The organism is Streptomyces sp. NPDC002698 (genome assembly GCF_042888945.1).
Taxonomy (GTDB): Bacteria; Actinomycetota; Actinomycetes; order Streptomycetales; family Streptomycetaceae; genus Streptomyces.
In genome coordinates this window covers 1-46,221 of record NZ_JBIAQM010000049.1, presented here as the reverse complement: position 1 = coordinate 46,221, position 46,221 = coordinate 1, and the positions used below count along the sequence as shown (strand labels likewise).

Genomic DNA, 46,221 nt, shown 5'->3' with positions numbered 1-46,221 from the left:
CGCTTCCGCACACCAGCCGATGTCGTGATGTTCCTTGCTCCCGACCCCACCCAGACCAAGGTCAAAAAGACGAGTTAAAGATCTGCACACCCTTAGCCCCGACGACGAGCCCCGCCCGACGCCGACCGTCACGGTCACCGAGATCTGGCCCGAGCGACCCGAGGTATCAACCGACCTCCCGGACGCGGCTGTCGACGACGGTCTGACCGACATACCCACGCCCGCCGTCTGCACCGATGCGGACGCCCGCGGAGTGGTCCCCCGGGACCGGTGGACGCCCTGCGGCCAGCTCCTCGGCTACTTCGACGACTCGGCCACGCCGCCACCTGGTGCACCTGTCGCACCGTGAGAGCGACGAACGCCTCCGCTTGATAGCCGGGAGGCGGCGTTCGTCATGCCGTCCAGACTCCACAGGAGCGTCAGCACGCGCCAGATCCGCCACCCCATAGGTCACATGTTGAGCACATCGCCCCGAAGCGGACAGGCCCCGAAGGATGATTCCTCTTCAGCTCGCACGTCCAGGGGGAACCATGCACACCCGCACGACCACGGCGCTCACCGCCGTCCTGCTGCTCACCGCCACAGCCACCGCATGCAGCAGTAGCTCGACCGACAACAAGCCGCGTACCGCCAGTGCCAAGACCACGAGCGGAGCGACCGCATCCACCGCTGCCAAGACCAGCCCGCTCAAAATCGGGACCGGCCACCACTGGTCCGACACCGACACTGACGGCAGCCATATCAGCGGCACCACGACCGTCAAGGGCTACACCCAGCCGATAAAGATGGACGGCTCCCTCTCCCATGGCCTCTCCGACTTCGAGCATCCCGTCTGGGCCACCCTCGACGTCAAGCTCTGCGCCGACTCCAGCAGCACCACAGTGATGTCCTCCCAGAAGCCCTGGACACTCGGCTTCCCCGACGACACCCGCATCCAGGCTCCGTTAGTCAGTGGGGCGGGAGTACCCAAGCCCGAGTACCCCGTCGACAGCGCCGCCGTGACGCCCGGCTCATGCCTCCGAGGGAAGATCACGTTCTCCATGGAGCGCGGCACCCGCCCCGACCGGATCATTTACGGACCCGAGGGCCGGGATCCCGTCGAGTGGTCCGTACCCAAGGCGTAGACGAAGGCCGTCTGTGGATGCTCCGAGGTGATTGCGCGCAACCGAAAGCGGGGCCCGGCTTCCCGCAATCCGCCGCAATCCGGCAGCAGCGCCGCGGAATCCCACGCATCCTGAGACCCCAACCCGGTCAGACGGAGGACGAGATGACGCTCAGGTTCCTCGGCACCACCAGCGACGGCGGCGACTGCCCCACCCTGTACGAGGTCGAGGAGACGGGAGACATCGTCGTCCAGGGCGACAAGCTCACCAACCCCGAACACCTCGAGCAACTGCGGGACGTGAAGGACTCCGAGACGTTCGTCGTCATCCCGCGCGAGCTGCTCACCCGCTTCGCGCCGAAGGAGTAGCCCGTGCCGGAGGTGATCCCCTTCAAGGAGATCGCGCACGTCTTCAAAACCTTCGAGCACACCGCTTGGAGGCTGGAGACCCGACGCGGCTACGCCACCGACCGAAGCAGCGAGACGTGGGCGCGGTGGCAGGCCGGCGAGGACGTCGCCCACGACCCGCCGGACGACTGGCGCCGCAACGTCGCCGAGCAGACCGCGCGCGGCAAACGGTTCGGCCGCGTGCGCGTCGTCGACCAGCCGCTCACCGAGGGGCAGCAGTTCCTCCTCGCCCGCGCGCCGAGCAACGTGGCTGCGGGCGACGAGGTCCGCTACCTGCTTCGCGCGGACGCGGTCCGGCTCGGCCTGCCGGACTTCGACTTCTGGCTCATCGACTCGCGTACCCTGCTGCGGTTCGTCTTCGACGAGAAGGACACCACCCTCGGGGTGACCGTGTCGCAGGAGCCGGCCGACGTCCTCGGCGCCTGCCAGGCCCGGGATGCGGCCTGGCATTACGCGATCCGTACCGCCGACTTCGCCCGGCGGGTAGCTTCCACAGTGTGAGCACCGACTGCCAGTCCGCCCGGGTCGCCCTCGGTGCGCGCCTTCGGGAGCTGCGCACCGAGGCCGGGTTGGACGGCAAGGGCATCGCCGAGCGCCTCGGCTGGCAGCGCTCCAAAGTGAGCCGCCTGGAGAACGGCAAGCAGACCTCGAGCAGTGACGACTTACGGCTGTGGGCCGAGGCCGTCGAGCGCCCGGACGTCACGGCCGAACTGTCCGGGCGGCTCACCGGCCTGGAGACGCAGTACCGGTCGATGCGCCGGCAGTTGGCCAACGGGCACCGCGCCCGCCAGGAGCAGGCCGTCGCCGAGACCGAGCAGAAGCAGATGATCCGCGGCGTGGAAGTCGTACGGATCCCGGGCCTCTTCCAGACCACCGAGTACGTGCGGCACGTGTTCGCCGCGAACGCCGCGTTCCGGCAGGTCCCCGACATGGACATCGAGGACGCCGTGCGCACCCGTATCCGCCGCCAGGGCGCCTTGTACGAGCCGGGCCGCTCCTTCCCATGCTCATCTGGGAAGGGGCCCTGTACGCCCTCACGTGCCCGCGCGAGGTGATGGCGGCCCAACTGGACCGGCTCGTCTCCCTGATCGGCCTGGACACCGTGGAGCTCGGCATCGTGCCGTTCTCGGCACAGCTACGGCGCAGCCCCTCGCACGGCTTCTGGATCTACGACCGCCGGTTGGTCATCGTCGAGACGCTCAGCACGGAGATGTGGCTGGACGGCGAGGAGAACCTCGCTCTGTACGAGCGGGCGTGGGAGTGGCTCGCAGAGTCCGCGGTCCACGGAGCGCCGGCGCACCGGCTGATCGGGCGGGCACGGGCCGCGCTGAACCTGTCGTGAGCAACCGGCGGCAACACCCCGGCTAGCGCTCGCAATCCAGCGCGGTCAGGAGACGGCCGCATCGAGGATGCCGGCGAGTTCGGTGGGCGCGGACAGCATCGGCCAGTGCCCGGTGGGCAGGTGGAAGCGCCGCCACGGAGGCTGGTTCAGGAAGGCCAGCATCGGCACCCCGGCGTCCAGCAGACCCTTGAAGTCATGGCAGGCGATCAGGACCCGGTCTACACCGGAACCGAGCTCGGCCAGGCTGGCGAGGCGCTGGGTGTAGGTGCCGAACGGCTGAGGGGTAGCACGCGAGCGCAGAACGTCCCGCCGGCCCTCATCGAGCCCGTCGAGGCTGCTGGACAAGCCCAGGACCTCGAGCGGCGGCATCGGCAGCCGCCACCCGTCGCCAGAAGCGGAGACCTGGTGACGCAGCTGGTCCGCTGCCTGCGGTGGCATGAGGTCGAGCATGCACATGCCTGCGGCGAACGGGGCGCTGTCCACGTAGACCACGCGCTGCAGCCGATCGCCGAGACGTCCGGCTGCCCCGGTTACCGGGGCAGCCGCATAGCTGTGGGCGACCAGCGTGACGTCGCGCAGATCATTCCGTTCGACGAATCCCGTGATGTCCGCGATGTGCGTGTCCAGGTCTGTCTGGGGGCCACCCTGGTCTGCGTGTTCGGCCAGTCCGGTCAATGTCAGCGGCAGCGCCGTGTGACCGCGCTCCCGCAGAGCGCGGGCGGTGTCTTCCCAGGCCCATGCCCCGAGCCAGGCGCCGGGAACGAGTACGAAGATGGCCATGTGATCTCCCTGAAGTGAGGTGCTGCGAGGAGCGTAAAGTCGATACAGGACAGAATCCGCCCTGAAATGCCGAGGGATCCATGTCGCATCCCCTGACCCGTGTGCTGACCCTGCTGGAACTCCTCCAGTCACACGCCCAGCTCACCGGGACGGAGCTGGCCGACCGGCTGAACACCGACGTGCGCACCGTGCGCCGGTACACCGCCCACCTGCGGGAGCTGGGCATCCCCGTGGAGGCCGAACGCGGCCGCTACGGCGGCTACCGACTGGCCCGCGGGTACCGGATGCCACCTCTGGTCCTCACCAATGACGAGGCTCTCGCCGTCGTCCTTGGCCTGCTCGCGGCAGAACGTCTGGGCATGGGGACGGCCGCACCGGCCAGTGCCGGTGCCCTAGCCAAGATCGAGCGGGTGCTCCCGCACACCCTGCGTGAACCGCTCGCCGCCATGCGGGAGACCCTGTCCTTCACCGCCAACGCCGTGATCGGGCAGGCACCCGGAACCGGTGTCCTGCTGGCACTGGCCCAGGCTTCCCGCGCCTGCACGACCGTCGGTATCAACCACCAGTCCTGGCGCCAGGAACACACCGAACGCGACATCGACCCCTACGGCGTGGTCTTCCACACCGGCCGCTGGTATGTCGTCGGCCACGACCATCTCCGCGACAGCCTGCGGACCTTCCGCATCGACCGCATCACCTCCGTCACCGCCCGAGCCGACAGCTTCACCACCCCCGACGGTTTCGACCCCGTGGCCCACCTGACCTCGACGCTGGCCCAGGCGCCCTACCGCTGGCAGGTCGAAGTGACGATCCATGGCGCCCTCGATGAGATCGCCCGCCGACTGCCGCGCTCCGCTGTGACCCTCACGGCCCAGCCCACCGGCGTCCTGATGTACGCACGGGCAGAACGGCTGGACGGCATGGCCCACCTACTTGCCTCCCTGGAATGGCCCTTCACCATCCACCATCCCGACGAACTACGGCAGGCGCTCAAGGATCTGGCCGACCAGCTCATCGCAACCGCCCAACGGAGGCCGGAAGAACTACCGCAGTAGGCCGTCCCGTTCGTTGTCGCCGCGGTCAAGGGCGTAGTGAAGCCCTGGCTCGCCGCCGCATACGCCGTGGGCGAGATCGCCATCTTCTCGATCGCGTTCGTCATCAGCCCCAACCCGGATGACAAGAGCCCGGTGCCCGGATTCCTGATGGTGCTGCTGATCGTCACCGCAGCGACGCACACGGCGCTGCTCGACAACGACAAGGTGAGCGTCGGGAAGTGACGGAGAGATAGCTGCGCCCGGCCGGTACAGGACTGGCCGGGCGTTTGTGCGTTCAGTGCTCCCACGCGTCCGGGCCGCCGCCCCGCCACTCGATCAGCGTCGACGCCTCCACCCACGCCGGGGCCGGATCGTCCAGCCCGGCCCGCCGCAGGAACTCGGCAATGTCCCGCAGGTTGAACGCCAGCCCGAGGATCTCCCCGTCCATCCGCACCCGCCGGCCGCCCTGCTCGTCGGGCGGATACACGATGATCGGCAACACGCTCGTGAGGCCAGCGTTACGCGCCGCAGGTCAGAGCGCATCCGGGGCTACTCCGGGCAGTCCTCCCGCTGACCCGGCACCGTAATGTGGCGGGTCGGGGAACTCGGGCCCCAGAGCGTGACGGTGCTGGGGCGGATGGGGCGGCCGCATCGATTGCAGACGGCGACGGTGGGCGTGCCCTTGGCCATGATCTGCCTTCCTAGGTGAGAAGTGTTTTCGCCCCATAGGTCAGCGCAGACGCGCCGGACAGGATGCGGCTCCGATCTTTCTGGGACCGGAGCGCAGCTCACCGAGTTCACCCCTCCACCAATGTCACAACACGGACACCACGGACACACGCCCCGCCCTCCTCTGCGCATGATGACCGTTCAGCTCAGAAGCCCAGGGGGGACCATGCGCACCCGCACCATCGTCGTGGCCATCGCTGTCACGCTCGCCGCCGCGCTCGCCGGCTGCAGCAGCAGCGACGACGACACCGACGCCAAGCCCACGCCCAAGCCCACCGCGAGCAGCGAGCCCAGTGTCGACGTGAGCGCCGCCGAGAAGGCGGTCGGTATCCCGTCCGAGCCGACCGGTGTCAAGCGCGCCCAGCTGCTCCGCGCTCTGGCCGCCGCCAACCCGGGCATCGTGAAGTACGAGGACAAGGCGATCGACGCCGCGCGCAACCAGTGCAGCGCGATCAACGGCGGTAGCGCCAAGGTCGACTGGGCCGCCTCGCAGCGGTTCTCATACAAGGACGTCACCACGACCGAGGCCCAGGGCAAGCAGATCAACGAGGCGCTCAAGGGCCTCGGCTTCTGCAAGGCCTGACACCAAGTCCTGCGGGGAATTGCTGCTCTCCCGCACCGCTGTCACTCGTGCGAGTGACAGCCCGGACGCACGCCCCACACCGGGCCGCGGCTTCGCCCATGATTCCCCCTCGGCACCAACCACCATGGGGGACCATGCGCACCACCGCCGTTGTCGTCGCCTGCCTGCTCGCCGCAGGCCTCACCACCGGCTGCTCCTCCGGCAACCAGGAGGAGCCAGCCACGGCGCGCGCCTCCGATACGGAGTCGGCCAGCCCCACGAAGAGCTTCACCCCGTCACCCAGCCCGGACAGATTCAAGCTCGGCGATACGGCCAACCGCGCCGCCGACGGCCTGAAGTGGACGGCGGCCGCGCTGTCGTTCAAGGACTCAGGGATCAGCAGCAGCCCGGGGCTGCTGGACGACGGGCAGAAGTGGGCGATGGTCGAGATCAAGGTGTGCAACACGGGTGGGCCGGCGTTGTCGACAAGCCCTTTCACCTGGACGTTGGCGTATGCGGATGGCTCGCGGGTGGAAGCGACGCATGTGAGTGGTGGGGTGACGCCAGGGCCCCTGTATCCGCAGGACACGAAGCTGAAGGGCGGGGACTGCGTGCGAGGAAAGGTCACGTTCCAGGTGCCGTTGAAGGGGCGCGCCGCGCGGGTGATGTACTCGCCGTCGGACCTCGACGAGCCGATGGAGTGGGCGGTCCCGAAGCCGTAGTCGAGCGCGCTGTGCAGTCAGCGGGTGCAATGGGGCCTGAATAAATTCGCCCGCCTTGTCCCTATTTGGAGCCGTAGCATCGCGCCATGACAACGGATGCCACCTCCCGCGAGCGGAACCCTTTCCTCGAAGCCGTTGGCCGGGTAACCCTCGCGGGTGCGGAACTCGACATCAGCCTGAAGGGCCTACTCGGTGCGATCGTGCTCGAGCCCACGCTGATCATGTACGCGAACAGCCAGAACACCAGCAAGCTCATCGAGTTCTGCAAGCTAGCTCTCAAGGTCGGACACTTGGCAGACGAGGATGTCGCTGAGATCTCCGGATGCCTCGGCCGGGCCGAGAAGTGCCGTGATCGCCGCAACACCATCGTGCACGCCATCTACGCGCTGGCCGAGTCTGGCAACGGCGTCGAGGCGATGAACCCGATGGGTAAGAAGCTCGGGTACCGCGTGTCCTCCATCTCCGTCGAGCAGATGGAGGCGCTCACCGATGAGGTAGCCGTGCTGCGCGACGATATGTTCCGCGCAGGGTGGAACGCACGTGCCGGAAAGATGCCTGGCATGCGCCCGATTCCTCCGCGTACCTCCGGGCAGACCGTCAACGGGGTCACTCCCAAGAAGTAGCCGATGCGCGCCCGTCGGACGTCTAATGGGCGCCCTGTCGGATCCGCTGCGTAACGGGCTACGGTGCGCGCCACCGTCTACCTGAGGGGACCTCATGACCCGCAAGCTGTGGAAAGTCGGCACGAACTCCGGCAACGACGGATGCCCCACCCTGTACACCGAGCCCGGCAGCGACGCCTACGTCGTGCAGGGCGACCCGGTCACCGACCCCGCCGAGCTCGCGCAGCTCGACCTCGGAGAGGGGGAGACCGCGGTGACCGTGCCCCGCGAACTGCTCGCCAACTTCGGCCCGAAGGAATCCGTTCACGTGCCTCAGCCCATCAGCTTCGCCGAGTTCGGCGGCATGTTCACCACGCTGAAGGACTCCGCGTGGAGGCTGGAGACGCGCGGCCGGTACGCCGAGGACGAGGTCACCGATACCTACCGGCAGTTCACCGCCGGCCAGCCGGTGACGTGGGACCTCGACGACCCGTGGTGCACCAACCGCCGCGAGCAGACCGCGGCCGGGAAACGGTTCGAGCGGGTGCGGATCCTCGACGAGCCGCCCACTGCCGGGCAGCGGTATCTCCTCGACAACGCGCGCCGGAACACCGCGGTGGGCGAGGAGATCCGCGTCCTGGCCCGCAGCCGGGCCGATGAGCTGGGTCTCCCGCGCGAGGACTTTTGGCTCTTCGATGCCCGCGTCGTCGCCCTGCTCCACTTCGACGAGGACGACGTCATGACCGGGGTGGAGCTGATCACCAACCCCGTCGAGGTTCTCCGCTACGCCCAGGCTCGCGAGACTGCCTGGCACTTTGCCATGCCGTACGACCAGTTCAGCGGGTAGCTTCCCAAGGGTGAGCACGGACTTCCAGCAAGCCCGCGAGGCGCTCGGCCGTCGGCTCCGTGAGCTGCGTGGCCAGCGCACTCAACGGGACCTGGCGGCCGCGCTGGAGTGGCCGCAGGCCAAGGTCTCCAAGCTGGAGACCGGGCGGCAGACCGTCACCACGGACGACGTCACTGCGTGGGCTGAGGCTTTAGGTGCCCCGGAGACAGCCGCCGAACTCGCGGCCCGGCTCCAGGGTCTGGAGACGCACACGCGGTCCTGGCGGCGTCAACTGCGGGCCGGACACCGCCCGGTGCAGGACGTCCTCACCATCGAGTACGAGCGGTCCACGGAGCTGCGGGCGTGGCAGGGGGCCATGGCCGTCGGGCTGCTCCAGACTCCGGACTATGCGCGCGCCGTGTTCACCCGGTACGCGGAACTGCACCAGTCGCCGCGCGACGTCGAGGACGCTGCGCGCGCCCGGGTTCGGCGCCAGGATCTCCTCTACCAGCCGGGGCGCACCTTCCACCTCCTCATGTGGGAGGCAGCCCTGCACGCGGGCGTCGCCCCGCCGGACGTCCTCGCAGCGCAACTGGACCGCCTCGGCAGCGTGATCGGCCTCGACACCGTCCGGCTCGGGATCATCCTCTTCGGCGCGCAGCTCGGCGTCCCGCCGGCCAACGCCTTCTGGCTGTACGACCAGCGCCTCACCATCGTCGAGGACTGGCATGCCGAGTTGTGGCTGAACGACACCGAGAGCTGCGCCCTCTACCGGCGCGTATGGGACACCCTCGACCAGGCCGCGGTCTACGGGACGCACGCCCGGCGTCTGATCGCCCGTGCGCGGAGCCAGTTCACGGACCGCCCGTAAGCATCACGGCGAATCGCCGAGGAGCGCGGTCGAATATTCGCGAATCAGACCGGACTCTGATTCTCGCCGATCACTAACTTACTGGTCATGGCCTTACACCCTGCCCCGTATGCACGGCAGGCGGGACAGCACTGGCTCCTCGCCTGCGCCGACACACCCGCCGAAATACGGTCCTTGTGGGACGCGGACGAACTCGGCCCGTTCCCGGTCGGCGGCCACTGGGTGGTCGCCGAGACCACCCTCGCGCGAACGATGGACGCCCTCAAGCGCATCGATCCGCACCGGCGCGGCCCGGTCCTGTCCGACGTCACCCAGGGCCTCGCCTGGTGGCTGCTCCCGCCGACCCTCGGCGAGGAGCTGGACGACGTCTGCACCATCACCGTCCACCCCCGCGGCTGGGTGCTGCGCTGCCCGCCCGTGCTGTACCCGGTGCGGGGCCGTGTCTGGCTGGAGCGCCCGGACGGGACCGGACGGCTCACCGACCCTGTCCTGCTCGGCGCTGCGCTCGGTCCCGGCGGCGGGCCACGACTTCCCGCGGAGGCATTCGCATGACCCTGACCTCAGCCGAGACCACGGACGGCGCCCTCCTCGAAGGCTGCGGACAGAGGCTGATCAAGTCGGTGGCGTCCGTCGGCGAGCGGGCGGCCGCGCAGGCCCTCGTCGAGGAAGAGACGATCCTCGCCCGCGAGAACGTGCAGCGAGCGCTCGGCCTCCTCGATGTACCCAGTTGGTCGGAGGTCCGGTGGGAGGGGCTGATGGGCCGCGTCTACGGCCTCGGCCTCGACGAGGAGCAGCGGGCGTTCCTCGGCCTCGTCCTGTCGATGGTCGGCATCGGGCACGTTCCCTTGGCCGCAGTGTCCGACCTCGACGAACGGCGCCTGGCGGTGATGCTGCGGGCGGTCGCACGGCTCGCGGGCAACGACACCCTCGCGGTCGGCACGCGTATCTGAACTCTCGCAGTCGGCCCCGTGACGGACTCCTCCGTCACATCCACCTGGAGCTGGCGGAGCGGCACCCGGGGATGCATGTACAGACCCGTGGCGCGGTCGTACCCGAGCGCCTGAACGATGGTGCCGTCCGGGCGCACGACGGGGGCTGTGACGATCCCGCGCAGAGGCATGAGCGGCCAGTCCCGACGGCCGAGGACGGGGCCGCAAATCTTCGGCATCACCAGCGCCCGGTCTTCCTCATGCCCTTGCGCGAGCTCGTGGTTGGTGACCGTGCAGGGCATGATGAGCTCGTCGATGCGGTCTTCGGTGGGGAAGACGACCAGTTGGAACGCGGCGGTGGTGCCGTGGAGGTCGTCGGGCAGGGTCTGGTCGTGCAGGTATCCGTCCAGGACTATCGCGGGGTCGTCCATGACTGTGCCCTTCTACGCGGCGCCGGCCAGGAGCCGGGCCCGGTTGCGTTGCTGCTGGACGGGGGTGGTCGTGCGTCGTCGCGGCATGGGCCCGTTGAGCTCGCGGTCCATGCGCACGATGCGGGCCTGGCCGACGGTGAGCGGGGTGTGCCGGGCTGCCTAGCGCTGCTTGCGCAGCCGCTGGTCGTGGTCGGCGACCACGGCGACCCAGTCCGCGCCAAGACGGTCGGCGAGCCGTCGCCGCAGCACCCTGCGCTGGCGGGGGATGGTGCCTGCCCAGATGCCTTCGGTGGTCAGCGCCGGATTGGCGAGTGCCCATTTCAGGCAGGCGGTCGCAATCGGGCAGGCCGTGCAGGCAAGCTTGGCCTGTTCGGCTCGTGCCGAGTCGGAGTCACCGACGTCGTAGGCGAAGAGCTGCGGCGTGGTACGGCAGGCGGTGGGGGTGGGGGAGTAGGGGAAGGGGAAGGGGATGCCGGGCTCGGGGGTCTGGGTGGATCGCCTCATGACAGAACTCTCCAGAAGAGTGCGGACTTTCAGGCGTGGTCGTCGTTGTCGCGTGCGCACTTGGGCTGCGTGTCGGACGCGAACCTGCCGAGACGTGCCTCGGCGGGGTTCGCGCTGATCCAGCTCTCCGCGCAGGCCTTGTGGACGGGCTCGCCGTAGTGGGAGCGCATCGAGGTGGGCTGCTTGCACAGCACACAGGGGAGGTTCTGCCAGCGGTCAAAGGGACGGTTATCCCGCCAGTCCAGGAACTGACCGGGAACCGGTATGAGGCCGGGTTCCCACAGCGGCGACGGCCTACGACGTCGCCGGGCGGGCGCCTTCATCCGACAGGCAGGTGCGTACCGGGACGGCCCGGGCGACGCCCGTGAACCGTGGGCATGTAGGCATCCTGTCGCGTTGCGGTGTATCCGGCCGGCTTCTCACGGGTTTTCACCCGGTACATCGCCATATCCGCGCCGCGCAGCAGGCGTGAGGCGCTGGCCGCGTCGGGCAGGTCTACGGCACGCGCAACACCGATCGACACTGCGGGGCGCAGGAGGTGCCCGGCAATGTCGACGGGCTGCTCCAGGATGTCGCGCAGCCCGGTGATCTCACGTGCGATCACCGTAGGAGGTAGCAGAAGGGCTGCGCCGAATTCGTCGCCTCCCAGGCGTGCCGCCATCTCGCTCCGGCCTGCCGCCCACGCACCGAGTCGGTGGCCGATGGCGGCGATGAGGATGTCGCCGGCAGCGTGCCCGAGGCTGTCGTTGACGGCCTTCAAGCCGTCAGCGTCGGCGACCAGGACGTGCAGCTGCTCGCGATGGCTACGGGCGAGGCGCTCGATGCGGTCCGTGAGAACGTCGCGGCCGGGCAGGCCGGTCAGAGGATCGCGGCGGGCGGCGTCGAGCTGGCGGCGTACGCGGACGTCGTCGGCGAGCAGCGCGGCCAGCGCGAGCGGCACCGTGGCCGCGAGGATCACTGTGCGGGACCGCTGACGTAAGAGCGCGGCAGCAGGCATAGTGGGTCTCCTGTTCTCGCCCTTTTCGGGGCGGAATTGAGAGAGGCGCATCCCGTGCTGTCCAGGCTTTGGGGGTGCGCCTCTTGCTGTGATCATTCGTGTTCCGGCCCAACCAGGTGTCGGGCATCCTGGATGGTGCTCCCCTGCTCGTGACGGGGATGGGGAGCGTCCGGGGCGGTCAACGCGCCTTAGCCGATGCTGCCGCCGCCCCGGAGCCCTACTCAGCCGCGGATCGCGTCGAGTGCCTGCATTTCCAGGTCAGCCTTGCCTTCGGGGTCGTCGACCGCGCTCGAGGCGGCGGGCACGCTGGCGCAGTCGAGCAGAGCGGCGTGGTGCACCGACCGGCCGTGAGTGGGCCGCAGCTCGGCGAGGATCTCCATGAGCAGGTCCTCACAGTCGAGCGTGATGTCGGTGTAGCCGCGACCGCACGTGCACGGCACGATCAGCGTCAGCACGTCGCTCGCGCCGTCGTCCTCGGCGCTGCGCAGCGTGTGGTGCAGCCACAATCCGCCGTCCAGCCATGCCACCGCCGACGCCTCCCACAGCCGCTGCCCGGCCTCGCGTACGGCCGGGTAGCCCCGCCAGTCGATGGCGTCGACGACTTGGGCGAGCGAGTAAGGGAAGTCGTTGTAGAGGTGGTGGGCGGCGGCCGTCTCCGCCTCGTCGCGCTGTTCGTCCTCGCTGGGCGCGCCGACCGTTTGGGCGGCGATGTCCAGGAGGTGGGCGAAGGGGGAGTCCGCTCCGTACGGGCGGACCGGGGTGTGCAGCGTTTCCGTCATGGCTCTCCTGTCCGGGATGGATCGTGCTCGGGCCGGTCGGTCTGTCCGGTCCTGCGCACCGCCCCAGCCCGCGGACGGGGTTGGGACGGCACGCAGGTCGGGCAGCGTCACGTCGTCGTGTCCACCGCGTCGCGATCGGCGAGCTCCTGGAGGAGTTCCCGCAAGTGCAGCAGGGACGTGATCACGGTCTCCTCGTACGGGTTCGGGGAGACGAACGTGAACGCGGTCTCCGGGACAGGGCCGGGCCGGTAGAGGATGTGGGAGTCGAAGGCGAGGTCGAAGCGGGCTGTGCCGTCCTTGGCGCCCGCCCATTCCCCGGCGCAGCCGAGGAGTTGATGGGCGAGGTCGAGACCCCAGGAGTCGCCGGCGGCCCGCTCTGCGGCGTCCGCGCAGATGGCATCGTCCAGACGCCCGAAGAGCCTCGGCGGGCTGATCATGGTGGGCGCGTCGGTGTCGCGGTCTGCGGCACCGGTGCGGTTCCAGGAGTGCAGGAGCCCGAGCAGCGGGCTGATGAACTGGAAGTAGGTTGTGAAGAGGATGCCGCCGACTACGGCGGCGGCCAGGCGCCAGCCGGCGGGAATGCCGATGGCGGTGGCGGCGCCGTAGGTGAACAAGCCTCCGGCCATCGCGGCGGTCACGGTGAGGACATGGGTCAGGGTCTCGGCTGTGGACTCCAGGCGGGGGCCAACGGTCCGGCTACGTGCGGTGGGGGCCATGGGTTCTCCTTCGCGCGTCAAGGGAGCGGGATGTCTCGTGGCGGGGGGCCGGCGCCGCAGACGGTCATCCGTATGGGCGTGAACGGCTGCGGGCCGGGACGGGACCGAGGGGTGGGTGCGGCGGGAGGCCGCACGGGTGTCTGCGCACTTCCATCAGGGCAGCTCACCCCGTACCCCCGACCAACTAGGCGTCCACCAGCCCCGACCAGTGGTCACGATCAGGTAACGCGTTGGCCGGGAGGTGGTGGTCGGGGCTGTGGTCGGGCTGACCAGGCACAGGGCGTCTCGGTGTTCGAGGCGTGCTGCGGTCTCAGGCCGTCGCCGTGGTGGAGTCAGCGTGGGCGTCCGTCGGCGACGCGTCCCCGCTCGTCTCCTGCTGCTCGGCGGTGCGGTCCGGTGTGAGACGGAGCCTGCGCTGGTAGAGGCGCTCGTTGATGACCTCGACGGCCTCGCGGTGCGTGACGTCGACGATGCCTTGATCGGCCGCCCGCCGCTGGATGACGTCGCTGGTGACGCTCGCGCACGTCAGGTCGTCCTGGGGCTGTTCCGCGAGTGCCCTGTCGACGATGCGGGCGAGTTGCTCGGTCCGCTCGTCCGCGGGAATGGGCATGGTGTGACGGGAGTCGAGCAACTGGATCAGGTGGGCGGGTCCGGTCAGGACGATGGTGCCGTCACCGGTCTCCAGCGTGTACTGCTCCGTCCAGCCCACCGACAGCTTGGTTCCGAGATCGCTGTGGCCGGGCTGGAATCGCAGGTACTGGCCCGGGGCCAGGTAGTAGGTGGCGGTGCCGTCCTCGTAGCCGTGCCACAGCGCATCGTTCGGGTCGGGGTTGCGCAGATCGCTCCAGTGCCAGCGGGACTTGGCCTTGTGGGCGGCGTCGGTGGCGGCCGCACGGCGATACGGGGCCGGGCCTGGTCGTAGGTCGCGGCCGGGGGTTTGGGGGCGGAGCCGTTCAGGGTGCTGCGCCAGGGACCGGTGGCGGTGTTCAGCACACTGTCGGTGACGATCACGGCCGCCAGGCCGGCCGCCACACCGGCGGCGAGGCGGCTTGCAGGCCCGTGCCGGTCGGTGGTGTGGGCGTGTGCGATGCGCCCGACGGTGGCGCCGACGACCACGGTGCCGACCACGCCCATGCTGTCGAGCAGGTTGGCGCCGAAGGTGCGGGTGATGGAGGAGGAGAGATTCACGAACACTCCTTGCGGGTAGGGGGCCGGACTTGTCCGGTCCTCCGCAACGCCCCACCCGTGCGGGCGGGTTGGGGCGGCACGGGGGCCGTCAGGCCGGCGCGCGGTCGACGACGGGCTGGTGCAGGTCACGGTGGTGGAGGGTGACCTGGTGGCCGCGGCGGCGCAGGCGCCGGGCCAGGAGGTGGGCCGTGACGCCGGCGCTTTCCGGACTAAGGGGAGGCGGCCGGAGTCGAGGAGAAGCAGCCGTGGAGCCGCACGAAGAACGAGTGGGCCAACCGCCACCGCCGCGGCAGTAAGGGCGGCTGGCCCACCGTGATCGCGGCGCCTGCTATGAGGCCGGGTCGGTCCACAGTTCGGTGCTGTGATCCCCAATGAGAGCGCTGATGTGGGTGAGTGCGTCGCTGACCGGCTGCGGGTCGAGTCGGCGTCCGTCGCGCAGACGCAGGGCGACGTGATCGTCAACGGCCTCCTTGGCGCCGATGACGGCTTGGTAGGGAACCAGGCGGGCCTCTCGGATACGGGCGCCCAGACTTCCGCGGTCCGGTCCCGCGACCTTGGCACGCAGTCCCAGACGGGTGCAGTGTTGGGCGAGGGCTGCAGCGTTGGGCAATTCGGTGTCGGAGACCGGGAGGATCACCAGCTGAGTGGGGGCGAGCCAGGCGGGGAAAGCGCCGCCGTGCTGTTCGATGAGATGGGCGACGGCTCGCTCCACGCTGCCGATGATGCTGCGGTGGACCATGACCGGGCGGTGCTTGGCGCCGTCCGCGCCGATGTAATGCAGGTCGAACTGCTCGGGCTGGTGGAAGTCGACCTGGACGGTGGACAGGGTGGATTCCCGGCCGGCGCCGTCGGTGACCTGGACGTCGATCTTGGGGCCGTAGAACGCGGCCTCTCCCTCGGCTGCCTCGTAGGGCAGGCCGGAGCGGTCGAGGACGTCGGTCAGCAGGGCGGTGGACCGTTGCCACTTCTCAGGTGCGGCAACGTACTTGCCGCCGGAACCCGGGAGGGACAGCCTGTAGCGGGTCGGGGCGATGCCGAGCGCCTCGTACGCGCGGCGGATCATCTCCAGCGCCGCCTGCGCCTCCTCGGCGACCTGGTCAAGGGTGCAGAAGATGTGCGCGTCGTTGAGCTGGATGGCCCGTACCCGGGTCAGTCCGCCGAGTACGCCGGAGAGTTCGGAGCGGTACATGCCGCCCAGTTCCGCCATACGCAGGGGCAGTTCGCGGTAGCTGTGGGAGCGGGAGCGGTAGATCACCGCGTGGTGGGGGCACAGGCTGGGCCGCAGGACGACCTGCTCTCCGCCGAGGTCCATCGGGGGGAACATGTCGTCGCTGTAGTGCGCCCAGTGCCCTGAGATCTCGTACAGCTCCCGCTTGCCGAGGACGGGTGAGTAGACGTGCTGATAACCCGCCTGGCGTTCGGCGGCGCGGATGTACTCCTCCAGGGTGTGCCGTACGGTCGCGCCGTCGGGCAGCCAGTACGGCAGGCCAGCGCCGATCAGCGGATCGGTGTCGAACAGGCCCAGTTCACGGCCGATCTTGCGGTGGTCGTGCACGGTGGTCATCGCGGTCTCCTTGCTGGTTGCGGAGCAAGTGACCGGGCCTACGCCGAAGCCCCGGGGCACTTGCCCCGGGGCTTCGGATCAGATCATCTGTCAGCGCGCCGGGACACTCTCCGGCGTCGTCGTCATAGCAGCGCGCTTCATGGCGCAGACGTTAGCAGGATGTACCGCGGTCCACATGGTCATTCCTCGGTCAGGAGATCCGCCGGACAGCCCCTAGTCGTCACCCAGCGCGAGCAGTATCGCGAACTGCTCGCTGTTGGTTCCGGCAACCACGACATCGATGCCGTGTCGGGTGACGGGCGTCCACGCGCGGCCGTTGCCCATGCCCTCCATGTTCGTGACCCAACTGGTGCCCGGGCCAAGCAGCTTCGCCACCCGCGTAGCCGCCCGCTTCGCGTGATCACGGTCACGGAGAAGGATTCGCGAGTAGAGGAGATCGAAAGCCGACAAGTCAGTCATCAACTCGATGGCTCCGGCCCCGTCGACGGGTTCAAGCGCTGCCTCGATCTCACGGGCAGACGCGGGGCAGACCGCTCCCGCGACGGCCTGATGCGCCCAGTCGTCCTGCGCGATCATGACGAGGTCGAAGACCTGCTCCGCGATGGTGGTCTCGGATACCGCGCCGCACCTGGAGTAGACATGGCTCGATGCCGCCAGTGATCCCAGCAACGGCGCGATTTCCTCCAAGATCTCCATCCAGGCATCCTGCCAGGCCCCACTCCATGAGCGGCCCGCATGTCGCTGGCCGACGACCAGCCGACCTCAGTCCTCAAGCTCAGCGCTGCTTCGTCCGGCATCGCGGCGGAAGTCGGGCATGCCGAGGTGGACCGTGGACGGCTGGGCTGCACGCTCGCGCATGGCCTCCAGCTTCTGCCTGGCGGCGGCCATGGTGGTCTCGATGGCGGCGACCTCGCCGAGCCAGCCCTGGTCCTTGGCCTCTTGGAGGCGGTCGACGAGGTTGGCGTGGATCTCCTGGAGGCGTGGCATTTGGGCTGGGTCCACGAGAAGTAGGGGGCATCTGACACAGGCTTCTCTGAACTTGCCAGTTGCGGCCCCTCGATCCCCTCCAGGGCCTCGATAGAGTCGGGGTGATGACTGGGAACCGAGGCCGTTGGCCGAAGGCCGATGAAGAACGCGGCGTCGAGGACGTGACTCTCCTGATCCTGGAGTGGCTGGGCGAGCAGGGTGTGAACGCCATGATCAGGATGGACGCCGAGAGGCTGACTGACAACGCGCCAGCGTGGACGTTCGCCGCCAGCGGCGGCCCGTTGGCGAATGGGATGCGAGCTGACGGGAGGACTGTCCAGCAGTGCATGTCCGTCGCTCTGGCCCGGCTGCGCGACGCTGGCCTGTCGGTTCCGTTTTGATCTTCGGCTGCCGTTTAGCTTCGATCACGATGCCGTCTTCGTCGTTTCGACCATTCCTGTGGACTGGTTGAACTCGGCTTCTCTTAACTCCGCTTTGAAGCGAGTCAGTTGAGGTCAAGGCAGGTGCTGTCGGGTCGCGGTCCAGGCGACGATTCGCTCACGGACCGGGCCAGGTTCCAGGTGACCGACGAGGTTGTCCAGATGGGCCGTCAGGTTCTTGTGCCACCGCAGCTCGCGGATCTGCTCGATAGGAAGGTCGCGCCAGCCCTCGGCGAGACCAGCGGCCTGTGTGAGCGTGAAGGTCAGCGCGTCGAGCGTGTCGGACGCCAGCGCTTCTGGACTCCAGTCGGGGTCGGTGTCGTCAGGGCCTAGCCGGTCGATCACCCACATCCGGAGCATGAAGTCCTGCTGAGCCAACCGCGCAGAGGGCTCTTCGGCGTTGTCGAGCATGCGCCGGTTCGCGAGCAGCGACAGCTTCGCCCACTGGCGACGGGCTTCCTGGGGGTGGCTGGAGTTGTAGGCCTGTCCCTGCGCGGCGACGCGTGCTGTCTCAAGTTGCTGGCCGCGGGCGTCATGGATGAACGTCTGCAGCTGGTCGAGTGTCCACGTGCTCAAATCGCGGCCTGGTTCTTCTCGATATGTGTCGCTACTCAAGGTCCCCCCTCCTGGTCGTAGGCATGCCGAGGCTGATGGCGGCCTGCTGGGACCGCCTGTCGATCTGGGCGAGCTTATCCTCGGCGCCGACGAGGCTGACTTTCAGTCCTTCGACCTCGCCGAGCCAGCCCTCGCGCTCGGCCTCGGCGATGCGGGCGATTAGATTGTCGCGAATCTCCTCCAATCTGGGGTCTGTCAAACGAGTGCTGTAACTGGGGTAGTTGAGGGTTACTGACGGGCTGCGAAGAGGCAGCCGTCGAAGGTGATGTCGAATGCGTTCAGTGCGGTCTTCCAGCGCATGGTCCAGCGGGCCTGCCCTTGCCGGTGGGATCGAGTGACATGATCGCCATGTAGACGCATTTCAGGGCGGCCTGCTCGTTGGGAAAGTGTCCGCGGGCCTTGACCGCCCGGCGGATGCGGGCGTTGACTGACTCAATCGCGTTCGTCGTGCAGACGATGCGGCGGATCTCGGTGTCGAACCGCAGGAACGGGGTGAACTCCTCCCAGGCGTTCTCCCACAGTTTCACGATTGCCGGATACTTCTTGCCCCAGGCGTCGGCGAACTCCGCGAACCGGTCCAGGGCAGCCTCCTCGGTCGGCGCCGTGTAGACAGGCTTGAGGAGACGCGCGATCTTGTCCCAGTCCTGACGGGCGGCATAGCGGAAGGAGTTCCGCAGCAGATGGACCACGCAGGTCTGCACGATCGTCTGCGGCCAGACCGTCTCCACCGCCTCGGGCAGGCCCTTGAGCCCGTCACAGACCAGCATCAGCACGTCGCCGACCCCGCGGTTCTTGATCTCCGTGAGGATGTGCAGCCAGTGCTTGGCACCCTCGCCGCCGTCACCCGCCCACAGCCCCAGAATCTCCCGCCGGCCCTCGGCGGTGACGGCCAGAGCCACGTAGATGGGCCGGTTGGCGACCGCGCCGTGGCGGATCTTCACGTGGATGGCATTCGATGAAGACCACCGGATAAACGGCGTCGAGGGGACGGCTCTGCCATTCGGCCATGCCCTCGAGGACCTGGTCGGTGATGGTGGAGATGGTCTGGCGGGAGACCTCGGCGCCATAGGCCTCGGCCAGGTGAGCCTGGACCTCGCCGGTGGTCAGGCCCTTCGCGGCCAGGGAGACGACCATCTCGTCGACGCCGGTCAGGCGCTTCTGCCGCTTCTTGACGATCTTCGGTTCGAAGGAGCCGTCCCGGTCGCGGGGCACGGTGATCTCCACCGGGCCGACGTCGGTCAGAACGGTCTTGGAGCGTTTGCCGTTGCGGGAGTTGCCACCGTTCTTGCCGACCGGGTCGTGCTTGTCATAGCCGAGATGGTCCGTGATCTCGCCTTCAAGGGCGGACTCCAGCAGCCGCTTGGTCAGCTGCTGCAGCAGCCCGCCCTCACCGGTCAGCTGCAGCCCTTCCGCCTGGGCCCGGTGCACCAGCTCGTCGATCAACTGGTCGTCCACGGCCCTCGCCGACACAGTCTTAGAGGACTCGACGGCTCCGGACTCGGACACGTTCTCACTGGTCATCGATGCATCTTCCATGATCGGGAGTTACACCGAACGTCTTACAGTCCCGGCCCACCGGGAGATCCGGGCGAGCCCCTTCTCGTGTACCGGATTCAGTCAGCACGCAGCGGGCTCGGGTGCGCGGCTTTCCCCTGCCGGACCGACCGGTATGCATGCCCTGAACCGGGGTAGCGGTAGTTGGTTAAATCCGGCGGTAGAGGTCAATGCCGTGTCCGGTGGTGACCGCGTCGATGAGGGCCTGGAGCTCGGAGGGTGGGTCCGTGTCGGTCCAGGCTTGCCACCATCGGTTGGGGGTGACCGGCTGGGGTGAGCCAGGAACGGATGGATCGTAAGGCCCTGGGTCAGCAAGGCTGTTGGTGCTGGTGGGATGGGGCCGGTCCCCTTCTTTGGCCCCTCGTCGGGGCACGAGTCCGGCGCGGTGGCATCCAGGGGGCCGGGTGGGGCGAACCATTGGTCCCAGCAGAAGGAGAAGGCGCAGTTGACCAGGGTCTGGTGGCGGCGGATGGCACGGGCGGAGCGGACTTGGAAGTCGGCCCAGCCGAGTTCGTCCTTGACCTGTTTGTAGCTCTGCTCGATCCAGGGCCGCAGTCCGTAGAGCCGGACGATCTCGGCGAGGTCGGCCGGCGGGTGCGGGCCGGTGGCGGCGTGGGGTGCGCCGGGGTGGGGCAGGTTGGTGGCCAGATACCAGGTGGCCTTCTCTGACAGTTGGGCCGGGTTGGTGGTGGCCACGACCAGGCGGCAGGGTGAGTCGGGGCCGTAGCCGCCCAAGCGGGCATCGTCGGCCCACCAGGTCTCGGTGTGCCCGTCGCGGAAGTGACGCTCCACGGATGTCCAGTCGCCTGGACGCTTGGCATCGTGCCAGGTCAGGGCGTGTGCGGCCTCGATGGGGGTGTGCGGCTGGCCGGCCGGGGCCCAGATGCCGTTGCGCGGCTTGAGCGCGACCACGTAGGCAAGCCGGCCCCGTGCAGTGCGAGATACCAGGTGTCACTGACCGAGTAGGCACAGTCGGCGACCACCGCCCGGTAGCCGAAGCCCGCCTCCTTCCCTCGGACCGCGAGAGCAGCGGACAGTTGAGGTTTCGTGCGGAAGGCCGGATCGGACCGGCCGCGGGCGAAGTTGTGGGCGGGAGTGTAGGGAGTCGCGTGCAGCGGGTAGTACACGCGGCCGTCGGGCCACACCGTGGTCACCGTGACGATGCCGTTGTCCGTCTTGCCCAACCGGCCCAGCCACTGCCGACCCACGTTGGCGGTGGCCGTGCCGTCCTTGCGGGCCCCGGAATCGTCGATCACGATGACCCCGCCGTCGTGCGGAGCTGTCGCCGACTGCTCGTGCAGGAGTTCGAGCCTCCGGTCGTTGATCTGGTCCATCTCCCAGGGCGACTCGGACAGGAAGAACTGCAGCCGCTGCACCCCCGGCATGCCCGCGCCGGTCATCGGCTCCGCTCCTGCCAGGCAGGTGATCGTCTTGTTCCGCTCCCGCGGCGCCAGCAGCCCAGTCAGATACTCACGAAACCCCCGCCGCTGTGCCAGGCTGAAGAAGAGGTCATCGAACCGGGCCGCGTACTCCTCCCACGGTCCCGGCGCGGGCGGACACGGACGGCGAACAGTCATCTTCAGTCCCCAGCAAGGCAGTTGACTCCTACCACCGGACTACGACCAACCCGCCTCGCCGTCAACCCACGCCACCGCCGGATTTAACGAACTACCGTTACTGAGATTCCAGGCGTGATGTCGCACACCGCGTCCGCTTGAACTGCGCCGATCGTCGGGCTCAGAGTGACATCACGCAAAGATCATCAGTAGCCGCCAGAACTGGAATCCAGGACCTGGGGCAGGTCAAGATGTCACTCGATCGTGCGGCAGACCCTCAGTCATCGCAGGTGCTACCCGAGCACTACCTTCGCCCCGTCCAGACGATCGCGGAGGTGAGCTACGGCCTTTTGCGGTTCGCCGCGCCGCACCAGGCGTTCAGCGAGTGCGATGGCACCGGCCACCGTTCCGGAGCGAAGGAGTTCCTCGTCGGATCTGGCGAACTCGGCCGACTCCGCTTCAGCATCCACGACACAGCCGCTCAACTTCATGATCTCGGCCCTCATGAACGCCTGCTCATGGTGGTCGCCACCGTGGCGGCTGAAGTAGTCGTCGATCCAAGTGAGGGCGTCGTCAGCCCGCCCGACATCGACCAGGATGCGGCAGCGCAGGTGGATGAGCCAGTCGCAGTCGCCGCCGACTGTCTCCGCGGCCGTGCGCAGCACTTCGACCGCCTCGTCGTGGTGGCCGTGACGTGCAAGGAGTTCGGCGAGGCCGAAGGCCGCATGAGGATTCCCGGTCCCTGCTGACTGCCCGAGCAGGGCAACCGCTTCCGGAATCCGGTCCTGTTCTTCCAGCAACTGGGCCAGGGCGGCCAGGGCGTATTCCTCGCCACCGTCAGCCGGGAACGCGCGCAACTGCGCCTCACGTCCGTGGCGGCCCAGGAGACTGGCGAGCTGCTCGGCGTGGTCTGCGTAAACGACACCGTCGATACAGACGTGCCTGCCCAGCAGGTGGATTGCCTCGTCGATCTGGCCTTGGAGTTCCAGGAACCTGGCATGCAGAGGGATTGTGTCTGCGGCGTCCGGGTTCCAGGACTCGAACGGGTCTGTCGGGCCGGTCCCGATATCGGGGAGCAGTGCAGCAATTTCGGCGTCGCGGCCGTGGCCCGCAGCGAGCTCCACCAGTTCCTCGGCGAGCAGGAGGTCTGCGGCCCGCGGGCCGAGCAGGGCGACGACCTGGTCGAGGCGGTCCTGCCGAGCCAGCAGACGTGCCAGGTCGCGCTGGGCGTACCGGTGCCCCGTGGCGGCGAGCGGACGCAGCAGCACGATGGCCTCGTCGTGCCGCTCCCACTTGGTGAGCAGCCCGGCGACGGTGTCGACGGCAGGCCACCAGCCGGTGACCGCGAACGGCTCCAGCAATGCCAGCGCCGTCGCCTGTCCGTCCGGGCCGGACTCGGAAGCGGTCTCGGCGAGCCGGCGGACGCAGAACCAGTCACCGTGGGTGGCCGCCTGGCGCAGGACGTCATGATGGCCATGCTCGTGAAGGAGCGCGGCGACGGTGGGCGGTATCCAGCCGTCGTACGTGCGATGGCGGTGCTCAAGGTCGACTCTGTCCATGGTCGCGAACCCTAGCTTGCGCCCCAGACACGAGCGGCGTCTGCAGGAGCCCCGTACGGGGCATTTGGTGAGCACCGCCGACGAGACGGACACATCACGATCGGGATGCGTGGGCCCGCTTGACGACCCCGTGGAGTTGGCGGCCAGGCTGTCCTACCTGATTCCATACCTGTGATCGGCTGACGCGCTGACGGGCCTTGCCCCAAGGCCGGGTAGTTAGCATTTTCGCAGGTCACGCAAGTGGGCCTGGAGACCATGGTGTTGCGGCGTAGAGGCCGGGGCCGAGTTTGTGGATGAGGCCGCTGACAGCCCACCGATTCAGTTGTCTGTGCATGGTCTCCAGAGTGACATCGCCGAAGTGGGCGGCGATGTCACGGGGCTGCCAAAGGCGCGTGGGGTCTTCCTGGAGCAGGGCCAGGATGCGGTGTCGGCGCCGCGCGGCTGGGGCGGCGTGCCGGTCGTCCCGGGATGCCGAGGGAAGTGCGGGTGAGTGATCCAGGGGTTCGAGGACAGTGACGTTGAGGTGGGTGACGGTGCGGCTGGTGTCGGGGCGGCCGTCTTCGCGTCGCTCGCTGTAGCGGGACATCGGTGACTTGACCTTGCGGGTGCTGACCCGTTGCCGACGGGGCGGGAGCAGGCCGGTCAGGATCCGACGGCCGATCGTCCCGAGGAGAGTGTCCCGATCGGTGTCCGTGGTGACGATGCCGGTGGCCTGGATCACCTGGTCGCGGGCGGTGTGGAGCGTGATGCTGAAACAGCAGCGGTCCGGGTCGGTGTCGGGGAGGAACTCGGCGGCCTCGACCATCACGGTGCGTAGGGCCTGGTAGAGGGTGAGCAGTGACCACATCTCCTGCTCGATGCCTGCCGGGTCGCCCGAGCGGAGGTTGCGGCCGTTCATGATCGTGTGGCGGAGCGCGTAGTACGCCGATTCGTGTTCCCACCGCTGGTGATAGAGACCCACCAGCGCGGTGGTGGGGTAATGGCGGGCGTCGGTCAGGGTGGTGACCAGTCGGTAGGACCCGGTGAAGGACGCGTCGTCCGCGCAGGTCACGGCGATCTGTGCGTCGATGATCTGGACTTTCACGGTGCCGATCACCGACAGGTAGGAGCCGTCGGCGAGGCGGGTGAGGACCGGCGTGCGCCGGTTGCTGCGGAGCCGGCCCAGGACCTGGGCGCCGGTGTCGGTGACCCCCGCGAGGAAGGCGTTGCTGTCGAATCCTTTGTCCCACAGCACTAGCATGTCCGGCCGCAGCAGATGCAGCAGCCGGCGGGCGTAGCTTGTCTCGCCCTCGGCGGTGGGGCCGAACACCGCGCCGACCAGGGCCCGGGTGCCGGTCTCGACCAGCGTCATCAACTCCAGCGTCGGATAGCCATGATGCGAAGTCCTGCCCAGCCAGGCACGGTTCCGTTCGGAATCTGGAACCCTCAGCGAACTGCACCCGTCGAACGACACCGTCCGGTACGAACCGAAACGCACACCTGGCGTCGTCGGACGGGCCAGCAACCCGGCCCGCACCTCGAACAACGCCCGCACCGACGCGCTGCCGATCCGCCGGCGCAGGTCACGCAACGCCTTCGCCGACGGACAGACCCCCCTAGAGATCACCAACAGCATCCGGAAAGCGAGCCAGAACCCCTAGAAGTGAACAGAGCCACGAGCGAGACTGCCGTCGCGGCCGAGCCTTCTGCGAAGCCCGGCGAGGTGAGCGGCCCGGCTTCGAGATCCCTCGGGCTCCTTCGATGTCCCGCCGGATCGTCCCCGCTGAGGTCCGCTTGCCGGGGTACCCACCCCGGCATGACTGTCTATGGACTACACGCCTCGCACGAACAGGCCCCGCCCGCGGACCTGCTCGACGCCGTGGTGCAAGCAGAGCGTGCGGGATTCACCGCCGCCATGTGCTCGGACCACTTCTCGCCCTGGAGCGTCCGCCAGGGCGAGTCGGGATTCGCCTGGTCCTGGCTCGGCGCCGCGCTTCAGGCCACCGACCAGATGCCGTTCGGCGTGGTGAACGCGCCGGGGCAGCGCTACCACCCCGCGATCATCGCCCAGGCGATCGCCAGCCTCGCGTCCATGTACCCGGGCAGGTTCTGGACCGCACTCGGCAGCGGAGAGGCTTCCAACGAGCACATCACAGGAGCCCGTTGGCCACGCAAGGACCAACGCAACGCACGCCTGCGGGAATGCGTCGACATCATCCGCGCACTGCTGGCAGGAGAAGAAGTCAGCCACGACGGACTGGTGACCGTGGACCGGGCCCGGCTGTGGACGCTGCCGCCCAGTGTGCCGCCGCTCATCGGAGCCGCTTGCAGCACCGCAACCGCCGCCTGGTGCGCCCAGTGGGCGGACGGCCTCATCACGGTCAACGCCCCGCGGGAACGGCTGCGCGAGATCGCCGACGCCTACCGCGACGCAGGCGGGCGCGGGCCCCTGCACCTCCAGGTGCACCTGAGCTGGGCGCCCGACGAGGATCAGGCCCTGGCGCTGGCGTACGACCAGTGGCGTACCAACGTGCATGCACCCCCGGCCAGTTGGGACCTCGACTCCGCGGAGCTCTTCGACCTCGTCAGCGAGCACGTCACGCCCGAGCAGGTGGCGGGCACGGTCAACGTCTCCTCCGACCTCGGCCGGCACACCGCCTGGCTCCAGGAGTACGCCGACCTCGGATTCGACGCGGTGATGCTCCACCACGTCGGCCGCGAACAAGCCTCGTTCATCGACACGTTCGGTGCCGAGGTCCTGCCCCGGCTGGACCTCACCCGCCCGCTTGCCGCCACGGCGAAGGAGTACCGATGCGTCTGACCCGCACGTCCGACCTGTGGTGGAAGAACGCGGTGGTGTACTGCCTCGACGTAGAGACGTACCAGGACGGCAACGGCGACGGGATCGGCGACTTCGCGGGCCTCACGCAGCGCATCGACCATCTGGTGCGCCTCGGAGTGACGTGCGTGTGGCTGATGCCCTTCTATCCGACGAGGGAGCGCGACGACGGATACGACATCACCGACTTCTACGGTGTCGACCCCCGCCTGGGCACGCTCGGCGACTTCACCGAGTTCGTCCGTACGGCCAAGGACCGCGGCATCCGCGTGATCGCCGACCTCGTGGTCAACCACACCTCCGAGGACCATCCCTGGTTCCAGGACGCCCGCTCCGGCAGGGACTCGGTCCACCGCGACTGGTACGTCTGGCAGGACGAGCCGCCCAAGGACGGCCCCGAGGGTGTGGTCTTCCCCGACGCCGAGGACAGCCTGTGGGAGTACGACGAGGGCAGCGGCCAGTACTACCTGCACCGCTTTTACAAGCAGCAGCCCGACCTCAACGTCGCCAACCCCGACGTACGGGACGAGATAGCCCGCGTCATGGGTTTCTGGACTCAGCTCGGGCTGTCGGGGTTCCGCGTCGACGCCGTGCCCTTCCTGCTGGAGACGGACGGGCAGGACGACGCCGAGGCGCTACCGGACCCGCACGAGTACCTCGCGGACCTGCGCGCCTTCCTGGGCCGCCGCAACGGTGAGTCGGTGCTGCTCGGCGAGGTGAACCTGCCCTACGGCGACCTCGCCCGGTTCTTCGGCGACCCCGACTCGGACCGTGGCGACGAACTCACCATGTGCTTCGACTTCGTCGGCATGCAGCAGATGTACCTGTCGATGGCACGTGAGGAGGCGGGGCCGCTGGCTGCCGCACTGAGCGACCGCCCGGCTGCCCCGCGCGACGCCCACTGGGCCACGTTCGTCCGCAACCACGACGAACTCACGCTCGACAAGCTGAGCGACGACGAACGCGCCGAGGTCTTCGCGGCCTTCGGCCCGGACAAGGACATGCAGCTGTACGACCGGGGACTGCGCCGCAGGCTGCCTCCCATGGTGAACGGTGACCGCCGCCGCGTCGAACTCGCCTACAGCCTGCTGTTCACCCTGCCGGGCACCCCCGTCCTCTTCTACGGAGAGGAGATCGGCATGGGCGAGAACCTGGCCGCCGAGGGCCGTCAGGCCGTACGCACCCCCATGCAGTGGACCCCGCAGGAGGGCGCCGGCTACTCCACCGCCGATCCGGACACCTTCCCGAACCCGCTGGCGGACGGCGCGTTCGCACCCCGGAAGGTGAACGTGTACGAGCAGAGCCGCGACCCCGGCTCGCTCCTGAGCCGCATACGGCTGTTCGTCGAGCGCTACCGAGAGGCTCCCGAGCTGGCCTGGGGCGAGTACCGCCTCGTTGAGACGGGAGAGCGCGCCGTGCTCGCCCACCTCAGCTGCACCACCGAGGGGAGGGTCCTGGCGCTGCACAACTTCGCGGGCCGCCCCCTCACCGTACGGCTGCGGCTCCCGGAGACCGGGCCGGGTAGCCGGCTGACCGACCTCCTCGACGAGGACCATGCCGGTCTCGAGGTGTCAGACGACGGTCTGCTCCGCGTCGAACTGCCCGCCTACGGCTACCGGTGGTTGCGCGCCGGTACCCCGGCTGACGATCCGGAAAGGGTGGCTTCCGGCTGAGAAGCCTTCGCTTCCACCTCGGGCCACCCGACCAATGTCCTGTCTGCGCCACCCGGCCGGTGCCCCCCTCCGGCAAGGAAGGCAGCATCAGCATGACATCGGCAGCGGCACAGGAGACGGCGGATCAGGATGTGTTCGGCGGGGTCGACTCTCATGCCGACACCGTCCACGTCGCGGTGATCAGTGACAACGGCGGTCACCTCGCGGACGCCGAGTTCGCCACCGCCGCCGCCGGATACGCTGCGGCCCTGGCCTTCCTGAACGCACACAGCCACGTGATCGCGATCGGCGTGGAAGGCACCTCCTCCTACGGAGCCGGTTTCACCCGCACCGCGATCTCGCACGGGCCGCACGTCCTCGAGGTCAACCGGCCCGACCGGGCCGAACGTCGCCGCATCAGCACCGTCGGCCGCAGGGACGTCGTCAACTGTTCGTATGGTGAACACGGCCTCGTCAATGACTCGGGCCGATCCATGGCTTCATGCCTTCGAGGAGGAACTTCGTGACCATTCCCCAGACTGACCGTCTCGCTGTCGTCCCCGTCCCGGACGACGCCCCGGCGGGCGGCTCCGCACGCCGCGACGGCTCCGGGGACCCAGGGGACGCCGGCGGCGTCCTCACCGTGCTCGACCTGGGGGGCACAACGCTGCGCACGGGCGGCTACGACCCGGCCACGGCGGCCGTCAACAGCGTGCGCCGGGTGCCGGTCGAGGGCATGGCCCGCCATCCGCAGGACCCCGTGGCCGTGCTGCAACGCCGCATCGTGGACCAGATCGTCGACGAGGTCGGCCGGCACACCGGCGGTGCGGCGCCCCGCGCTGTCGGTGTGGCCTTCGCCGGACCGATCTCGGCCGACGGTCTCGTCCTGGCGGCTCCCACGGTGTGGGGGCAGCGCGGCGAGCCGCTGCCGCTCGGGCAGCTTTTAACGGAGCGGATCGGCGCGCCGGTCGTGGTCGTCAACGACCTGACCGCCGCCGCCTGGCGCTACGCGGCGACCGAGACCGAGCCGTTCTGCCTGCTGACCGTCAGTTCCGGCATCGGCAACAAGGTCTTCCGCGGCGGCGAGGTACTGCTGAACGCCGACGGGCACGGGGGCGAGCTCGGGCACTGGGTGTGCGACCCCTCCCCGGAGGCGCCGCTGTGCGACTGCGGTGCACGCGGACACCTCGCCGCCATCGCCTCCGGACGGGGTGTGCTCGCCGCGGTCCGCCGGGTGGCGGACGCCGATCCGGCCGGCTTCGCCCGGTCCCTGCTCGCCGCGCGGTGCGGGGGCCGTGCCGCCGACATCGACAACCCGGCGATAGCGGCCGCAGTGCGGGAGGGCGACGCGTTCACCACAGAGGTACTGCGCGGCACGCTCACCCGCCTCGCGCAGGCTATAGGCGCCGTCTTCACCTCTATCGGAGTGTGCCGGTACATCGTGATAGGCGGGTTCGCCCTGGCCGTCGGAGAACGCTACCGGGAGCTGCTGGTGGACGAACTCGTGCGCCTGGGCTGCTTCGGTCTCGACGGGGACGCGGTGAACGCCCTGGTGTCGCTGGGCAGACCGGACGACGAGCACGGCCTGATCGGCGTCGGCAGGCTGCTGACCGACCGGATGTCCCTGGCCTCGCACACGGGGGCCCGATGAGCACCGGGCACGCTACGAGCACCGGGGGCACGCCCGCCGTCGACAGCGGCTTCGTCAGTGTGGGCCTCGCGCGGCGGCCGGCCACAGCAGGTGGGACGTCACCGTCGCCTCGCGCGACGCAGGGCGCCACATCTGAGGGACGTGAACGGCCGCGGTGGCACGCGCTGGACGCCACCGCGCCCAAGGCTTGCGCCCGGCTCGTGGACCGAGTGAGGCCGCGACGCATCGTCCTCGTGCGTGGCCGAAGGGTCTGATGCAGGTTCGGGTGACAGGTGTGGTCACGCGGCCTGGAGGGCCGACGTGGTCATGACGGTCTCGAATTCGATGGGGGTCAGCCGGCCGAGTGCGGCTTGTCTGCGGCGTCGGTGGTAGGTCCGCTCGATCCAGGTCACGATCGCGATCCGGAGTTCTTCGCGGGTGGCCCAGACACGGCGGTCGAGGACGTTCTTCTGCAGCAGGCTGAAGAAGGACTCCATGGCCGCGTTGTCGCCGGCAGCTCCGACCCTCCCTATCGATCCGGCCATCCGGTGGTGGTCGAGGGCCCGGACGAACTTCCGGGAGCGGAACTGCGATCCGCGGTCGCTGTGCAGGATGCAGCCGTCGACGTCTTCACGCCGGGCCACGGCGTTGTCCAGGGCGGTCACGGCCAGGCGGGATTTCATCCGCTCGTCGATGGAGTAGCCCACGATCCTGTTGCTGAAGACGTCCTTGATCGCGCAGAGATAGAGCTTGCCTTCGCCGGTGGCGTGTTCGGTGATGTCGGCGAGCCACAGCCGGTTCGCACAGGTCGCGGTGAAGTCACGGCGGACGAGGTCGTCGTGCACCGGCGGGCCGGCCTTCGTGCCCTTGCCGCGCTTCTTGCCAAACACGCTCCACCAGTTGTTGTCCCGGCAGATCCGCCACGCGGTCCGGTCGGCCATCGGAGCCCCGGCCCCGCGCGCTTCGTCGGCCAGGAAGCGGTAGCCGAATTCCGGGTCGTCACGGTGCGCGTCGAACAGTGCGTTCGCGCGATACGCCTCCTCCAGCACCGCGTCGGCCACCGGCTTGCCCAGCCAGCGGTAGTAGGGCTGTCTGGCGAGCTTCAGCACCCGGCACGTCACCGTGACCGGCACCCCGTCCACGGCCAGCTCCTTCACGAGCGGGTAGACCCTTTTCCCGGCAGATGGGCCTGCGACAGATAGGCCGCAGCCCGGCGCAAAACCTCGTTCTCCTGCTCCAGCAGCTTGATCCGCCGACGCGCTTCCCGCAGTTCCGCGCTCTCCTGGCTGGTCGTTCCGGGCTTGGTCCCGTCGTCGATGTCCGCCCGGCGCATCCACTTCCACAACGTCATCGGATGGACTCCGAAGTCGGTGGCCACCTGCTCGACCGTCACCCCCGGCCCGCGGTTCCTCGCGACCCGCACGACGTCCTGACGGAACTCCTCCGGATAGGGCTTGGGCACAGCAACATCCTTCCCACCCGCCCCGCAGGGCAAGCCAGTTCAGATGACCTGCCCCACGGTTTGGGTTCCAGTTGCGGTGGCTAACTGACGGCGGGGATGGTGTCTTGTTCGGAGAGTAGTTCGTACTCGATCGGGGTGCGGTAGCCCGGTGCTGAGTGGCGCCGCTGTCGGTTGTGGAAGGTCTCGATGTACTCGAAGATCGCGTTCGCCAACTCGACCCGGGTCTTCCACCGCCTGCGATTTAACAGCTCGATCTGCATCGAGGACCAGAACGACTCCATCATCGCGTTGTCCAGGCCGTCCCCGACGGTGCCGAACGACGGCAGGAGTCCGGCGGAGCGGATCCTTTCCCCGAAGACCCAGGAGGTGAACTGGGCGCCGTGATCGGCGTGAACTATCCCGCCCGGTTCGGGGCGCTGGTTGCGGAGGGCCATGTCCAATGCGTTGACCACGAGGGTGGAGTCCTGTCTGGAGTCGATGGACCAGCCCACGATCTTGCGGCTGAACGCGTCCAGGACCGCGGCGCAGTACACCCACCCTTCCCTGGTGCGGTGTTGCGTGATGTCGGTGACCCACAGCTCGTTGGGACGCAGACGATGGAACTTCCGGTTGACCAGGTCATCGGCGGTGACGACACCCCGCAGGCGCTTGATCCGCACCGGGCCGGGCAGGCCGTGGATCCCGGCCTGTGTCATCAGCACCGACACGGTCCTGGAGCACACCCGGATGCCTATGCCCAGGGTGAGCTCGGCGTGGACGCGGCGGTAACCGTAGGTGCCGCGTGAGGCGACGTGGGCCTCCCGGATCAGTCCGGTCAGCCACTCCCGCCGCAGCTGCCGCGGTGTGGTCGGGGTGCGCCTGTGTTTGTAGTAGTTCTGCCGGGCGACCCCGAGGATCCGGCAGCATCGGTCGACCGGTGCCCCGGCATCGACGAGTCGGTCGATCACCGGGTAGAGCCTTTTGGGGCCGGCTTGTCCTCGCCGAGGAACTTGGCGGCCCTGCGGACGATCTCGAGCTCGGTTTCCAGCTCGTGGATCCGTCGCCGCGCTGCACGCAGCTCTGCGGACTCCTCCGAGACCCTGCCGGGGCGCCGGCTGTTGTCGATGTCGTCCTGGCGCAACCACTTCGACAACGTGACCGGATGGATGCCGAGGTCAACGGCGGTCTGCTTCTGTTCTTTTCCTGCCCGCACCAACGCGATGGCGCGGGCGCGGAACTCAGCGGGGTAGGCGCGGGGCATGTCCGGCAGCCTTTCGTGAAGGCCGTCAGTTAGCCACCAGAACTGGAACCTGAGAGGTGGGGCAGGTCAAGATGTCACCCGATCGTGCGGCAGACCCGGTTCACCATCGCCTGCCTACGACTCTGGCTCCCCTGACTTTGCGGACACGACCTAGCGGTGGCCTGCTCGCACGAAGCCACCACAGGCGCCGGGAAGTTCCGCGCGGACACGCCGGCCAGGAAGGTGCCCAAGAGGGCCTGGCAGAAGCTGTCCGCAGGGGTCAAAGCCAAGGGCCACCGCTTCTACGACTGGGCCGTCATCGACCTCACCGACCCCCGGCCCGGGAGCCGACAGTTGCTGATCCGCCGCAACCGCAGCACCGGCGAACTCGCCTACTACCGCTGCTACTCGCCTGCACCGGTGCCGCTGACCACCCTGGTGCGCGTCGCTGGATCAAGGTGGCGGGTGGAGGAGTTCTTCCAGTCCGGCAAGGGCCTGGCCGCCCTGGACGAGCACCAGGTTCGCCGCTACCCGTCCTGGTCCCGCTGGGTCACCCTGGCCATGCTCGCGCACGCCTTCCTCGCCGTCGTCCGCGCGGACGAACGCGACCGCCACCCCCGCACCCGACGAGCTGATACCGCTCACCTGCAACGAGATCCAACGGCTGTTCATCACGCTCGTCGTCCAACCCCTCTCCGCGACGCCGTCCACCGGCTCGGCTGGTCCGTCTGGCGACGCCGCCACCAGGCCCGATCCCAGGCCAGCCACTACCGACGACAAGCCACTCAGGCATGAAGATCACGAACTACGGCTGGAGTACTAGCTGAGACACCAGGGCACACGTAACGGGGCAGTAGCTTTCAGATTTACGCGGCTGTTTCGGCTTCCTTGGCCTCACCGAGTGCCCGGCAGAGGGAGGTGACAGCCGAGGACGTGTCTCTGTTCTTGTCGATCTTGACGTGAGCTTCTTCGCGATCTCCGCCGCGAACGTCCATCCCGACAAGTCGGCATCCACGCGGGTGTCCTCTGTAGTTCCCCGGTCTACAGCTGTCACTGGCCGGGGGCGTCCTTGCTCCGCCGGTTCCAGTCCTACAGGGCCACGCTGGCTACCAGCCGGGTGCGCCGCTCCTGCAGACCCTTCATCGCGTAGTCACCGAGGTTCTCGTCGACGCCGTAGATCGTCCCCGCCTCGGCTTCGATTTCCTCCTCCAGGAGGTCCAGGGCCTCCTGGAAGTCGCCGTTCAGCTCCAGCACCGTGACCAGGGCCATGCGTATGGACCGCGTCTCGTCCCTCCGCTCCCAGCCGAAGGCCTGGGACTCGGCATACAGGACTCGCAGCAGACGTACCCCCCTCGGCCGCTTCGCCGTTCTCGGCGAGGAACCGGGCCAGGCTCGCCCGGCAGCGGTGGGTGTCGGCGTGGTCGGGGCCCAGCACCCTGGCGGAGTCGTCCGCTACCGCCCGCGCCTCGGCGACGGCGCCGTCCAGATCACCGACCCTGCGGCGGCGCCAGGCGAGTGACCATCGACACCTCAGGGTGTCGGGGACGTCGGCCCCGAACTCCGCGGTCCGTTCGGCCACTTCCGCCTCGGCCAGCCGCAGGATCTCGGGGTGCCGCCCTTCGTGGAGGAGCCAGGTGAAGACCCTCGAGCGGGCGGCGAGGGTGTCGGGGTGCCAGCGGCCCAACTCCCGGGTGAGATACGCGACGTCCTCGTGCACGTCCGGTCAGGGCCGGGCCTTCGGCCGCCCCCAGTGCCGGAAACGGCGCCTGACCCGCCAGGTGCGGACAGTGCGCCGCGGCGGGCGCTGCTTCTCAGACGTGCCCCGGTCGCTCCGGCTCTCGCGCATCTCCGTCATCAGAACCCGCCTCCGTGGTCCACCCACGTCTCCTCGTCCCTGGCCCGGTCGTACGCGCTGCGCCAGGTCCGGCTGCGCTCCAGCAGGTCACGCTCCTCTGTGCTGAGGGCCCGCTCGGCCGGGTGCGCCGGGAGACGGCGGCAGTACGCCGCGAACCGGTCACGACGCCTCGGCCAGCAGCGTCCCACAAGCCAGACCAGTGGCACCCCCATCAATGCCCACAGCACCAGACAGCACCAATCGCGCTCGGCCTGTTCCAGCAGACCCTCAGCTTCCAGGCCGCCGGAACGGTTTGAGCCGCACCCCCTCCAGGCTGTCGGCGATCAGCTGGTCCAACCGCCGCTCGCGAGTCTCATCCCGCTTGGCACTGGTGACATGGTGGATGGCCTGCTTGCGATAGGAAGGCGCCTGCCCGCTGAACCACTCCCACGCCCGCGGTTCTGCCTGGAAGCGAGCCAGCTGCGCCGCCTCGAACTCCAAGTCCGACTTCTCCTCGCGGTCCCGGTCACGGGCTTCGAACACAGCGGTGCCGGCCGGCCGCATGAGCCCCTGCGCGGTCAGCTCCTCGATCTTGCGGAGGTTGACCAGGCTCCAGTTGCTGCGCGGCCTGCGCGGGGTGAACCGGATCGTCCAGGAGAAGTCGTCGATCGGGCTCTGCCGGCCGTCGATCCAGCCGTAGCACAGGGCCTGGTCGACCGCCTCCGACCAGCTCAGCGTGGGCTTGCCCGTTCCCTTCCTCCACATACCCACCCGGCATTCGGAGGCAGTCGCGTGGTGCTCCTCTAGCCACTCCCGGAACTCCTCAGGACTTGAGAAGAAGATTGACTCCATGCGCGGTGCCCCCGTCGGTCGTCTTGTCGGTTCCATTGAACCTGGCGGGTACGACAATCCGAGAGTTTCAGCGCGCCGCCCGGGATCTGCACCGGGGTGTCATCACCATGACGGGCAGGCAACCACAGGAGCCGAGCGGGGACGGATCGGCCGCAGGCCCCTCGTTCGAGGGAGGGGAAGAGGCGCGGGCCTCGCCAACGCGAGTGGACAGCCCAGCTCAAAGTGCGCTGACGTTATCTTCCTCGTCCTCCGGGATCGGCGCGTTCGGATCGCGAGACGGGCTGTTGATCAACTCCGTCGAATTGTTCTTCGACGCCGCCTCGACACGCATCGTCTCCTCGGCCAGAGCCCGGGCCGCCGGCCCGCCTACCGCTCACGCACCCACGACCGGTACTGCTCGGCCGTCCGACCCGACGCGTACGCCGGCATCGCGCTCCCCGACAGCTCCACCGCTTGGCGCGCAGCACGCCGTCACTGTCAGGCAGAGCGACGTGGAACAGCGGGTGGCGTTCGTCGAGGCCCAGGGGCAGGGCGCAGGCCGCCCTCGCGCCCGCCACCAAAGTGGTGAGCCGTTGGTGGTCGGTCTCGTCGACAGTCACGTGGCGGATCGTTCCGTTCGATTCCTCCCAGCTGCGTAGGCCATGCCGGCGCGGTCGTCTACGGCAGACCCGCACCCGCGATCGTCTGGGTGCCCAGCACGGAGCGGAACCGCTCCGAAAAGAGATGCCACTTCCGAAGGGGCAGCGTGTACTCGTAAGACCAGTACAACCTCTGTGAAAGGAGTTGCCATGGGTACGCAGAGCAACGAGGAGCGCAGTCAAGCGGCAGAGCCCGAAAGCGAGAAGGGCATCCGCTGGGGCGGACGCCCTCTCAACGCCGCAGCCTGACGAAAACGCTCTGCAGGGTCAGACCACCAGCGCCGCGTGCAGCGCACTGAAGGTCTCACGAAGCTCCAACGTGGCGATCGGATCGATCTCCATCTGCAAATGGCACACGTCGTCGTCGCCGTTCGGAGTCAGGCGCACGAAAAAGGCGAAACCGTTCCCCACAGGCTCCGCCTTCAACGTCAGCGGATTGTTCCGACCGGGAGTGACCGCCACCGAAAAGCGTCCAGCCGACGGCACGCGCAAGTGAGAGAGCATGCGGGCCACGAAGTCCACGACCTCCGCAGCGCTGAGATCCGCAGTGAAGTCAGCCGTCAAGCAGGACGACCAATCTGCGGTGATCTGCCAACTGTCCGCACGGGGCCGAGCCAGTTCCAGCCACACATCATCGTTGCCGAGGCGCATCCGCGGCTCTTCCATCGTCGCCCTCCGACATCCACAGTCCGGACTCAAGATCGTATGGGGCGGATCTCCGTCGCCGGAAGTCGTCGCTTGTCATCCACCCACCCACGAACCCGGCGAACCTTCCCGGTCAGAGCACTAGCGATGCCCTCATCGGCGACAGGCCGGTTTTGGAGACCCCCCACCTTTGTCCGGTCGCTCTGCTATCCGTCCTCTGGAATGGCAGTCACACGGCATACGGACGGCACACCGACGCCGTGGCGGTTCCGCCACTGTTGAAGCCATCCGGCCCGCTGCCCGCACAGCGCGCCCGCCCCTGGGCGCTTCCGCGCCGTGCCCGATCCGCAAAGGACTCAACGATGACGACGGACACGGACGCATCCCGTCCTCAGGACCGCAGCCTCCGGGAACTGCGCCTGGTGCTCCTCCTGCTCGCCCTGCTGGTGGGGCTGCTCATCACCACGGCGGCCGTCTACGTGGCCCGTGTGCACCCGGGTCTCGCGCAGCCTCTGGGGGTAGGAGCCGCCGTCATGAGCGCGCTCGCCGCTATCGCTGGTGTCGTCACCCGCGCCATCCGTAGGTGATCGTCTCTGGTTCGACCGGCAGACTGGCGCCGGACGGGCCGCGGGTGCTGGACTTCGGCATCGTCCACGCCCCGGACGGCACCTCGGTCACCCGGACCGGCGCTGCGCCGCACCCCTGCGCATCGACGGAAGCCGCGGCGACTGGAGCGACACTGAGACGCTCTGACTGGCCGGCGACCTGCGCGACGACGACTTTGAGGACCGCTTCATCGACGACATCATCGGCGAAGGCACCGACGGCTGGGCGTTCAGCCGCGACTCCTACGCTGTTGAGCTCAGGTGACCTGCCCCGGGGCAGCCGACGCGGGACGGCTCCCGGTCCCGGAGCAGTGCGGCGATGGCGGCCGGCACCGCGATGAGTACCCAGTTGATCACCGCCATGACCACGGCCGTCCCTGTGTCCCGGATGCGACCGGATCAGCCGGAGTTGTAGTCCTATCGTCGGCAGGGGGCGGTCAAGGCAGACGTGGAGGTGGCGATGAGGGTCGTGTTCGTGCATGGGGCGTGCGTGCGGGACGGGTCGTGGTGGTGGCACCGCACCGGCGAGCTGCTGCAGGAGCGAGGGGTGCCGAGCGTGGCCCCGGCGCTGCCGAGCTGTGGCGAGGCGGGCCTGCCCGGCGGCGTCGGCGGTCCGGGGCTGCCCGAGGATGTTGCCGCGGTGCGGCAGGTGCTGCAGGACAGCGACGAGTCGACCATCGTGGTCGCCCACAGCTACGGCGGCATCATCACCGCGGAAGCCGCCGCGGGAATCGGGTCGGTACGCCACCTGCTGCTGGTCTCCAGCTACCTGCCCGAGGTGGGGCAGAGCCTGTCGGAGTTCGGGGACGGCGGCCCCGCCCCGTTTCTCGACGTCGACCCCGACGCCGGCACATTCGGGGTCCGCCCCGAGCTGCTCGTGGATACATTCCTGCAGGACTGCGACCCCGAGGTCCAGGCGCAGGCGGCGGACCACCTCACCCGGCAGAGCGTGCAGGTGACCGGGCAGCCGGTCGGGGCGGCCGCATGGCAGCAGTTGCCCTCGACGTACCTCATCTGCGCCCAGGACCGGGGCACCCCGCCGCGGCTGCAGCGCGAGTTCGCCCGCCGGGCCAACAGCGTCGTCGAACTCGACGCCGGCCACCACCCGTTCCTGTCCCAGCCCGTCGCGGTCAGGGACCTGCTGCTGAGCCTGTGACCGCAGCCGCGGACGAGCCGGTCCGGCGATCCGAAGGCCAGGAGACCGTCGTGGGTGCCGATGCTGTCGAGGGCCTACCTGGCCTACAACGGGCAGGACGTCGACGGCCTGCTACTCAGCCGTATCCGCCCGATTTCCGGGCTGAGCGCAGTCGGCTGGGGACGTGCGTGCGGCGCACTCAGGCCTGAGGCTTCGCCCGGGTAGGGTGCCCGCCGGGAGGACCGGCGGGCACGCTACCTGACGCGCGTTCAGGCGTCGTCGTGCCGCCGCGCCGCGTGTCAGTCCACGATCACGACGCCACGGGGCGTGGTCGCGGCCGGTCCCGCGAGGGCGCCGCCGAAGTCAGCCTCGACCTCGGCCTTCTCTGCCGCGTTCGGGTACGGGTTCGTGCAGGCGACGCCCGCGCTGGAACCGGACATCAGACTGGAGCAGGGTCCGGGCTTGCGGTCCGGGAGGCCCAGGATGTGGCCGAGTTCATGGGCGGAGATGCGGACCGTGTTGTAGCCCTGGTCCACCGCCTGCCGGCCGATGTAGACGGTTCCGTTGCCGAGTGACCCGGGCAGGGCCCGGGGCCAGCCGTTGTCGGCCAGGACCCTTATGTTGGCGCGCTGCCCGGCGGTGACCGGCCGTAGTTCGACCGCGTCGACGCTCTCGTTCCAGATCGCCGCGCCGCGGTCGACCGCGGACTTGAACTCCGCGGCACCGCTCGCGTCGTAGGTGACGACGCGTGCGGCCAGGGTGTGGTCCGCGACCGACGACGGGGCGGCCACGGCCTGGCCGCCCAGCAGGGGGAAGGTCACCGCGAGAACCGCGGCGACGGTGGTGGTCAAGGTACGGACGTGCATGGTCGACCTCCTTGTGGGGGAAGGTAGTCGTGCGCATGACATTCGCAGGCTCCCTTCCCGCCGGGGCCGGACCCCAATCCGTCATTCCGGCCGTGCCCGCGCCGGGTGCTCCCCGCCGGTTGGGAGGCGACGATTCAGAAGTGACTGGACCACGACCCACCGGCCCAAGGGAACGGAGAGGGAACGTGCCGTGGTCGCCGGCAACCGGGTAACGCCCTCCGCCTATTCGCGCAAGTGGTCACGAGCCAAGGCCGTATGCGCCCGCCCCATCGTCACGGAGTTCTTCCGTACCCTCCAGGACCCGTCACCCGGCAGGTCCTTCTCTGTCGGGTGATCACCTCAGCGAAGCCGTAACAGCCGGTCGCGGCGGCGGTTGTCCGTGCATGACGCCGCGACGACGCGTGACCTCATGGGCAGTTGCGGCCGCGGTCGTACTCGCCGGCGTGCTGGCGACCTCGGGAGCCGCGGCCGCCTCGTCCTCGCGCTCCCCGGCTGAGGTGGAGTGTGCGACGAAGTACAGGGTGACGGGGCGGGTGGCCGCGGTGCGGCGGCTGGCGTGGAACGACGGCCCGGTCGAAATGCGACGGCGGGCCGCCACGGGTGTCGGGCTTCTGGCGGTTGCGTGCCCGGTCGGCCTTGTCGGGGATGGTGCAACGGATCCCGCTGACAGGCGGCGGCGCCCTCCCGGCCAGGCGAACGTCCGCTCCACCGCCCAACGCCGCGGGACCACCGCGAAGAGGGGCGCTGCCGGAGGCGGTGTCTCTGCCCTCGCCCAGGTCGAGCGGAATCCACTGTCGTGGCGCTGCACGGCCTCCACGGTGATGCCGGCGGCTTCCCGGGCCCAGGCGTGGAAGTCGTCGCCGCGGTAGCACTGGTCCGCCCATACGTGCCGAAGGCGCGGAAAGGCGTCGGCCGCCCGGGAGAGCAGCACCGCGGCGCCGTCGTGGTCTCCGACGCTGGCCGGGCTTACGCAGGTGACCAGGACGGTGCCGCGGGTGTCGACGAGCAGGTGCCGTTTGATGCCGCTGGCCTTCTTGCCGCCGTCGTACCCGTGCAGGCCGCCGCTCTCACTGGCCCGGACGCTCTGGCTGTCCACAACAGCGGCACTGGGGATGGGGGCGCGGCCGAGCTGTGCCCGCTCGCGTTCGCGCAGCGCCGTCAGCATCCGTTCCCACACGCCTTCTTGCTGCTATCGCCGCCAGTAGTGGCAGACCGTCTGCCACGGTGGCAGATCATGCGGCAGCAGTTTCCAGGCACAGTCGGACCGCAGCCGGTACACCAGCGCGCTGAGGATTTCCCGCCGCGTGTGTTTCGCCGGCCGGCCACCGGGCCTGATCGCCGGAACCAGCGGATGGAGGATCTCCCACTCCGGATCGGACAGATCCGTCGAGTAACGGGTACGCAGCCCGCTCACCCAAGCCCCCGAAAGTGCGCCACCGCCCCGCTACCAGGCGACTTGCCCGCTGACAGGCTTTTCAGACGCCCTCTAGCCGCCCGCGTTCCGTTCCGCGATCCGCAGATTGTCGGCGATGTCCACACGCACCGGATGCCCGGCCGGCAGGCCCGTGCTCTGGGCGTGGGCGCGGCGCAGGACTGTGAGGCCGTCGTGGCGGAGGCCTGCGGCGAAGAGGGTCGCGCCGAGAGTGTTGGCGGTGGTGAGGGTGGATTCGTGGGCGGCTCCGAGGCGGCGGGCGCGGCGCTGCCAGGTGTCGTCGAGAACCGCGACGGACGCGGAGACGTCACCCTGGATGGCCAGGGCCCCGCCGAGGTTGTGAGCGCAGTCGAGGGTCGCGGGATCGTCGGGGCCCCAGGCGCGGGCCGCACGGTCGGTGGCCTCACGGGCGATCTGCGCGGACGCAGTCGCCTTGCGCTGCTGGTAGAGGGTGGAGCCGAGCAGGTTGAGCAGGCCGATGGTCTCCCCGTGGTTCGCTCCCAGCTCCGCCTCGCAGTCGGGCAGCAAGCGGCGCAGGAGCACCTCTGCCGCGGCGAAGTCGCCGGTGTCGAACAGGACGCGCGCCGTGCGAAGCTGCCGGCGTAGGCCGGTGCGGTTCGGGCCCTTGCGACGCCACACGACGCCCCCTCGCCCACGGCGTCGTCGCCGTGTCGTTGTCCCGGTGGTGCGGCCAACCACCATATAACCGCCGCACGTTGATCGGGGAGGGCGCGGGCGCGGGCCGCGCCGCGGTGGCACGATGGGGCGGGCACGGCAACGGGAGGACACTCATGATCGAATCCCTGGCGGCGGTCGCGACGGCCGCTTCGACGACGCTCGTCGCCGCGATGGCGACGGACGCCTGGGGCGCCGCGCGCTCCGGGTTGCTGCGGCTGTTCGGGCGGGATGACGCACCCGAACAGGGTGCGCTGGTGGCGCTGTTGGAGAGCGAGGCCGCGCTGGTGTCCGGGGCGGAGGATCCGGAGGCGGCGCGTCGGCAGTTGGCACCGGCGTGGCAGTTGCGGCTCGAGCAGTTCCTTCGCGCGCACCCGGAGGTGGCCGACGACGTGCGTGAGCTGACCCGGCGGCTGCAGGACGAACTGCCCGCCCAGCAGCGCCATTGGGTGCAGCACGTCGAGGCGCGCGACCACGGGCAGGCGTTCGGCGCGCAGGGTGGGAACGTGATCGTCCATCAGGAGCCCGGCGCCGGCCGCGGTGACCACGCGACGTGAGCGAGCAGCACGTCAGCGCGACGGGCGGGTTCGCCTACGGTGTCGTCGGCGCGGACATCCATGTGTTCGGCGACGGCACGCCGTTGTACGTGCTGCGCCGGTGGGCACCGACCCCCGAGGCGGATCCGCAGTGGCTGCGGCAGCAGCCCAGTCGGATGCTCCACGCTCGGTTCGCCGTGGCGCCGTTCACCGGGCGGGAGGACGAGCTGGGAGCGCTGCACGCCTGGTGCGCCGGCGGTCCGCAGCGGGCGGCGCGCTGGCTGCACGCGCCGGGCGGGCAGGGCAAGACCCGGCTGGCCCAGCAGCTGGCCGCCGAGTTGTCCGGGCAGGGCTGGAAGGTGGTCACCGCGGTCGAGGGGCCCGGGACCGTGCTGCCGCCGCCCGGCAGCCAGGACCTGACGCCGGACAGTGCGGCCGGGCTCCTGCTCCTGGTCGACTACGCGGATCGCTGGCCGCTGACCACCCTCACCTGGCTGTTCAGCAACGCCCTGCTGCACCGGCCGGACGTGCGCGCCCGCGTTCTGCTGCTGGCGCGCGGCACCAATCCGTGGCCGGCACTGCGCGGGGCGCTCGCCGGTGAGCAGATCGACGTGTCGGCACAGGCCCTCGGGCCTTTGGACGAGCCGAGCGGCCCGGCGGCCGGGCAGGGCGAGCGGGGGGCGATGTTCCGTGCGGCACGCGCCGCTTTCGCCGAGCGGTACGGGATCGTAGCGCCGGCGGGCGAACCCGACCTCACCGACGACGACTTCAGGCTGGTGCTCGCCGTGCACATGGCCGCCCTGGTCGCCATCGACGCCGCGGCCTCGGGCCGGCGTGCCCCGCCCGATCTGGCGGGGCTCACCCTCTACCTCCTCGACCGCGAGCACCTGGGCTGGGTGCTGCTGCACGACCGGCGGGGCGCGGGACGGATCACCCTGTCCCCCGCGGTCATGAACCGGGTGGTCTTCGCCGCCTCCCTGAGCGGCGCGCAGCCGCAAGAGCAGGGAGCATTGCTGGTGGACGCGCTGGAGGTCGGGCAGCCGACGCCCACCGTGCTGGCGGACCACGGCGTCTGCTATCCGCCGCCCGAGGGCGTGGACGGCACGGTCCTGGAACCGCTCTATCCGGACCGGTTGGCGGAGGACTTCGTCGCGCTGACCGTGCCGGGCCACGCGGCCGACTACCCGGCGCAGGCGTGGGCGGCGGACACCGCGGGCGCCGTGCTGCGGCACGGCTCCGGCCCCGCCCGGGGGGTGTCGACGCTGATCGCGGCGGCGGGCCGCTGGCCGCACCTCGGGCCCGCCTGCCTGTATCCGCTGCTGGCCGCCGATCCCGCCCTCGGCGTGGCCGCCGGGGGCGCTGCCCTCACCGCTCTGGCCGAACTGCCCGACATCACGACGGCGCTCTTGGAGGACGTGGTGGACGCCGTGCCGCATCCGACCCCCGCGAACCTCGTGGTGGGACGGGCCGCCGTCAACGTCCGGCTGTTCGCGTCCCGGATCGCGGCGGCACCGGACCGGCACGAACGCGCCTGGCTGTACGCCGGGCACGGCAACGACCTGCACGAACTGGGGCGCACGGAGGAGGCGCTGCGGGCGGCGCGGCGCGGGGCCGGGCTTTTCCAGGAGCTGGCCGCCGACGATCCGGAGACGTACGAGGAGCACGTCGGCCGCACCCTGACCAACGTCGCCGGTCTGCTGCACCGCACCGGCGAGGTCGACGAAGCGGTGGCGACGCAGCAGCGCGTGGTGGACCTCTTCACCCGTCTCGCCCGGGACGATCTGCGCCGGTACGAACCGTACCGGGCGACCGCGCTGGCCAATGTCAGTGTGCATCTGGAGTCGGCCGGTCGGTGGGAGGAGGCGTACCGGGCCAACCAGGAGGCGGCGAGCGCGTACCGCAGGGCCGCTGTCCACGATCCGGGGCAGCGCAGGGGGTTGGCGATCGTGCTGTCCAACGGGGCGGTCCTCACGTTCCGTCCGCCTGCGGAGGACGTCGCCCTGCGCGAAGCGGTGGAGTTGGGACGGGAGTTGGTGCGCGAGGGGGCGCTGGTCGAGGACACGCCGCTCGTCGCGTCGCTGGAGCGGCTGCGTGAGCACCTGTCCGCGCGCGGCCGGCACGTGGAGGCCGTCGAACCGGCGCGGGAGGTGGCCGAGCTCAACCGGCGCCTCGCCGAGGCCGATCCGCACCGGTACACCTTTGCGTGGACGACGGCGCTGATGAGCCTGCACGGGATCCTGCTCGACGCAGACCGTCCCCGGGAGGCCGTGGAGGTCGGCGAGGAGGCGGTGAAGTGGTTGCGCCGGCTGACCGACCGCGCGCCCGCCACCTACATGTCGTCCCTGGGCGACGCGGTGTCGCGGCAGAACAGCGCGCTGCGGGCGGCGGGCCTGCCGCCGGAGCCGGAGGCCGACGTTCCGCGGCGGGTGCTCGACCCCGACTCCCTGGGCCGGCAGATGCCGGAGGCCCGGATCGCGGTGGACGGGTGGCTTCCGGAGCTGCTGCCCGTGCCGCACGTGTCGGCGGCGGTACTGGAGGACACGGCGAGCGGGCTCGCGCATCGGCGGGACTGGACGGCGTACTGGGAGCTCGTCCGCTCCGCTCCCCTCACCGACGCGGTGCACCTCGTGCGCCGGATCCCGCGGCGCACCGGGGCGCCGGACCATCCGCTGGACGCGGAACTGTTCGGCTGGCTGCGGTCCCTCTCCCCGCGCCGCGCCCGGGCCCTCGTAGACGGGGCGGCTGGCGCGGCCACCCGGACGCTGCCCGAGGACTTCGGGGTGTTCTCCGCGGCGCACAGCGCGTTCGGGCACGGCGGCGAGGTGCTGGCCACCGCGCGCGTGACGGACGACCCGGACGAGCAGTCGCGCGAGGTGATCGAGACCCTTGAGCCGGGGTCCGGCACGCGGACGGTGCTCCACCGCGGCCCTGTGTGCCACAAGTCGCTCGCCGTCCTGGGCCCCGGGGACGTGATCGCGCTGCGCCGCAGCGAGGGGTACGCGGCCCGGGCCGAACTGGTCCGGCACACGTCGTTCGAGACGCGGGTGCTGGCGCAGAGCCGCACGCTCACCGGGGCGCACCTGGCGGCCACGGCGTACGGTTGCGTGGTCTCGCTGCCCCTCACGCCGCAGGTCCTGGTCCTGAAGACGACCGGGGAGTTGCGTCAGGTCGACCTCGGGCAGTGGGCGCTGAGCACCGGCGGTCCGATGGCGGTGACCCCCAGGGGCGACCGCATGGTGCTGTGCGACGGCTACCGCCTGATCGCCGTCCACGCCGCACTCGGCCATGCGCTGGACGCGGCCCCTGTACCGGCGGAGCACGCGCCGGTACGGGAGCTGGTCTTCGCCGGGGAGGACGCGCTCGTGACGGCGGGGCGGCACGGCGGGCTGGTGCTGTGGCGGCTGGACGCCGACGGGATGCGGCCGGTGGCGTCCCGCGACACCCCGATGCTGTCGCAGCTGTGCGCGGTCCCGGCCTGGGACGTGGTCGGCGGTCACGCCGGCTCCGAGGGCCGGGTCCGCTTCTTCGACCCGTGGCGGGGTCTCGCCCCGGTCGACGCCCCGCCCGCGATCGTCGGCTCCGCCCGTCGCCTGCGCGCGGTGCTGGCGGCGCCGGGCGGACGTCACGTCATCTACTCCGGGCAGCTCGACGTGGACGCGCCGCCGCGGCGCCGCTCCTTCGCGTTCGTGACCCGGGTGCACGATCTGCACCATCCCGGTTCGCTGTTGCGGCGGTCGCCGGCCGGTTTGGGCGACGCCGAGCGCGCGGCTTTGGCGCGGGCTGACGGGGATAATCCGGGCGTGCGCGACCTGTTGCGCCTCGCGCACGTGATGGCCACCCGCCTCTGACGACCTAGGGAGCGTGAGCGTCGAGAGTGCGTACGGGTGACTTGGGCCCAAGGACGGCGGGAGGGGTGCCACTCGGGTGCGCAGTCTTGACGGCATCGATCAAGGGTGGTGGTTGTCCGGCGGGGCTGGGGCCATTCGGGTGTGTTGAGGTTGTGTCAGGCGGCTGGCCGGAAGCCGGTTGGCGATGCTGGGCGGGAATCAGCATGTTGTCCGGTGATGAGGAGTGCGGTATGCCGATGGATTCGGTGGCTAGATTTTTGGCGGTTCTGAACCCTGGGGACCGGCGGGCTGTCGATGTCGAACCACGCGATGAGCAGGAGCGGCTCGCTGCGGCCTGGGAAAGCGAGTTGGAGGCAGATGCCGAACTCGACACGCTCGATGAGTTGTCGCCGTCTGCGGCGGAGGCGGAGGCGGCCCGTCGGGTCCTGGACCGCAGAGGCGGTTGACCCTGTCTCTTCGGTGTCCAGGATCCGGAGGCGGGGCCCGTGGTGTCGCGGGGGCGCCGCTGGAGGCTTGCCGTTCGAGGTCAAGAGGGTGTCTGCAGCCAGTGACGGGCGGTGGTCAGCGTCACTTCGGTGTCGTTGCTCCATGAGGAGATTTCCAGCCATGACAGGTAGCCGCCCTGGGTGAAGACCAGGACCTCGCCGGGGTACTCGCCGGCTTCGGTGACGAGCTGCGCTTCGGCGGCCACGGCGGTGCCGGGGTCGGTGGGCGCGGGTTCCAGCTTGCTGGTGTCGAGTTCGAAGTAGGCGGTGCCGCACCCGCAGGTGCAGCGGGCTCGCACACTGAGGTGAGGAACTTGCCTTTGGAGCGCGATATGAACGGGGGTGTCCCTGTTCAGGACTGCCGCAAGCACGTCGGCTACGTCAGCGGGCAGGCTCTCGTTCATCTCGTCACCGTATCTGACCAGCGACTTTAGACTCCGGCCAAACAGACTGCGCTGTTGCCGATCGGCCGGCCGGCGTGTTCATGCTTTTGGCACCAGGCCGGTGTCGGCGAGGCAGCCATGGATGACCTCCGGTCGGTACTGCGGCATCTTGAGCTTGCGCTTCACGGCGTGGGTGATCTGGCCGGGGTCGGCTGCGGCGAGGTTGCCGATGTCACGCTTGGCCGGCGACCAGGTGCCTTCTTGCGGATTCGGGTCTGGCGCGTGGGCGGGCAGCTGGAAGACCGGATCAGCGTCTTCACACGGGCCAGGGTCCACTGCTGGTCGCCCCGGCGGTGGCTCAGGGGGCGGTGTTTCAGTTCCCGCTCGGCTTGGGCGGCCTGCTGCTCGCTGGGTCTGGGTGGTCCGGGTGGGCCTTTCGGCAGGATTCCGGTCTTGCCGCGTTCGCGCTGATGGCGGTGTCATCGCTGCACCGGCTTCGACCTGGTTGAGGGTGTCCGGTGCGTGTTGGGGTGTGCCGTCGCGGTCGGCCGGGTGTTCGGCGGTGGGGTTTCCCCGGTGTGCGGTGCGCGGTGTGCGGCGGTGGGGGTGGTCTTGGGGGGGGTGGGGTTTCCGGGGTGTTGGTGGGTTAGGTGGTGGGGCCGGTGATGGTGGTGTTGAAGACGGTGTGGTTTTGCTGGTGTCCGGTGATGTGGATGGTGGTGGTGGTGTT

51 protein-coding genes and 4 pseudogenes are annotated in these 46,221 nt (G+C 69.4%); 25 read left to right on the top strand and 30 right to left on the bottom strand.

Going from position 1 to position 46,221, the window contains the following annotated elements; all coding sequences use genetic code 11:
- The first annotated feature begins 530 nt into the window (after positions 1-530).
- The 4 genes and pseudogenes from ACFYW9_RS37450 to ACFYW9_RS37435 all read left to right on the top strand — a co-directional run bounded on the left by ACFYW9_RS37450 (position 531) and on the right by ACFYW9_RS37435 (position 2,852).
- Positions 531-1,124, top strand: a complete 594-nt coding sequence (locus ACFYW9_RS37450) for a hypothetical protein (protein ID WP_389159552.1) — start codon at positions 531-533, stop codon at positions 1,122-1,124.
- 143 nt (positions 1,125-1,267) lie between these two features.
- The gene (locus ACFYW9_RS37445) at positions 1,268-1,471 is read left to right on the top strand and encodes a hypothetical protein (RefSeq protein WP_389159551.1); all 204 of its coding nucleotides are present in this window, start codon (positions 1,268-1,270) and stop codon (positions 1,469-1,471) included.
- Between the two features lie 3 nt (positions 1,472-1,474).
- Positions 1,475-2,011: a DUF6879 family protein gene (locus ACFYW9_RS37440; protein WP_389159550.1), complete on the top strand. Its 537-nt coding sequence runs from the start codon at positions 1,475-1,477 to the stop codon at positions 2,009-2,011.
- A pseudogene (locus ACFYW9_RS37435) lies at positions 2,008-2,852 on the top strand (helix-turn-helix domain-containing protein). Before ACFYW9_RS37440 ends, ACFYW9_RS37435 begins: the two are co-directional and overlap by 4 nt.
- Before the next feature lie 45 nt (positions 2,853-2,897).
- Here the strand turns inward: ACFYW9_RS37435 and ACFYW9_RS37430 are convergent.
- Positions 2,898-3,632, bottom strand: coding sequence for an alpha/beta fold hydrolase (locus tag ACFYW9_RS37430; protein ID WP_389159549.1), 735 nt, complete (start codon positions 3,630-3,632; stop codon positions 2,898-2,900).
- Between the two features lie 80 nt (positions 3,633-3,712).
- Between ACFYW9_RS37430 and ACFYW9_RS37425 the strand changes: the two genes are divergently transcribed.
- Together ACFYW9_RS37425 and ACFYW9_RS37420 are read left to right on the top strand one after the other, a co-directional pair.
- Positions 3,713-4,687: a helix-turn-helix transcriptional regulator gene (locus tag ACFYW9_RS37425; RefSeq protein WP_389159548.1), complete on the top strand. Its 975-nt coding sequence runs from the start codon at positions 3,713-3,715 to the stop codon at positions 4,685-4,687.
- Positions 4,688-4,723: 36 nt separating this feature from the next.
- Positions 4,724-4,909: a hypothetical protein gene (locus ACFYW9_RS37420; RefSeq protein WP_389159547.1), complete on the top strand. Its 186-nt coding sequence runs from the start codon at positions 4,724-4,726 to the stop codon at positions 4,907-4,909.
- Between the two features lie 52 nt (positions 4,910-4,961).
- Here the strand turns inward: ACFYW9_RS37420 and ACFYW9_RS37415 are convergent, their stop codons facing one another.
- Positions 4,962-5,159: a hypothetical protein gene (locus ACFYW9_RS37415; RefSeq protein WP_389159555.1), complete on the bottom strand. Its 198-nt coding sequence runs from the start codon at positions 5,157-5,159 to the stop codon at positions 4,962-4,964.
- Positions 5,160-5,561: 402 nt separating this feature from the next.
- Between ACFYW9_RS37415 and ACFYW9_RS37410 the strand changes: the two genes are divergently transcribed.
- The 7 genes from ACFYW9_RS37410 to ACFYW9_RS37380 all read left to right on the top strand — a co-directional run bounded on the left by ACFYW9_RS37410 (position 5,562) and on the right by ACFYW9_RS37380 (position 9,928).
- Positions 5,562-5,978 carry a hypothetical protein gene (locus tag ACFYW9_RS37410; RefSeq protein ID WP_389159546.1) on the top strand — a complete coding sequence of 139 codons (417 nt, stop codon included), beginning with the start codon at positions 5,562-5,564 and terminating at the stop codon, positions 5,976-5,978.
- A gap of 134 nt (positions 5,979-6,112) precedes the next feature.
- Positions 6,113-6,679: a DUF4352 domain-containing protein gene (locus ACFYW9_RS37405; RefSeq protein WP_389159545.1), complete on the top strand. Its 567-nt coding sequence runs from the start codon at positions 6,113-6,115 to the stop codon at positions 6,677-6,679.
- A gap of 86 nt (positions 6,680-6,765) precedes the next feature.
- Positions 6,766-7,302 (top strand): hypothetical protein, encoded by a 537-nt coding sequence (locus ACFYW9_RS37400; protein ID WP_389159544.1) that lies wholly within the window; start codon positions 6,766-6,768, stop codon positions 7,300-7,302.
- A gap of 94 nt (positions 7,303-7,396) precedes the next feature.
- Positions 7,397-8,128, top strand: a complete 732-nt coding sequence (locus ACFYW9_RS37395; protein ID WP_389159543.1) for a DUF6879 family protein — start codon at positions 7,397-7,399, stop codon at positions 8,126-8,128.
- Positions 8,129-8,138: 10 nt separating this feature from the next.
- Positions 8,139-8,978 carry a helix-turn-helix domain-containing protein gene (locus ACFYW9_RS37390; RefSeq protein ID WP_389159542.1) on the top strand — a complete coding sequence of 280 codons (840 nt, stop codon included), beginning with the start codon at positions 8,139-8,141 and terminating at the stop codon, positions 8,976-8,978.
- An 87-nt stretch (positions 8,979-9,065) separates the two neighbouring features.
- On the top strand, positions 9,066-9,530 hold the full coding sequence (locus ACFYW9_RS37385; protein WP_389159541.1) for a hypothetical protein: 465 nt from the start codon (positions 9,066-9,068) through the stop codon (positions 9,528-9,530).
- Positions 9,527-9,928 carry a hypothetical protein gene (locus tag ACFYW9_RS37380; RefSeq protein ID WP_389159540.1) on the top strand — a complete coding sequence of 134 codons (402 nt, stop codon included), beginning with the start codon at positions 9,527-9,529 and terminating at the stop codon, positions 9,926-9,928. Before ACFYW9_RS37385 ends, ACFYW9_RS37380 begins: the two co-directional genes overlap by 4 nt.
- A gap of 569 nt (positions 9,929-10,497) precedes the next feature.
- Here ACFYW9_RS37380 and ACFYW9_RS37375 read toward each other — a convergent pair.
- The 9 genes from ACFYW9_RS37375 to ACFYW9_RS37335 form a co-directional block, all read right to left on the bottom strand.
- Positions 10,498-10,842: a WhiB family transcriptional regulator gene (locus ACFYW9_RS37375; protein WP_389159539.1), complete on the bottom strand. Its 345-nt coding sequence runs from the start codon at positions 10,840-10,842 to the stop codon at positions 10,498-10,500.
- Positions 10,843-10,871: 29 nt separating this feature from the next.
- The gene (locus ACFYW9_RS37370) at positions 10,872-11,036 is read right to left on the bottom strand and encodes a hypothetical protein (RefSeq protein ID WP_389159538.1); all 165 of its coding nucleotides are present in this window, start codon (positions 11,034-11,036) and stop codon (positions 10,872-10,874) included.
- Positions 11,037-11,161: 125 nt separating this feature from the next.
- Positions 11,162-11,839 (bottom strand): GGDEF domain-containing protein, encoded by a 678-nt coding sequence (locus tag ACFYW9_RS37365; protein WP_389159537.1) that lies wholly within the window; start codon positions 11,837-11,839, stop codon positions 11,162-11,164.
- A gap of 221 nt (positions 11,840-12,060) precedes the next feature.
- Positions 12,061-12,618: a hypothetical protein gene (locus ACFYW9_RS37360; RefSeq protein WP_389159536.1), complete on the bottom strand. Its 558-nt coding sequence runs from the start codon at positions 12,616-12,618 to the stop codon at positions 12,061-12,063.
- A 107-nt stretch (positions 12,619-12,725) separates the two neighbouring features.
- On the bottom strand, positions 12,726-13,334 hold the full coding sequence (locus ACFYW9_RS37355) for a hypothetical protein (RefSeq protein ID WP_389159535.1): 609 nt from the start codon (positions 13,332-13,334) through the stop codon (positions 12,726-12,728).
- 310 nt (positions 13,335-13,644) lie between these two features.
- Positions 13,645-14,043 carry a hypothetical protein gene (locus tag ACFYW9_RS37350; RefSeq protein ID WP_389159534.1) on the bottom strand — a complete coding sequence of 133 codons (399 nt, stop codon included), beginning with the start codon at positions 14,041-14,043 and terminating at the stop codon, positions 13,645-13,647.
- An 807-nt stretch (positions 14,044-14,850) separates the two neighbouring features.
- Positions 14,851-16,077 carry a threonine--tRNA ligase gene (thrS, locus tag ACFYW9_RS37345; RefSeq protein ID WP_389159554.1) on the bottom strand — a complete coding sequence of 409 codons (1,227 nt, stop codon included), beginning with the start codon at positions 16,075-16,077 and terminating at the stop codon, positions 14,851-14,853.
- A gap of 222 nt (positions 16,078-16,299) precedes the next feature.
- Complete coding sequence (locus ACFYW9_RS37340) at positions 16,300-16,782, bottom strand: hypothetical protein (RefSeq protein ID WP_389159533.1); 483 nt, start codon at positions 16,780-16,782, stop codon at positions 16,300-16,302.
- A gap of 66 nt (positions 16,783-16,848) precedes the next feature.
- Positions 16,849-17,073, bottom strand: coding sequence for a hypothetical protein (locus ACFYW9_RS37335; RefSeq protein WP_389159532.1), 225 nt, complete (start codon positions 17,071-17,073; stop codon positions 16,849-16,851).
- Positions 17,074-17,177: 104 nt separating this feature from the next.
- On the opposite strand from ACFYW9_RS37335, the gene ACFYW9_RS37330 reads away from it, so the two are divergent.
- Positions 17,178-17,453, top strand: coding sequence for a hypothetical protein (locus ACFYW9_RS37330; protein WP_389159531.1), 276 nt, complete (start codon positions 17,178-17,180; stop codon positions 17,451-17,453).
- A 114-nt stretch (positions 17,454-17,567) separates the two neighbouring features.
- Here the strand turns inward: ACFYW9_RS37330 and ACFYW9_RS37325 are convergent, their stop codons facing one another.
- The 7 genes and pseudogenes from ACFYW9_RS37325 to ACFYW9_RS37295 form a co-directional block, all read right to left on the bottom strand.
- On the bottom strand, positions 17,568-18,068 hold the full coding sequence (locus tag ACFYW9_RS37325) for a hypothetical protein (protein ID WP_389159530.1): 501 nt from the start codon (positions 18,066-18,068) through the stop codon (positions 17,568-17,570).
- Positions 18,069-18,099: 31 nt separating this feature from the next.
- The gene (locus ACFYW9_RS37320) at positions 18,100-18,291 is read right to left on the bottom strand and encodes a hypothetical protein (protein ID WP_389159529.1); all 192 of its coding nucleotides are present in this window, start codon (positions 18,289-18,291) and stop codon (positions 18,100-18,102) included.
- 44 nt (positions 18,292-18,335) lie between these two features.
- Positions 18,336-19,628: pseudogene (locus ACFYW9_RS37315) on the bottom strand (IS256 family transposase).
- A gap of 96 nt (positions 19,629-19,724) precedes the next feature.
- The gene (locus ACFYW9_RS37310) at positions 19,725-20,573 is read right to left on the bottom strand and encodes a hypothetical protein (RefSeq protein ID WP_389159528.1); all 849 of its coding nucleotides are present in this window, start codon (positions 20,571-20,573) and stop codon (positions 19,725-19,727) included.
- Positions 20,492-21,238, bottom strand: a complete 747-nt coding sequence (locus ACFYW9_RS37305; RefSeq protein ID WP_389159527.1) for a transposase — start codon at positions 21,236-21,238, stop codon at positions 20,492-20,494. The genes ACFYW9_RS37310 and ACFYW9_RS37305 overlap by 82 nt, the downstream gene beginning before the upstream one ends.
- A gap of 272 nt (positions 21,239-21,510) precedes the next feature.
- On the bottom strand, positions 21,511-22,776 hold the full coding sequence (locus ACFYW9_RS37300) for a hypothetical protein (RefSeq protein WP_389159526.1): 1,266 nt from the start codon (positions 22,774-22,776) through the stop codon (positions 21,511-21,513).
- A 232-nt stretch (positions 22,777-23,008) separates the two neighbouring features.
- Entirely contained in the window at positions 23,009-24,391 is a 1,383-nt protein-coding gene (locus ACFYW9_RS37295) for a transposase (protein ID WP_389159525.1), read from the bottom strand.
- 180 nt (positions 24,392-24,571) lie between these two features.
- Here ACFYW9_RS37295 and ACFYW9_RS37290 point away from each other — a divergent pair, with 180 nt between their 5' ends.
- Genes ACFYW9_RS37290 through ACFYW9_RS37275 form a run of 4 tightly spaced genes read left to right on the top strand, consistent with a single transcriptional unit; the run spans position 24,572 to position 28,897 of the window.
- The gene (locus tag ACFYW9_RS37290; protein ID WP_389159524.1) at positions 24,572-25,576 is read left to right on the top strand and encodes a TIGR03885 family FMN-dependent LLM class oxidoreductase; all 1,005 of its coding nucleotides are present in this window, start codon (positions 24,572-24,574) and stop codon (positions 25,574-25,576) included.
- Positions 25,567-27,267 carry an alpha-amylase family protein gene (locus ACFYW9_RS37285; protein WP_389159523.1) on the top strand — a complete coding sequence of 567 codons (1,701 nt, stop codon included), beginning with the start codon at positions 25,567-25,569 and terminating at the stop codon, positions 27,265-27,267. Before ACFYW9_RS37290 ends, ACFYW9_RS37285 begins: the two co-directional genes overlap by 10 nt.
- 59 nt (positions 27,268-27,326) lie before the next feature.
- Entirely contained in the window at positions 27,327-27,773 is a 447-nt protein-coding gene (locus ACFYW9_RS37280; protein ID WP_389159522.1) for a transposase, read from the top strand.
- The gene (locus ACFYW9_RS37275; RefSeq protein WP_389159521.1) at positions 27,770-28,897 is read left to right on the top strand and encodes an ROK family protein; all 1,128 of its coding nucleotides are present in this window, start codon (positions 27,770-27,772) and stop codon (positions 28,895-28,897) included. The genes ACFYW9_RS37280 and ACFYW9_RS37275 overlap by 4 nt, the downstream gene beginning before the upstream one ends.
- 278 nt (positions 28,898-29,175) lie before the next feature.
- Here ACFYW9_RS37275 and ACFYW9_RS37270 read toward each other — a convergent pair.
- Both ACFYW9_RS37270 and ACFYW9_RS37265 read right to left on the bottom strand, forming a co-directional pair.
- A protein-coding gene (locus ACFYW9_RS37270; protein WP_389159520.1) for an IS3 family transposase occupies positions 29,176-30,338 on the bottom strand; the annotation gives its coding sequence in 2 pieces (ribosomal slippage) (positions 29,176-30,051 and positions 30,054-30,338; 1,161 coding nt in all).
- Positions 30,339-30,418: 80 nt separating this feature from the next.
- Positions 30,419-31,578 (bottom strand): annotated as a pseudogene (locus ACFYW9_RS37265) (IS3 family transposase).
- Between the two features lie 141 nt (positions 31,579-31,719).
- Between ACFYW9_RS37265 and ACFYW9_RS37260 the strand changes: the two are divergent.
- Positions 31,720-32,352 (top strand): annotated as a pseudogene (locus ACFYW9_RS37260) (IS701 family transposase); the annotation flags it as partial.
- A gap of 294 nt (positions 32,353-32,646) precedes the next feature.
- Here the strand turns inward: ACFYW9_RS37260 and ACFYW9_RS37255 are convergent.
- On the bottom strand, positions 32,647-32,826 hold the full coding sequence (locus tag ACFYW9_RS37255; RefSeq protein WP_389159519.1) for a hypothetical protein: 180 nt from the start codon (positions 32,824-32,826) through the stop codon (positions 32,647-32,649).
- Between ACFYW9_RS37255 and ACFYW9_RS37250 the strand changes: the two genes are divergently transcribed.
- On the top strand, positions 32,825-33,076 hold the full coding sequence (locus ACFYW9_RS37250) for a hypothetical protein (protein WP_389159518.1): 252 nt from the start codon (positions 32,825-32,827) through the stop codon (positions 33,074-33,076). The two genes, ACFYW9_RS37255 and ACFYW9_RS37250, sit on opposite strands and share 2 nt — an antisense overlap.
- A 335-nt stretch (positions 33,077-33,411) precedes the next feature.
- Here the strand turns inward: ACFYW9_RS37250 and ACFYW9_RS37245 are convergent, their stop codons facing one another.
- From ACFYW9_RS37245 to ACFYW9_RS37235, 3 genes are all read right to left on the bottom strand, one after another.
- Positions 33,412-33,639 carry a hypothetical protein gene (locus tag ACFYW9_RS37245; protein ID WP_389159517.1) on the bottom strand — a complete coding sequence of 76 codons (228 nt, stop codon included), beginning with the start codon at positions 33,637-33,639 and terminating at the stop codon, positions 33,412-33,414.
- Positions 33,640-33,679: 40 nt separating this feature from the next.
- Positions 33,680-34,156: a YdeI family protein gene (locus ACFYW9_RS37240; protein ID WP_389159553.1), complete on the bottom strand. Its 477-nt coding sequence runs from the start codon at positions 34,154-34,156 to the stop codon at positions 33,680-33,682.
- A gap of 992 nt (positions 34,157-35,148) precedes the next feature.
- On the bottom strand, positions 35,149-35,547 hold the full coding sequence (locus ACFYW9_RS37235) for a hypothetical protein (protein ID WP_389159516.1): 399 nt from the start codon (positions 35,545-35,547) through the stop codon (positions 35,149-35,151).
- Positions 35,548-35,888: 341 nt separating this feature from the next.
- On the opposite strand from ACFYW9_RS37235, the gene ACFYW9_RS37230 reads away from it, so the two are divergent.
- Together ACFYW9_RS37230 and ACFYW9_RS37225 are read left to right on the top strand one after the other, a co-directional pair.
- A complete protein-coding gene (locus ACFYW9_RS37230) occupies positions 35,889-36,113 on the top strand; it encodes a hypothetical protein (RefSeq protein WP_389159515.1) in 225 nt (74 codons plus the stop codon).
- 478 nt (positions 36,114-36,591) lie between these two features.
- Complete coding sequence (locus ACFYW9_RS37225) at positions 36,592-37,287, top strand: alpha/beta hydrolase (protein ID WP_389159514.1); 696 nt, start codon at positions 36,592-36,594, stop codon at positions 37,285-37,287.
- Between the two features lie 278 nt (positions 37,288-37,565).
- Here the strand turns inward: ACFYW9_RS37225 and ACFYW9_RS37220 are convergent, their stop codons facing one another.
- The 4 genes from ACFYW9_RS37220 to ACFYW9_RS37205 form a co-directional block, all read right to left on the bottom strand.
- Positions 37,566-38,132 (bottom strand): snapalysin family zinc-dependent metalloprotease, encoded by a 567-nt coding sequence (locus ACFYW9_RS37220; RefSeq protein ID WP_389159513.1) that lies wholly within the window; start codon positions 38,130-38,132, stop codon positions 37,566-37,568.
- 334 nt (positions 38,133-38,466) lie between these two features.
- Positions 38,467-39,309, bottom strand: a complete 843-nt coding sequence (locus ACFYW9_RS37215) for a transposase (protein ID WP_389159512.1) — start codon at positions 39,307-39,309, stop codon at positions 38,467-38,469.
- A 12-nt stretch (positions 39,310-39,321) separates the two neighbouring features.
- On the bottom strand, positions 39,322-39,546 hold the full coding sequence (locus ACFYW9_RS37210; protein ID WP_389159511.1) for a transposase: 225 nt from the start codon (positions 39,544-39,546) through the stop codon (positions 39,322-39,324).
- A 72-nt stretch (positions 39,547-39,618) separates the two neighbouring features.
- Positions 39,619-40,203, bottom strand: coding sequence for a tetratricopeptide repeat protein (locus ACFYW9_RS37205; RefSeq protein ID WP_389159510.1), 585 nt, complete (start codon positions 40,201-40,203; stop codon positions 39,619-39,621).
- A 152-nt stretch (positions 40,204-40,355) separates the two neighbouring features.
- Between ACFYW9_RS37205 and ACFYW9_RS37200 the strand changes: the two genes are divergently transcribed.
- From ACFYW9_RS37200 to ACFYW9_RS37190, 3 genes are all read left to right on the top strand, one after another.
- Entirely contained in the window at positions 40,356-40,796 is a 441-nt protein-coding gene (locus tag ACFYW9_RS37200; protein WP_351874285.1) for a hypothetical protein, read from the top strand.
- The gene (locus ACFYW9_RS37195) at positions 40,793-44,623 is read left to right on the top strand and encodes a hypothetical protein (protein ID WP_389159509.1); all 3,831 of its coding nucleotides are present in this window, start codon (positions 40,793-40,795) and stop codon (positions 44,621-44,623) included. Before ACFYW9_RS37200 ends, ACFYW9_RS37195 begins: the two co-directional genes overlap by 4 nt.
- Before the next feature lie 230 nt (positions 44,624-44,853).
- The gene (locus tag ACFYW9_RS37190; RefSeq protein ID WP_389159508.1) at positions 44,854-45,069 is read left to right on the top strand and encodes a hypothetical protein; all 216 of its coding nucleotides are present in this window, start codon (positions 44,854-44,856) and stop codon (positions 45,067-45,069) included.
- 80 nt (positions 45,070-45,149) lie between these two features.
- On the opposite strand, the gene ACFYW9_RS37185 is transcribed toward ACFYW9_RS37190, so the two are convergent.
- Both ACFYW9_RS37185 and ACFYW9_RS37180 read right to left on the bottom strand, forming a co-directional pair.
- On the bottom strand, positions 45,150-45,512 hold the full coding sequence (locus tag ACFYW9_RS37185) for a hypothetical protein (protein ID WP_389159507.1): 363 nt from the start codon (positions 45,510-45,512) through the stop codon (positions 45,150-45,152).
- A gap of 78 nt (positions 45,513-45,590) precedes the next feature.
- A complete protein-coding gene (locus tag ACFYW9_RS37180) occupies positions 45,591-45,827 on the bottom strand; it encodes a hypothetical protein (RefSeq protein WP_389159506.1) in 237 nt (78 codons plus the stop codon).
- Positions 45,828-46,221 lie beyond the last annotated feature (394 nt).

What these genes read in the sequence shown, in the direction of transcription:
- ACFYW9_RS37450 (WP_389159552.1), top strand. Translation starts at nt 531, where the DNA reads ATGCACACCCGCACGACCACGGCGCTCACCGCCGTCCTGCTGCTCACC.
- ACFYW9_RS37445 (WP_389159551.1), top strand. Translation starts at nt 1,268, where the DNA reads ATGACGCTCAGGTTCCTCGGCACCACCAGCGACGGCGGCGACTGCCCC.
- ACFYW9_RS37430 (WP_389159549.1), bottom strand. Translation starts at nt 3,632, where the DNA reads ATGGCCATCTTCGTACTCGTTCCCGGCGCCTGGCTCGGGGCATGGGCC.
- ACFYW9_RS37425 (WP_389159548.1), top strand. Translation starts at nt 3,713, where the DNA reads ATGTCGCATCCCCTGACCCGTGTGCTGACCCTGCTGGAACTCCTCCAG.
- ACFYW9_RS37410 (WP_389159546.1), top strand. Translation starts at nt 5,562, where the DNA reads ATGCGCACCCGCACCATCGTCGTGGCCATCGCTGTCACGCTCGCCGCC.
- ACFYW9_RS37405 (WP_389159545.1), top strand. Translation starts at nt 6,113, where the DNA reads ATGCGCACCACCGCCGTTGTCGTCGCCTGCCTGCTCGCCGCAGGCCTC.
- ACFYW9_RS37400 (WP_389159544.1), top strand. Translation starts at nt 6,766, where the DNA reads ATGACAACGGATGCCACCTCCCGCGAGCGGAACCCTTTCCTCGAAGCC.
- ACFYW9_RS37395 (WP_389159543.1), top strand. Translation starts at nt 7,397, where the DNA reads ATGACCCGCAAGCTGTGGAAAGTCGGCACGAACTCCGGCAACGACGGA.
- ACFYW9_RS37385 (WP_389159541.1), top strand. Translation starts at nt 9,066, where the DNA reads ATGGCCTTACACCCTGCCCCGTATGCACGGCAGGCGGGACAGCACTGG.
- ACFYW9_RS37380 (WP_389159540.1), top strand. Translation starts at nt 9,527, where the DNA reads ATGACCCTGACCTCAGCCGAGACCACGGACGGCGCCCTCCTCGAAGGC.
- ACFYW9_RS37375 (WP_389159539.1), bottom strand. Translation starts at nt 10,842, where the DNA reads ATGAGGCGATCCACCCAGACCCCCGAGCCCGGCATCCCCTTCCCCTTC.
- ACFYW9_RS37365 (WP_389159537.1), bottom strand. Translation starts at nt 11,839, where the DNA reads ATGCCTGCTGCCGCGCTCTTACGTCAGCGGTCCCGCACAGTGATCCTC.
- ACFYW9_RS37360 (WP_389159536.1), bottom strand. Translation starts at nt 12,618, where the DNA reads ATGACGGAAACGCTGCACACCCCGGTCCGCCCGTACGGAGCGGACTCC.
- ACFYW9_RS37355 (WP_389159535.1), bottom strand. Translation starts at nt 13,334, where the DNA reads ATGGCCCCCACCGCACGTAGCCGGACCGTTGGCCCCCGCCTGGAGTCC.
- ACFYW9_RS37340 (WP_389159533.1), bottom strand. Translation starts at nt 16,782, where the DNA reads ATGGAGATCTTGGAGGAAATCGCGCCGTTGCTGGGATCACTGGCGGCA.
- ACFYW9_RS37335 (WP_389159532.1), bottom strand. Translation starts at nt 17,073, where the DNA reads ATGCCACGCCTCCAGGAGATCCACGCCAACCTCGTCGACCGCCTCCAA.
- ACFYW9_RS37330 (WP_389159531.1), top strand. Translation starts at nt 17,178, where the DNA reads ATGACTGGGAACCGAGGCCGTTGGCCGAAGGCCGATGAAGAACGCGGC.
- ACFYW9_RS37305 (WP_389159527.1), bottom strand. Translation starts at nt 21,238, where the DNA reads ATGACTGTTCGCCGTCCGTGTCCGCCCGCGCCGGGACCGTGGGAGGAG.
- ACFYW9_RS37300 (WP_389159526.1), bottom strand. Translation starts at nt 22,776, where the DNA reads ATGGACAGAGTCGACCTTGAGCACCGCCATCGCACGTACGACGGCTGG.
- ACFYW9_RS37295 (WP_389159525.1), bottom strand. Translation starts at nt 24,391, where the DNA reads ATGCTGTTGGTGATCTCTAGGGGGGTCTGTCCGTCGGCGAAGGCGTTG.
- ACFYW9_RS37290 (WP_389159524.1), top strand. Translation starts at nt 24,572, where the DNA reads ATGACTGTCTATGGACTACACGCCTCGCACGAACAGGCCCCGCCCGCG.
- ACFYW9_RS37285 (WP_389159523.1), top strand. Translation starts at nt 25,567, where the DNA reads ATGCGTCTGACCCGCACGTCCGACCTGTGGTGGAAGAACGCGGTGGTG.
- ACFYW9_RS37250 (WP_389159518.1), top strand. Translation starts at nt 32,825, where the DNA reads ATGCGTATGGACCGCGTCTCGTCCCTCCGCTCCCAGCCGAAGGCCTGG.
- ACFYW9_RS37255 (WP_389159519.1), bottom strand. Translation starts at nt 32,826, where the DNA reads ATGGCCCTGGTCACGGTGCTGGAGCTGAACGGCGACTTCCAGGAGGCC.
- ACFYW9_RS37240 (WP_389159553.1), bottom strand. Translation starts at nt 34,156, where the DNA reads ATGTGGAGGAAGGGAACGGGCAAGCCCACGCTGAGCTGGTCGGAGGCG.
- ACFYW9_RS37235 (WP_389159516.1), bottom strand. Translation starts at nt 35,547, where the DNA reads ATGGAAGAGCCGCGGATGCGCCTCGGCAACGATGATGTGTGGCTGGAA.
- ACFYW9_RS37230 (WP_389159515.1), top strand. Translation starts at nt 35,889, where the DNA reads ATGACGACGGACACGGACGCATCCCGTCCTCAGGACCGCAGCCTCCGG.
- ACFYW9_RS37225 (WP_389159514.1), top strand. Translation starts at nt 36,592, where the DNA reads ATGAGGGTCGTGTTCGTGCATGGGGCGTGCGTGCGGGACGGGTCGTGG.
- ACFYW9_RS37220 (WP_389159513.1), bottom strand. Translation starts at nt 38,132, where the DNA reads ATGCACGTCCGTACCTTGACCACCACCGTCGCCGCGGTTCTCGCGGTG.
- ACFYW9_RS37200 (WP_351874285.1), top strand. Translation starts at nt 40,356, where the DNA reads ATGATCGAATCCCTGGCGGCGGTCGCGACGGCCGCTTCGACGACGCTC.
- ACFYW9_RS37190 (WP_389159508.1), top strand. Translation starts at nt 44,854, where the DNA reads ATGCCGATGGATTCGGTGGCTAGATTTTTGGCGGTTCTGAACCCTGGG.
- ACFYW9_RS37185 (WP_389159507.1), bottom strand. Translation starts at nt 45,512, where the DNA reads ATGAACGAGAGCCTGCCCGCTGACGTAGCCGACGTGCTTGCGGCAGTC.